The organism is Luteibacter sp. 621, assembly GCF_050435445.1.
Lineage (GTDB): Bacteria > Pseudomonadota > Gammaproteobacteria > Xanthomonadales > Rhodanobacteraceae > Luteibacter.
Genome location: NZ_JBNDKI010000001.1, coordinates 53,523 through 111,193, shown reverse-complemented (window position 1 = coordinate 111,193; position 57,671 = coordinate 53,523). Strand labels below are relative to the sequence as shown.

Sequence of the window (57,671 nt, the reverse complement as noted above, 5' to 3'; positions counted from 1 at the left end):
TTGCGTGGTCTCGCCATCAGCCTGCAGCGCGTGCGCATCCCCAAGGTAGAGCAGGGCACCGGGCTGTTGTACGGGAAGATAGACGGTGTTGCCGGCGATCACTTCGTTGAAATCCATGTTGCCGCCGTAGCGCCCCGTGTCGCCGGTCGATACCGGCGGCGTGCCAAAGCCGGGCGCCACCGCCATGCCGCCCAACATGGGTTTTAGCGGCACGCTGTAGTTCGCCAGCGCGCCCGATGCGTTTTCGGGATGAGCGCGGTTGGTCTTGTGATCGAGGAGCCAGCGCACCGGCTTGCCAAGGTCCGAGGCCTTGGCTACCAGCGGCGTGGCGAGTGCCCGCCCGACGATCGTATCGAGGCTGTCGGCGTAATCGCGGTTGAGAGACAGGCGGCGGATGTGCACCACGAGGGTATCCCCAGGCACCGCACCGGCGATGAAAAATGGTCCGGTCTGCGGATTGCCAAACAAGGCACGGGTTTTTCCGTGCTCATCCACGCCGCCTGAATCGAGCGTGGTGGTGTGGATGGTGTCGCCCGGCCACACGACCAGGACGGGAGGTCGGTCGGCATCCCACGTGTTGGAGTAATCGCTCGGGGTGTAGTCGAAGGTTCGGGCGCCGCCGGACCTGTCGGGAACACGCCAGGCTGTGGCCTTGTGGTGGGCGCGTGCACCAGGATCGTTGGTGTCAGGCAGGTCCGCATCGCCCGATAGCGTGTTTCCTTCCCGCCGAAGGGCGTAGTGGGACTGCCGCCCGGATGTTTCGGTGACGTTGATCTGCCAGGTGCCGCCATGGTCCGTGCCCTCGGCGCGGTCGCCGTCCAGGCCGCCGACCAGCCTGCTACCCCGGGCATCCAGGGTGAGCGTAGAAAAGGCGGGCGTGCCCCACAGATCGGTGCGCAGAATCCAGGTTTCCTGCGCGCAGGCGGGAAATGCCAGCACGAACGAGAGGGCGAGCAACGTTAGGCGGCGTGGCATGGAAACCCCGATAGCGTGACTACAAGTGTAGTCAAGCTATCGGGTGGTTGCAGCGGGTGTCAACGTGACCTATGGCTCAGAAGTCGTAACTCACCCCAAAGCGCACATAGCGTGGAAGCTGGCGCACCTGGGCCTGGCCGTACTGGGGATCGGCCACACCCGGGTCGGTCTGCGAATACGGGTAGATGTTCAGCGGGCGCTGCTCGTTCGCTACGTTGAACACGCTGGCGGTGAAGGCAAGCTTGCCGTCGGCGAAGGCTGGGCGGTAGGTCGTGCCGATATCCAGCTGGCGGATCCATGGCAGGCGGCCCTGCGACCCGGGCGGTGACGGCTTGCCGTCGCAATAGTGGTACGAGCCGCCGTACTTGCCCGGGTCGGTGAAGTCCGGTCCGTAGTAGCCAAGGCAAATCTTCGGGGCGCCCGAAACTAGGCTCAGGTTCGCGGATACGAGCCACTCCGGCGTGAGCTGGTAGTAGCCATAGAGCTTGAGCTGGTGGGTGTGGTCGTTATTGGTGACCCCGTTGGTGTTCTCCATGATGTAGCTGTTGTCCCAGTCCTCGCTGGTGGAGGCGGCGGTCTGCTGCAGGTCGGAGCGCAACTGCCCTTCGGTATTGCCATAGCTGCGGGAGAACACGTAGTCGAGCTTGGCGTACCAGGTGCCATCGAACGGGTGTTCGAGGAAGCCCTCCAGCGCGTAGTAGCGGCGCTTCAGGCCCTGGAATCCAAGTTCCTCGTTGCTGAGCGGCACGTTCACCACATTGCCGTTGGCATCGATCAGGTTGAACGTATTGGCGCGGCCCGGGTTGAACAGATAGCAGCTGTTGGTTGAGGTCACGTCGTAGCCGAGTGCCGCGGCTTTGGCCGTGATCCGGTCCACATCGCAGTAGTCATCAATGGCACTGCGCAGGATGCGCTGCGTCGCCTTGGCGCCGTACACCCAGTTGGCGCCCGCGCTCTTCTGGAAGCCAAGGATGAATTCATCCTGGTACTCCGATTTCAGGTTCTTCGCCGTGACAGTGCGTGGATCCGGGAGTACGCCGTAGTAGTTGTTTGACGATACCGGCGCCGAGAAGGCCGTGAGGTTGGTCGGCAAGCCCTGCGAATCGATGCCGCCATAGGTGAAATACTGCGACGTGCTGAGCGAGGCGCCCGCAGCGTTCAAGCCCGGGTTCAAGGGCAGGCCGAGGTAGTAACGGCCGGCGTTGCCGAACACCTTGAAGCTCGCATCGCCATTCACATCCCAGCTGAAGCCCAGGCGCGGCGCCCACTGCGGGCGGTGTTGCGATACGTACGATTCGCCATCGCGGTTGAAGTTCTCGAACTGGTCGTTGCGCAGGCCCAGCGACAGTAGCCAGCGGTCGCTGACCTGCCACTTGTCTTCCACATACTGGGCACGCTGTGTGGCGCGCACGCTGGCGAGCGAGCTGACGACGTGGCGCACCACATAATAACCTTCCTGGCCGTTCGGGAAGCCGCCGGTGGCAGGCACGCCCAGGCCCGTGGAGATGGGGGTGTTGGGATCGGCCTGTCCGTAGGTCCAGTAATAGCCATCGCCCGAGGCGGTGGAGCCCTGGTCAATGGCTTGCGTGACCTGGTTGTCGATACCGGCGCTAAGGGTGTGGTCACCGAGGGTGTAGGTAAGATCGATGCGCGTGTTGTTGCTACGCGTGCTGCGCCCCGGGTTGATCACGGTCTGCACGGTCTGGTTGTTACCGATCGGCGTGCCGCCATTGAGTGCGGGGTTCTGGTTGATCAGCCCGTCGGCATACGTCAGCGAGCTGTCGTAAGCGCCCGGCTGATCGTACTGGTCCAGCTTCATCTTGCCGTAGAGCGCGGAGATCGTGAGGTTATCGGTGATGTAGCCCGTGTATTTCGCGGTCCACAGGTCGCCGCCGGTCTTGATGTTGTCAGCGCTGCCGATGCGCTCGCCACGCTGCAGCGTGTTGTAGTCGTAGTCGTAGATGGTGCCCTGGGTCTCGCGCTTGCTGGAAGCGCCCGTGACTTCGAGGATGTTGTTGTCGGTGATATTCCAGTCGACCTTGCCGTACCAGCGGGGCGAATCGTAGCGGTAGTGGTTATCGGGACTGACGCTATCCACCGCGTTGTGCGTATCCGCTTGCTCGCGTTCGAATTCACCGGCCAGCAAGAAGAACAGCTTGTCCTTGATCAGCGGGCCGCCGACGTAGCTGCTGACCGTGGTGACCCAGTCGCGGTTCTGTCGGTTGGGTTTGTACAGCGAGCCGGCCACGGGCGAGGCGGGCAGGCCGTTGGTGTAGTAGGTGTTGACGCTATCGGCCCGCGCGAAGTCCGGTTCCCACAGGATCTGCGCGCCGTAATGCCAGTCATTGGTACCGCGCTTGCCGACCTGGTTGATCACGCCGCCGTCGGAACGGCCGTACTGGGCGCTGTAGCCGCCGGTGTAGACCTCCTGCTGGTCGATGGCGCCATAGGGCAGGGAGATGCCGCCCATGCCGCGCTGCGGGTCGGTTACGTTATACCCGTTGATGTAATAGGCGTTCTCGCTGGCCGCCGATCCGCCAAAGCTGTTCAAGCGGGCGCCGGTAGGGCCGGTGTAGCCGCCGCCGTTCGATACGACGCCCGGGGCGAGTCGCGCGATTTCATCCGCATTGCGTGCGAGGGGTAGCCTGGCGAGCTGGTCCGCGGTGATGACGCTGCGCGAATCCACGGCGGCCACATCGATCGATGGCAAGGCATTATCCGTTACTGTGACCGATTCGAGGTTTTGCGTGGGCTGCGGGGTAAACGAGACATCCACCGAGGCGCCCACCCGGAGCGTTACACCGCTGCGCTTTTGCAGTTCCGTGCCGGCCTTCTTCAGCGTGACCGTATACGTGCCAAGCGGAAGCTGGCCCGCGGCGTAGCGGCCTTTCTCGTCCACGGCCACCTCGCGGCTCAGGCCGGAATCACCCTGGATGAGCACGGATTCGCCCGTCTCGATCGGGGCCTGTCCGGTGATGGTGCCGGTGGTGGACTGGGCGTTTGCCTGGGCCGAACCGAGGATGGTAACCACCGCGATGAACAAGCGGCTACGGGCGGAAAGAACGACGTTCTGCTTCAAAAGAGCTTCCCCTTGGATATCCGGAGTGAGGCGCGTTGGCGGGCATCGCGGATGTTGCGATGCGGCAGCGCAGACAAGGAATATCGAATAGACGTCTATATGTCTAGACGTGCAAACGTGAAGTGTCCGTCACGATGGAAACATAGCGTTTCCCGTGACGAACACTGGGGAGGCGAAAGGGGTTCCCATAGGCCGGGAATCGGCCTATGGTTGGGGGTTGGCTGCGGTCGGCTTACAGGCCGCGGCGAGCATTGCGCTCGCGTACTTCGGATTCTTCGACGGTATAAATGGATTCCGGTACGGCTTCGAGGCGGGCGCGGGGGATGGGCTCGTCGCTCTCATCGGAGAGGCCATACGTGCCCTCGGCAATCTTCTCCAGGGCGCGGTCGATGATTTCCAGCCGGCCTTCACTGTGCGCGAGCACGGCCTCGTCGTTTTCCTGTTGGGCGAACCGGTTGCCGTCGTCACCTTCATCCTGGGGCTCGCCGCCGGCCGAGGCCTGCCAGGCCTGTTCGTCGGATCCTGCGGCGTTGCCTACGGAAACCAGCTGGCGGCGGAGCGCGACCAGGCGCTCCTTCTGGTGTGCGATGAAGGCGGCATCGAGATGGTGGCTGGACATGGTGGCTCTCCGTGGGTGGATCATGGTGAAACGCGTGGTTTAGCAGGGAATGGCGGAGTAGGCTTGTCAAATCGCATCCAGTCCCAGCCCTGGACCGTACGCCATGCAGCGTGAGCCCCACATCCATTGCCCGCTCTGTGGGTGGGAACCGAAAGCGGATTCCCGGTGGATCTGCGCGCCCGATGAGCCTGGTGCCGGGTGCATGACCCGGTGGAATGTGTTCTGGACTGGGGGGTGCTGCCCGGGCTGTGGGCACCTGTGGCGGATGACCGCTTGTTACGAATGCAACAAAGCGACGCCGCTGCGCGACTGGTATCACTACCCGAGCGACGCAGAGCGGGTGATGGCGCTTGCCCGTGAGGTGGAGGCGAGCCTGCCTTAACGAAGTCCCGTGGCGAAGGCGAGGTATCCGGCCAGGATGCCAAAGGCGACCACCGCGGCCGCGAGCGCCACGAGGACGCGCAACGGCAAGGAGCGCCCTAGCATGGCAAGCGATGGCAGGCTCACCGGCGGAAGCGTCAACAGCAACGCGGCTGCAGGGCCGGCACCCATGCCCAGTGCCAGCATGGCCTGCACGATCGGGACTTCGCCGGCGGTGGGGATAACGAAGAGCATGCCGGCCACGGCGAGGCCCGCGATCCAGTACCACTGGTTACCGACATCCGGCCCGATGTGCGGGAACAACCATGCGCGGGCGGCCCCCAGGGCGAGCACGATCACCACGTATTCCGGAATGAGCCGAACGGTCATCCTTACGAAGATCTCGAGCCAGCGGCGCGCGATACCAGCCGCCGTGCGTGTCCCGGTCTCGACAGGGATATCCACGGGCGCGGGCGCGACGGTATCCGTCATGCGATTCGCGAGCCAGCCCAGGCCGAACACCATGGGGATGGCAAGCGCGATACGCAGCCCCACCCAATGCCACCCGAGCACGACGCCGGTGAAGATCAACGTGGCCGGGTTGAGCAGGGTATTGCTGAGCCAGAACGCGACCGATGCGCCGGGTGCGGCCTGCTGCGTGCGCAGCCCCGCAACAACGGGTGCGGCGCAGCAGGTACACATCATCCCGGGAACGCCGAGGAGGCCGCCGGCCACGGTGCTGCCAAACCCCGTGCTGCCCAGCCACCGCCGGATCGCATTGGCGGGGAGGAGCGCCTGTACCGCCGAGCCGAGCAGAAGGCCAAGCAGCATGGCCTTCCAGATGGCCTTGCCGTACGCCAGCGCGTAATCGACGGCCGCTCCCCACGAAGGCGAGGGTGCGGTGGCGGCTTCGCCCATCAGGATGGAGTGGCCGATCGAATGGTTTGCGGCGGCATCGAAGGCGCGCCCGTAATACGGATACCACTTCACGTAGAAAAGCCCGGCCACGACCAGGAGAGCGAAAAGCGCCCAGCGAATGCCGTTGCCTTTGTGCGCTGCGACGTTCATGGCTTTCCCCGATGGACCGACCGTGGGCTATGCTGCACCACATCCGGTCGGCCGCGCTATCGCGCATTTGTATGGATTTGCCCATGAATTCCATTCGTTTGACGGAACTTGCCCATGGCGGCGGTTGCGGATGCAAGCTGGCCCCCGCCGTGCTGCAGGAACTGCTGGCGAACAAGGCGCCCGGCATGCCCTTCGCACAGTTGCTGGTCGGTAACGAATCCAGCGACGACGCGGCGGTGTGGCAGGTGGATGAGCGCACCTGCGTCATCGCCACGACAGACTTCTTTATGCCTGTCGTCGATGATCCGTACGACTTCGGCCGTATCGCGGCGGCGAATGCGCTATCCGATGTTTACGCGATGGGCGGCAAGCCGATCATGGCGCTGGCCATCCTGGGTATGCCGCTGGGCAAGCTCGATCCTGAATCCGTGCGGGCGATTCTCGCCGGCGGCGAATCGATCTGCGCCGAGGCCGGCATTCCCATCGCCGGCGGACATTCCATCGATTCGGCAGAGCCCATCTACGGCCTCGCCGCTATCGGCCTTTGCACGCCTGCAGAAGTTCGCCGCAATACCGGCGCCAGGGTGGGTGATGCTCTGATCCTTACCAAGGGCATCGGCGTGGGTATCTACTCGGCCGCCTTCAAGAAGCAGGCGCTGGCGAAGGATGCCTACGACGAGATGATCGCTTCCACGACGCTGCTGAACCGCATCGGCCACGAGCTCGCGCAGGATGCCGATGTGCATGCGATCACCGACGTGACCGGGTTCGGCTTGCTTGGCCATGGCATGGAAATGGCACGCGGGAGCAGCGTGCGGCTTCGTATCGTGGAAGCGGATGTTCCGTGCCTGTCACAGGCGAAGGCGCTGATCCAGGCGGGCTACGCGACTGGCGCATCGGCACGGAACTGGACCAGCTATGGGGATGGTGTGGCGTTGCCGGATGCCTTGCCACCGTGGCGTCGTGATCTGCTGACGGATCCGCAGACGTCTGGCGGCTTGCTGGTGGCGTGCGACGGAAGGCAAGCCGGGCGCATCCTGGCGACGATCAAGGCGGCGGGCTATCCGCTGGCCAGTATCATTGGCAGCGTGGTCGAAGGTGCACCAGGCATTCACGTCGCCTGACCTGTAGGAGCGCGCTTGCGCGCGATCCGGCCAGCGGAGGCACCTATCGCGCGCAAGCGCGCTCCTACAGTGTCAATGCGTGGTCGTGGTGGCAGCGATGGCGGAAGAGCATGGGAGTCGAACCCACCCGAAACAGTCTGGCTGCCTCACCCGGATTTGAAGTCCGGACGCCCCACCGGGGACGTTGCTCTTCCATGGATCGTGGTTAGCGCGCGGGTGGCGCGAACAGGTCCTTGTAGTCGGCACGGATGCTACGCACCGTGCCGCGATTCAGCATAACACCCTGCCTGTCGAAGAACTCCAGGATCTGGATGGCGACCTTCCTGCCATTGTCCAGGCGGTCGCGAAACTGCGCGGCGGTGAAGCGGCCATCGGGCACCTGGCGTGCGATATCCAGCGCGATCAGCACCATTTCGTGCACGACCTCGCGCAGGAAGAAATGATCGTGGGCGATCTCGTCGGCAAGGCCGCGCCGTGCCGCCGATTTCATTCGTTGCCGCACGTCGGCCTCGGGGCGGCCGATCAGGCCGGCGATATCGCGCACCCGTGGTGGGCGGAAGCGTGCTTCGCCACCAAGCAAGGGGGCGATACTACGCCACGCTGCCTCGTCCTCCGCGCTCGCCACGGGGACATGACTTGCCAGGCGCACGAAGGCACCATCGCGTGTGACCTGTCGGCGAACATCGGCATGCAACAGCGCCTGGGTAAAGGCGGGCGCGGAAAGTCGTGGCTCTGTCGCGCGACGCAAGGTTTCGCGCGCCATGCCTTGCAGGTCGGGATGCTCGGCATGGAACGCCGCCAGTCGCGCCGTCATCGTTTCGATCACCCCTTGCCACTGGGCGGCGTTTAGCGCGAGCCGCTCGTGGCCGGCATCAAGGATGACTGGCGACAGGGTTTGCGCGAGTGCGTCCAGTGCCTCGGCGGAAAGCACCCGGTCACGGGCGAAGGCACTGAGGTTGCGCGCGTGTGGGGCGGTATCCAGCAGCTTCGCGAGTGTCGCGCAGGCGTCGGGCTCGGCCCATGCCGCGCGCTCTGCGACCCGTGCGGCTGTGCGGCGTTGGCGGCCCGGTGCGCGCAAATCCATGAAGAACCCTCCGCCGATCGTGCGCTGGGCGGTGGTATCGCGCAGCACGAACCGGTCCAGGGACGCAGCTGCGATGGGGTGGTCGAGCACCAGTTGCACATCCGCGGTATCGCCAGGCCGTAACTGCTCGCCTTCGAGCAGCACAATTCGTACGCCTGTCTCCACGGCGGCGTGGTGCAACCGGGCAGGAAACCATGAGGTGATGGCGCGGGGTTCACCCGGTAGCAGCCGAAGCCGGGCATCGATCCGATCGGTCGGCGCATGCAGGAACGGATCAACCACCATGTCGCCACGGTGAATGGCATCTTTCGTGATGTCGGGACCCGCCAGGTTGAGCGCCACGCGGTCGCCGGCGCAGCCTTCCTCGGCTTCCTGGTTCTGGGCGTGTATCGAGCGGATACGTGCCGACAGCCCGGAAGGGCTGATGACAACGGGGTCCTTCAACTGCACGGCGCCGGAAAGCACCGTGCCGGTCACCACCACGCCCACGCCTGTGAGCGTGAACACGCGATCGATCGCCAAACGGAAGCGCGCGTCATCGCGATGGGTGTGGCGCGTCCACGCCTCCGCGGCCAGGCGCTCCCTCAGCGTGTCGATGCCGTCGCCGCTGATGATCGAGGCGGGAAGGATGTCCGCGCTGGCGAGGCACGTGTCCCTAAGTGCGGCGCGAATCTCGGTAGTCACCTCGGCGAGGCGCTCTGGCGTGACGAGGTCCATCTTGGTGAGGGCAACCACGCCGTGGCGTATGCCCAGCAGGTCGAGGATGGCCAGGTGTTCGACGGTCTGCGGCATCACGCCGTCATCGGCCGCCACCACGAGCAGGGCGACATCGATGCCGGTGGCGCCGGCAACCATGGTGCGCACAAATTTTTCGTGCCCCGGCACATCGATGAAACCGATAGTCGGGCCATCTGGCAGCGGAAGGTAGGCAAAGCCCAGGTCGATCGTGATGCCTCGCGCCTTTTCTTCCTTTAGCCGGTCGCCTTCCACGCCGGTAAGGGCCCGGACCAGCGATGTCTTCCCGTGATCGATATGCCCAGCGGTGCCGACGATCATGCGCGCCCAGTCAGGTTCGACAGGAAGATATGTTCGTCGGCCTCATCCAGGCAGCGCAGATCCAGTTGCAGCGCGCCGTCGGTAATGCGGCCAATCACTGGACGCGGCAGGCCGCGCCACGCAGCGGCAAGTTCATCCAGCGTGCGCTGGCTGCCATTCGGGTGGATCTGCAATGCGGCGCTGGGCAGCGTATCCAGCGGAAGCGCGCCGGAACCCACCTGGCTGTTGCACATACCCACCTCGACGCGAAACGTTTCGCCCAGGTGGGCGGCCACGCGGTCGCGCAGCCGGCCAGCTTGCGCCGCCACGTCATCGCGCGATCGGGCAAGGAAACGTAACGTCGGCAGCCGCTCAGCAAGCCGGTCCGGGTCGCGATACAGGCGGAGCGTGGCTTCGATGGCAGCCATGCGCATCTTGTCCACGCGAAGCGCACGCTTCAGCGGGTTACGGTTGATCGCTTCGATCGATGCGCGGCTGCCCACGATGAAACCGGCCTGCGGGCCACCCAGCAACTTGTCGCCCGAGAATGTCACCAGGTGCGCGCCCTCGGCCACGGCCTCGCGTACCGTGGCTTCGCGCGTTACGCCGTACGCCGAAAGATCCACCAGGCTGCCGGAGCCGAGGTCGTTCAGCAGCGGAATGCCGGCGGTGTTCGCCATGTGGGCAAGGTCGCGGGCACTCACTTCCGCCGTGAAACCCTCAATGCGGTAGTTCGAGGTGTGCACCTTGAGGATGAGCCCGGTGTTTGCATCGATCGCGTTGCGGTAATCCGCGGCGTGCGTGCGGTTGGTGGTGCCAACCTCCACCATGTTGGCCCCGGCACGCGCCATGATATCGGGCATGCGGAAGGCGCCGCCGATCTCAATGAGTTCGCCGCGCGAAACGATCGCGCCATGACCGAGCGCGAACGTATTGAGGCAGAGCAGCACGGCGGCCGCGTTGTTGTTGACCAGCGTGGCGTCTTCGGCGCCGGTGAGTTCGCGCAGTAGCTCGCGCACGTGATCGTCGCGCTCGCCGCGGGCACCTTCTTCCAGGTCGTACTCCAGCGCCACCGGGTGACGCATGGCCTCCGTGGCGGCCGCGATCGCCGCTTCGGCCAGCAGGGCGCGGCCAAGGTTCGTGTGCAGGACCGTGCCGGTCAGGTTGAATACGGGGCGCAGGCTGGCGGGGCGGCCTTCGAGTTGGCTGCGGGCACTGACAAGCAAGGCGTCGATATCCGGCACGGCCGCCGCGCCGCTCCGAAGGGCATGGCGGGCGCCTTCCAGTGCGGCACGGATCGCATCTGTGGTGGCGATGCGCCCATGGGCCTCGAGCAACGGGACCGCCTGCGGCGAAGCCAGCAGGGTGGCCACGGCCGGGAGCTGGCGCAAGGGGCTTGGTGCGGAATCGGCCATATCCATGCCCGCAGCGTAGCCCCATCGTGCGGAGGCTGGCTAGTCGATATCGGCGCTATCGCCCGCCAGCAGGAACGGATTCGGCGCATGCCGGGCAAAGCCGGCCTCGGCGATAAGCAGGTCCAGGCCCAGCGATGCCAGGTCGTCGGCCACCGGGTCGGCCTGCATGTCCTGCACCTGGTAGATCAGCTTGCTGTAGGTGTGGCACTCGCCGCAGGTCTCCGCTTTCACCAGGCCGTTGTCGCCCTCGATCGCCTGCACCTGCAACGTGCGGGTGCCTCCGCAGGTGATGCACGTAGCGCGCACGTGGTTCCACGCGGTGGCGCACAGCGAGCAGTGCAGGTAGCGCGTGCCGGGCGTGAGGCCGCTGGCGGTGACCACGCCGGCGACACTGGGCGAGCCGCAGCATGGGCACAGGCTGCGTTCTTCAAGAAGGCGCAGGTCGCTTGCGATCAGCCGCGCGGCGGAATCCACGAAGTACACCTGCAAGGCCCCGGCGATATAGACCGCGGCCGCCGTTTCGTCGGCGCTGACCCGGCCGCGGAGGAAGTGGTCCGCCAGCCGTTCCAGCTGGGTGTCATCCATGGCGCGTAGTTGTTCAATCGCCTCGACGGCCGGCGGCGGCAGTGGCGTGGCCTCGATCTCGGCGAGGAGCAGGCGCAGGCCTTCCCGCCAGGCGGGATCACGCGGGTGGCCATCGGCTGCCAGCGGCGGTAGGCGGGCCTCGACCAGGCGCGTTACTTCCTCAGGGCGCAGCGAACCCGCCGGGGCGAGCGTCGTGGCGACCGCGTGCTGGGCGCGTGCCACCGTGGCCATGAAGCGGAGCCACTCCTCAAGCGGATGCCCGCCGGCAAGCTTGTCCAGGCGCGCCGCGGAGGCCAGGAACCGCGTTGCCCGAAGCGGCAGTACGATCGGCTCGGGCGCCTTGACGCCGGCATGCGACGGGCCGCTCCATTTCGCATTGGGTGGTAACTCGGCTTGCTTCACGGATGCTTCCCGGGGGTGTCGTCACCGCGACGATAACCGATGACCTGGCGGAACCACTTGCGATGGTGGTGCCACGCCCAGCCAGGCGTGACCCAGCCCTGGGTCATGCTGCGCACGGAATGGCGGATCCAGATGCCGGCGTAGATATGGGTGACCAGCACCAGGATGGCGGCGAACGCGCACAGGCTGTGGATCAGGACGGCGACCCGCTGCGTCTCGATCGACGTGGCCTTGCCGAAGTAGACCTCCCAGATCAGCAGGCCGGTCACGAAGAGGATAGGGATCAGCAGCGCCATGGACCAGAACACCAGTTTCTGGCCGGCGTTATTACGGCCGATCGGCGGCACCTTCTCATCATCGTTGGCGACGACGTGCACGATGGCTTTGGACCACTCGACATCATCGCGGTTGGGCAGGTTGTGCCGCCAGAACTGGATGAACATGCCGATCCAGCTGACCACCATGCACACGCCGAACCAGGGGTGTGCCGCGCGCGTCCACTGGCCGCCGCCGAACAGTTCCGAGAACCAGAACAGGATGGGGTGGAACATGGAGAGCCCGGAGATCACCAACATCACGAACAGGATGGCGTTGATCCAGTGGTTGATGCGGTTCACCGTGGTGTACCGCGTAATGGCGTTGGCAGGACGGGTCATGGCACCTGTTCCTCCTCGGTCTCGCGGATCTCGTTGTTCGCCTCGGCCTCGTCTTCCTCCGTCGTGTCATTCGGCCCGATCGTGATCCAGTGGAAGAACCCGGCCAGCGCCGCCAGGGCAACCGCAGCCACGGCCAGCGGCTTATACAGGCCCTTCCACGCCTGGACGAGGTAACTGATATGTGGCTTATCGGGCAGGCCCGAATAAAGCGAGGGCTTGTCAGCGTGGTGAAGCACGTACATCACGTGCGTGCCTTGCACCTCGGGCGGATCGTAGAGGCCGGCCTTGGCGAAGCCGCGCTCCTTGAGATCGACGATGCGCTCGGCGGCCTGGTGCTGCATGTCGACCTTCGAGCCGAACATGATGGCGCCGGTCGGGCAGGCCTTCACGCACGCCGGCTCCAGGCCCACGGTAACGCGATCGGAGCAAAGCGTGCACTTGTACGATTTGTGGTCTGTCTTGCTGATTCGCGGGATGTTGAACGGACACCCCTTCACGCAATAGCCGCAACCGATGCACTTGTCGCTGATGAAATCGACGATGCCGTTGGCGTACTGAACGATGGCACCCGGTGCCGGGCAGGCCTTGAGGCAACCCGGGTCCTCGCAGTGCATGCAACCATCCTTGCGGATGAGCCACTCCAGGTTGCCCTGTTCGTTTTCGTACTCGGCGAACTTCATCAGGGTCCATACGCTCGGCCCCAGGTCGTTGGGGTTCTCGTACGAGCCTTCGAAGTGGCCGATCTCCGGGCGCAGGTTGTTCCACTCCATGCACGCCGATTGGCAGGCCTTGCAGCCGATGCAGCGGCTCACATCGATCAGCTTGGCCACCTGGTCTTCGTGGTTGCGTGTAGCCGGTGGCGTCATGGTGGACGCGGAGCGGCGGACGTAATCCTGGGATTGAAGGTCAGACATGGCGTACGCCTCAGGCCGCGGGAGCCGACGTCTTTTCGACGTTGACGAGGAACGCCTTGAACTCCGGCGTCTGTGTGTTGGCATCGCCCACGGAGGGGGTAAGTGTGTTGGCGCCGTAACCCTTCCTGGCCTGGCCGGTGAAACCCCAATGCAGCGGCACGCCGATCACATGCGTGGGCTTGCCATCGACGATGAGTGGCTTGATGCGTTTGGTGACGTAGGCCTTGCAGATCACTTCGCCGCGCTTGGACGACACCTTGACCCAACCACCCTGGGCGATGCCTTTTTCCTTCGCCAGCACCTCGCCGATCTCAACGAACTCCTCCGGCTGCAGGATCGCGTTGATCAGTGCATGTTTGGTCCAGAAATGGAAATGCTCGGTGAGGCGGTACGTGGTGGCCACGTATGGGAAGTCTTTCGCCTTGCCGAAGTTCTGCCGGTCGTGATCGAACACCCGGGCCACGGGGTTCGCGCGTACCTGCGGGTGCAGCACGTTCTCCACGGGCGATTCCATGGGCTCGTAGTGCTCGGGGAACGGGCCTTCGGCCATCAGGTTGCGCGCGAACAAACGGGCGACACCTTCAACGTTCATGATGAACGGGCCATCGTTCGCGGAAGGCTTTTGTGTCACGACATAGTCGGGCACATCAATGCCGACCCACTTCGTGCCGTTCCATTCGACGATGGGCCTCTTCGGGTTCCAGGCTTTGCCATCGGGATCGGCGCTGGCGCGGTTGTACAGGATGCGGCGGTTGGCCGGCCACGCCCACGCCCAGTTCGGTGCAATGCCTTGCTCGCGCGGATCGGTCGCATCCCGCCGGGCCATCTGGTTGCCCTTTTCAGTGAATGAGCCGGCGAAGATCCAGCAGCCCGACGCGGTACTGCCATCGTCACGCAGCTGGCCGAAACCATCCAGCAGCGTGCCGGCCTTGGAGGTGGCATTGGTGGCCGGATCGGTCACATCCGCGAGGAACCGGCCGTTCATTTCCTTGGCCAGTTCTTCCGGGTCGGGCTCCCACGGATCGGTGTACTTCCAGGTCATGCCCAGCAGCGCATCCGGGAAGGCACCGCCTTCCTTTTTGTAGAGCGCGCGCAGGCGCTGGAACAGGCCGGTCATGATCCAGATATCGGATTTGGCGATACCCGGCGGATCGGCCGCCTTCCAGTGCCATTGCAGCCAGCGGGCGGAATTCACCAGCGAGCCGTTTTCCTCGGCGAAACAGGTCACCGGGAGCTGGAAGACCTCAGTCTGGATATCGTGCGGTTTGGCAGGGTTCTGCGGGCCGAAATCCTGCCAGAAGCGCGAGGTCTCGGTATCGAGCGGGTCCATGGTGACCAGGAACTTGAGCTTGCTCAGGCCAGCGCGGATCTTGCCGCGATCGGGGAAAGCCTGCAGGGGATTGAAGCCCTGGCAGATATAGCCGGTGAGCTGGCCGTTGTTCATCATCTCGAAGGCCTTGATGATGTCGTACAGCGGCACGTCGAGCTTGGGCAGCAGGTCGTAGCCCCAGTTCGTTTCCGCCGTTGCGGCATCGCCGAACAAGGCCTTCTGCAGGCTGACCACGAACTTCTTCGTGTTCTGGTAATAGCTGGTCTGGCCCGGACGAAGCGGCTTGAACTGCTTCGTCTTCATGTACTCGTCGAAGCTGGTTTCCTTGTCGTTGGGGAGCGTCAGGTAGCCCGGCATCTGGTTCGATAGCAACCCGATATCGGTGAGGCCCTGGATGTTCGAGTGCCCACGCAGCGCGTTCATGCCGCCGCCCGCCACGCCGATATTGCCCAGTAACAACTGCACCATGGCCATGGAACGGATGTTCTGCGCGCCTACGGTGTGCTGGGTCCAGCCGAGTGCGAACAGGCTGGTCATGGCCCGGTCGGGTGCGGATGTGCTGGCGATGAGGTCGCAGATGTACAGGAATTTGTCCTGCGGGGTACCGCAGATGCGTGAGACCATCTCCGGCGTGTAACGGGAAACGTGCTGCTTCAGCAGGTTGATGACGCATCGTGGGTCTTGCCAGGTGTCATCGGCTTTCGCGAAGCCGTTTTCGTCCAGCTCATAATCCCAGGTGGTCTTGTCGTAACTGTGGGTCTGGTCGTTGTAGCCACTGAACAGGCCTTCCTGGAAGGTAAAGCCGTCCTGCACGATAAGGCTCGCGTTGGTGTAACTCTTGACGTACTGGTGCTGGATCTTGTCGTGGGTGAGCAGGTAGTTCATCAACCCGCTGAGGAACGCGATATCGGTACCCGGGCGGATGGGCGCGTAGTAGTCGGCCACCGAAGCGGTGCGCGTAAACCGCGGATCGACCACGATGAGCTTGGCACCGTTCTCGATCTTCGCTTCGATCACCCATTTGAACCCGCACGGATGCGCCTCGGCGGCGTTACCACCCATGACGATCACGACATTGGCGTTCTTGATGTCCTGCCAGGTGTTGGTCATCGCACCGCGACCGAATGATGGGGCCAGACTGGCCACCGTCGGTCCGTGTCAGACGCGCGCCTGGTTATCGAACACCACCATGCCGAGGGAGCGGGCTACCTTCCAGGTGAGGTAAGCGGTTTCACTGGAGGATGCGGAAGCGGCGAGCATGCCGACGCTGGTCCAGCGGTTCACCGTGGTGCCGGCCGCATTGGTCGTGATGAAGTGCTTGTCGCGGTCGTCCTTCATCAGCCGGGCGATGCGATCCAGGGCGAAATCCCAGGACACCTCCTCGAACTCGGTACCCCCGGGCCGGCGGTAGCGCGGCGCCTTGAGCCGGGTAGGGGCGTGGACGATATCGAGCAGGGCAGAGCCCTTCGGGCACAAGGTGCCGCGGTTCACCGGATGATCCGGATCGCCCTCGATATGGATGATGTTCGATTTGGCGTTCTTCGCCTTGTCGCCCATGCTGTAGATGAGGATGCCGCACGCCACCGAGCAATAGGTGCACGTGTTACGGGTCTCGGTCGCGTGGGTGAGCTTGAAGGGGCGGACGGCGGCGGCTTGCGCCACGCCCGATGCCCCGAACCCGATCATGCCGAGGCTCGATGCAGCGAGCCCCATGCCTGTCAGTTTTATGAACTCGCGGCGGGTGAGTGCCATCGCAAGAACTCCGTCGGAAACCTGGCTGGATCGCCACCCCAGGGGGCGGCCACTGGCTTACGTTCCTCAAGGAGGGGCCGGGAGGCCTGGCCCATCCATGGCTGAACTTACCACGATCCTACAAAGGCCGGGGGGCGGTTTCCTGCACAAAACGCGCCTGCTGGCTCGTTGTCCCGACCGGTCGTCGGTCGCGTGGCCCCGGGCTACTTTGGCCGAGCTTTCGAGACCGCGCGTTCTCACTATTTCGTCGCGTTCCCTCCCCCTACCCAAGCGCGCGTTACGCGCATACCATCGGTCCGTCCGGCAGCCGGCCAAGGGGGCCGCCACCCGGCAAGGGGAGCCAGCATGGAGTGTTGCCAGGGTGCCGGAAGGTGCCAGAGGGATATCGCGTGCGCCGGGTGCGCCGCATGAGCCGCTACGCGAAGCGCGTCAGCGAGCGATGGAATGACGCCCTCAGCCGGGTGGGCTGGGCCGACTTCGAGCGGCGCGTCGGTGACTACTACGCAAGCCAGGGCTACCGCGTCGAGCACAGCGGCACCGGTAGCGGATTCGGCAACACCGATGGCGGCGTCGACCTGAAACTCTTCAGGGACGGCACGTTCATCGTTGTGCAATGCAAACACTGGAATGCGCTGCAGGTACCGCATAACCCGGTGCATGAACTGATCGGCGTGATGCACACGGCCGGGGCCAATGGCGCCATCCTGGTGACATCCGGCGAATTCACCCGTGCCGCGATCGAATCGGCATCCCGGTTCCCTGGTATTACGTTGGTCGATGGCGCTGCCGTGCGCGCGATGATCGGGCCGATCGACGAAGCAGCCTTGCAGGCCACGGGCCTTGTCAGCGTTCCATCGTCCGCGGGCGGCCTGGCTCCTCGTGCCCGGCGTGCGCGTATTGCTCGCAGGAAGGATGCCGCGATGTTCGCAGTGGCCATCGCGGCGACCGTTGCCAGCCTTTTCATCTACGCCCACCTTGTGCGCAAGGCCGCGATCCCGCCAAAACATGCCGGGCCGGTGGCGAGCCTTTCACCTGAGCACGGCAACCTGTCAGATGCCGCGCAGGCGGCGACAAGGGTAAAACCACTGGCCCAGGTGGCCGTGCCCAGCGGGCAGGCACCCGCGAGGGACAGCACGCCGCGCACGCCCGAGGAACTCAAGGCATGGGAGCGTGCGAATGCCGAGTCGATGAAGATTCTTGAGAAGACGACGCCGGCGCTGCAATCGCCGTAGCGTGTGTCTTGCTCAACAACGTGGTGTGCAAAACGCTACCCCGCCGTACGGGCCGGCTGGGTAGGATCTGAACGTCATCAACGAGAGGGGGAGTTGCTAGTGAAAGTGCGTCTTATGTTCGTGGGGCTGCTGGCCGTTGCCGCATCCGTTGCCGGTGCCCAGGGCACGGCTGGAAGCATCTTTGGCCATGGGCCGGCCGGCGGCTCCGTTACCGCGACAAGCTCGACCGGCGCCCAGCGTCATGCGGTGATCAATGGGCGGGGCCGCTACAGCCTCACGCCGCTGCCCATGGGAAGCTACAGCGTTAGCCTCGAGAAAGATGGCAAGGCTGTCGACACCCGCAAAAACGTGAACGTGGTGGTCGGCCGTGGCCTGCAAGTCGATTTCGCCTGCGAAAACGATAAGTGCGAGGAAGGCGGCTGAATCGCCGAACTCCCGGATCGCGAGCAAGCTCGCTCCTACAACAGCGGATAACGCACTCGTGTAGGAGCGTGCTTGCACGCGATGCTTTTCCCTTTAGCGCATGCCACCGGTAGCGAGGATCTTCTCGCCCGTCACCCAGCCCGCTTCATCGGAAGCAAGGAAGCTCACGATCGGCGCAATATCGGTGACTTGGCCAATGCGGCCGAGCGGGGTCTGGCCTTCGGCCCACGCCTGGAAGTCCGAACCGACGAAACCCGCGGTGTGTGTGCCTTCGGTTTCGACCATACCCGGGTTCACCGAGTTCACGCGGATGCCGCGCGGGCCCAGTTCGCGCGAGAGCACGCCCGTGATCGCATCGAGCGCACCCTTGGTGCCGGTGTAGATGGCGGTTTCCGCCGGGACGATCGTGGTCACGCCCGAACCGATATTGATAACGCTGCCGCCCTTGCCCAGGTGCGGGGAGGCGGCCCGGGTGACTAGCAACGGGCCGAGGACGTTGATGTCGAACATGCGGCGGAACAGGGCTTCGGTGGTGTTCTCGACCGAGGCGAACTCGTAAACGCCCGAATTGTTCACGACGACGTCGAGGCGGCCGAACGCATCGATGGCGGCGGCAACCAGCTTAGCGGCGTCCGCTTCCTTCGAGACATCGGCACCCACGGCTACTGCTTTGCCGCCTGCGGCCTTGATCTCGGCCACGACCTTCTCGGCGCCTTCCTTGCTGGAGGCATAGTTGACGACGACGCTGGCGCCATCGGCAGCCAGCGCCTTCGCGATACCGGCACCAATCCCCTTCGATGCGCCCGTGACGATGGCGACTTTATCTTTCAGCTTGCTCATGGTGGTTTCCTGGATGGCATGGTCGGCTCGACGTGAGCCGCCTGCACCTATCTCTGGGGCCAGCCATCAGGCGCTGTGATACCTCGCGGGGAAAAGCACCTTTGCCTGCTCGTCACGGATGCATGGCTTTTAAATACGCATAGGTATCTGTCAGTTCAAAAATCCCGGACTCGGTGGCGTCCTTGCGCAGGTGGGGACCGTGGCCCGAGCCATAGATGACAAGAATGCGGTCACCCGGCTTCGTGGCCAGTTCGCGGATGTGCGTGAAAATACGCAGGTTGCGCGCGTACCACTGGCCCACCCAGGCCGCGCCCGGGTTGTTGGTGTCGGTGCCGAACAAGGCCATATCAAAGTAACCAGCTTCGTCTTTGTGCATCCGTTGCGGATCGTTCCAAAGCTGGTACCACTGCAGGATGGAATGATCCTTAAGGTACGCCGTGTCGCGCGCGGCACCGTCCTTCAGGTCCTTCACCAACTTGTCGAGCTGCGTGCCCTTGCCGTTCGCCTTTGCCCAAGCCATCCAGTCGTAGTCGGCATCCGTGCCGGGTGCCTCCTCGTTCCAATCCACGGCATCCACGCGTGGCAGGCCCAGCTTCTTCGCGAGGCGAAGGCCAATCTGGTCCGATTCCTCCGCCGTCAGCTTGTAGGTGCCCGCGCGATAAGCGGCGTAGCGTTCATCGAGCTGAGCCTGCTTTGCATGCGGGAACTCAATGGCTATGTGGGTCGGCTTCCATGTGGCGAGCTGGTCCACGAGGCTCTCGAGCTCCGCCTGGCGCTTCGGGGCCAACACGTCTTCGACGCGTTCGTTCGCGATATCGCGATTGTGGTTCGCGAGGTGAGCGGAACCGAGAAACATCATCGTGGGCTTTTCCTGCGCGGCGGCGATACCCAGCGGGGCGAGGGCGAGCAGTGAGACCAGTATCCAGCGGTGCGTCATCAGTGTGTCCTTCCTGTGGTGGCGTAAGCGAGTGGGATGCATGCGGCGGTGCAGGGGTTGCCGTGACTGATGGCACAACGGCGCTACCGATATGAATAAACGGTGGGGCCGGGAAAGCGAGACGTCCGTCACGCTTCGCGGCAGTGGGCACCGGGCAGGATGGGGTTGCCTGGCGTCCCCCCGGAATCCCCCATCGCCAGGTCCAGCGCCGTCCGGTCCATCAGCCGGGTCGGCGCTTTTTTTTGGCGGAAGCCCAATAAAACCCGGGGAAAAGTATTTTTCACCATGCCCCCTTGAATCAAGGTGACTCCGGTCATAGAAGTACGAGCATAATTCAACTGCTGAAGGGTACGCCCGTGTCCGCTGTCATCGATTCACCCGCCGCCCCGGTCCGGCGCACCAAGCCCCTCAAGCTCGCGGCAGGTGCCGTCGTGCTTGTCGGCGTCCTCGCCTACGGCGCCCACTGGTGGACCACCGGTCGCTTTATCCAGGACACCGATGACGCCTACGTCGGCGGCGACGTCACCGTCATCGGGTCCAAGGTCCCCGGCTATATCCAGACCGTCGCCGTCACCGATAACCAGGCTGTCCACAAGGGCGACCTGCTCATCCGCATAGACGACCGTGACTACCGCGCCGCCGTCGCCAAGGCCGATGCCGCCGTCGAAGCTCAGGAAGCCACGCTACGCAACCTGGATGCCGTCGCCGCCCTGCAGCAGAGCGTTATCCACCAGGCCGAAGCCGGCAAAGCCGGCGCTGATGCGGAAGCCAACCGCGCGCGCCTGGACGACACCCGTTACGGCGATCTCGTCAGCCGCTCAGCCGTCTCCGTGGAAGCCGCCCAGCGTGCCCGGGCCGCCGCGCAGACCGCTGATGCCGACCGGCAAAAGGCGAGTGCCGCTGTCGAGGCCGCGCGTCGCCAGCTCGATGTGATCGACACCCAGAAACACCAGGCCGAGGCGGCGCTCGCCCAGGCGAAGGCCCAGGCCGATAGCGCGCACCTCGATCTGTCCTACACCGAAGTACGCGCACCCGTGGACGGTACGATCGGCAACCGCCGCGCACGCGTGGGTGCGTTCGTTTCGGCCGGTAGCCCGATGCTCGCCGTCGTACCCGCACACGGCCTTTGGGTGGACGCGAACTTCAAGGAAGACCAGCTCGCGCGCATGAAGGTGGGGCAGGGCGTGGAAGTACGCGCCGACGTCATGCCAGACCATCCGTTCCGCGGCCACATCGCATCGTTGGCGCCGGCCACGGGTGCGCAGTTCAGCGTGCTGCCGCCGGAAAACGCCACCGGCAACTTCACCAAGATCGTGCAGCGTGTTCCCGTGCGCGTGGCGCTGGATGGCAAGGATGGTGACCTGGGCCTGCTGCGCCCCGGCCTTTCGGTCACGGCTACCGTTGATACCAACGCGCCATGAGCCCCGTTGCGCACCTCTCTCCCGGCCAGAAGATCTTTGCCTTCGCCAGCATGTGCGTGGGCATGTTCATCGCACTGCTGGATATCCAGATCGTCTCGGCCTCGCTGCGCGATATCGGCGGTGGTTTGTCGGCGGGCGCGGATGATACCGCCTGGGTGCAGACCAGCTACCTGATCGCCGAGATCGTGGTTATCCCGCTTTCCGGATGGCTCTCGCGTGTGTTCTCGACCCGTTGGCTGTTCGCGGTCTCAGCGGCCGGCTTCACCCTGACCAGCCTGCTGTGCGGCATCGCCTGGGATATCCAGAGCATGATCGTGTTCCGTGCCGCCCAGGGCTTCATCGGCGGTTCGATGATCCCGATGGTGTTCACCACGGCATTCGTCTTCTTCGAAGGTAAGCAGCGTGTCATCGCCGCGGCGACGATCGGTGCACTGGCCTCGCTCGCGCCGACCATGGGCCCCACGCTGGGTGGCTGGATTACCGATAACTATTCGTGGCACTGGCTGTTCTTCATCAACCTGGTCCCGGGCATCTTCGTGACGGTGGCGGTGCCTGCGCTGGTCAAGATCGATGAGCCCGACCTCGGTCTGCTGAAGCTCGGCGACTGGGCTGGCATCGTCCTGATCGCTCTGTTCCTGGGCTGCCTTGAGTACACGCTTGAAGAGGGCCCGCGCTGGAACTGGATGGAAGACAGCGTGATTCGCACGACCGCGTGGACCGCGGCGATCGCGGGCGTCCTGTTCGTCTGGCGCGAGCTCACCGCGGAGCACCCGGTAGTCGACCTGCGTGCCTTGAAGGACCGCAACTTCGCGCTGGGTTCGTTCTTCTCATTCGTCACAGGCATTGGCTTGTTCGCCACCATTTACCTCACGCCGTTGTTCCTCGGCCGCGTGGAGGGCTACAGCGCGTTCCAGATCGGCAAGGCCGTGTTCTCCACGGGCGTGTTCCAGATCCTGACCATTCCCGTCTACACGTTCCTGGCGAACCGGGTGGACCTGCGCTGGCTGATGATGGTGGGCATGGCGCTGTTTGCCATCTCGATGTTCGAGTTCACGCCTATCACTCACGACTGGAGCGGCACCGAACTGTTGCTTCCGCAGGCCCTGCGTGGCGCCGCACAACAGCTGGCCGTGCCACCGGTAGTCACGCTTACCCTGGGTGGCCTGGCGCCGGCACGGCTCCGCCATGCCTCGGGCTTGTTCAACACCATGCGTAACCTGGGTGGCGCCATTGGCATTGCCGCATGCGCAACGATCCTCAACGACCGCACCAACCTGCATTTCCAGCGCCTGGCCGAACACCTGACGCCGGCCAACGAAGCGATGAACAGCCTGCTCACCGGCCTGGATGGCGCGGCACAGAACTCCCAGGCAGCCCTTCGTGAGCTATGGCAGCTCGCCTACCGCGAAGCGCAGACCATGACTTACAGCGATGCCTTCTTCTCCATCATGTTGTGCTTCGTGCTTGCGACGGCCATGGTGCCGCTCATGCGCAAGGTACAGCCCCCGAAAGGTCCTTCCGCCGATGCGCACTAAACTGCTCCCCCTGATCCTTCCCCTGGTGCTGGCCGGATGCACGGTTGGCCCCGATTATGTGAAGCCGAGCCTGCCGGTGGCGCCGATATGGCACCAGCAAGCCGCCCTCGACCAACGCGTGGCTGAGGCCCCTGCACCTGCGCTGGAGGCGTGGTGGAATGGCTTTGATGATCCTGAACTGAGCGCCATCATCGGCCGCGTGATTGACCAGAACCTGGACCTGGCGGCATCCGCCGCACGCGTAAAGCAGGCCAGCGCCGCGGCGCAGTATGCGCACGCCGACCGGATGCCACAGGGCAGCCTGGATGCGAACGCCGCACGCCTGCGCCAGTCCGAGCGTAGCCCGCTAGGTAAGTTGGCCAGCCCGCAGCCCGGTTATGAGCGCAACCAGACGTATGAAGACCTGGGTGTGGGCGCCAGCTGGGAGCTGGACCTGGCCGGCGGCCTGCGCCGTGGCGACGAAGCCGCAAGCGCCGCATGGCAGGCTGCGGAGGCCACGCACGCCGGCGTGCGGATCACGCTGGTGGCCGAAGCCGCGGATGCCTACTTCCGCGTTCGCGGCGCGCAGGCACGGATCGCCATTGCCAACGAACAGATAAACAACGAACAGGGCCTGGTCGATCTGGTGCACTTGCGCCAGCAGAACGGCCTGGGCACCGAGCGTGAATCGGCGCAGGCCGAGGCGCTGTTGCTCCAGGCGCAAGGTACGGTGCCTCCGCTGCAGGCGGAGCTTGATACCCAGCTCAATCGCCTGGATGTCCTGATGGGTGCCGCCCCCGGCACGTACGCGAAGGAGATTGCGTCCGCCGAAAAACCATTCCACATCCCCACGGTGGATGGGGCAGGTGGCCCGGCATCCCTGCTGCGCCGCCGTCCGGACGTGATCGCCGCCGAGCGGGAACTCGCGGCAAGCAACGCCCGGATCGGTGTGGCCCTGTCGCAGTACTATCCGCAGGTATCGTTGTCGGGTCTGCTTGGCTTCGCCACACTGGATAGCGGGAAACTGCTGACCGGCTCGGCCTTCCAGTCGCAAGGCGCGTTGGGTTTGCACTGGCGCCTGTTTGATTTTGGCCGGGTGGATGCCGATGTAAAGGAGGCCCGTGGCGCCAACGCCGAGGCCCTGGCGAAGTACCGTGGATCCATGCTCAAGGCGACCGAGGATGTGGAGAACGCCATCGTGGCGTTGACCCAGCTTGAAGCGCAGCATGGCATGCTGGAAAACGAAGTGGCGGCGCACGTGCGGGCGCGCGATGCGGCGCAGGATGCTTACAAGGGCGGGGCGGTGAGCTTGCTGGAGGTGCTGGATGAAGACCGCCAGCTGCTGGCCTCGCGCGATTTGCTGGCCCGTGTGCGGACGGACGATGCCCGCGCCGCGGTGGGCGCGTTCCGCGCCCTGGGCGGTGGTTGGGACGTACCTGCCGACAAGGTGGCCGATGTTTCGAGGTGAACCATGCGATATGCGAAAGACCACAAGGAAAAGACTCGCCAGCGCATCATCGAAGTCGCTGCGCAGAATTTTCGCGAACGCGGCTTTGAAGGCGAGGGCATTGCCTCGGTGATGCAGAGCGCCGGCCTGACCAACGGCGCGTTCTTCAATCATTTCACATCGAAGGAAGACCTGGCCCGTGAGGTCGTGGCTTATGCCATGGCCGAGCGCCTGGACTTCCTCAATGAGCGTATCGAGAAGGGTGGAAACACGGCCGCCTACATCGAGTCGTACCTGTCGACGCGGCATCGGGATAACCCCCAGCAGGGCTGCCCGATCGCTACGCTGGTGGCGGATGTCTCCCGGCGCTCCGAGCCGGTGCGCGAGGCCTTTGCCGAGGGCATGGATGCCCTGGTCAGCCGCCTGGCCGAGCAGTGGCCTGCGCTTCCGAAAGACGAGTCGCGTGCAAAGGCGATTGCGTTGTACGCCTTGATCAACGGGGCGCTACAGATGGCTCGTGCCACGAAAGATGGCGCGCTATCGGATGAAATCCTCGAGGCCGGCAAGCGTTCCGCGCTTGCGCTGTTGTAGGAGCGCGCTTGCGCTCGATAAGCGCTCGCGACAACGCCGAATCGCGCGCAAGCGCGCTCCTACAGGACGGCGATTTTGTTCTTGCCGGTGGCTTTGGCTTCGTACAGGGCATCATCGGCGCGGCGGACGAGCGCGAGGGCGTCGACGCCATGCTGGGGTGCCGTCGCAGTGCCCACGCTGAGCGTGACATGCAGTGGCAAACCGTTCCAGAAAAACGGCTGGCTGGCGGCGTCCACGAAATCCTCAGCGCGCACCATGGCCTCGCGCAGTGAAATCGGCGGCGCCAGGAGTGCGACGAATTCATCGCCTCCCAGCCGACACACGGTATCGGCCTTGCGCGTGCGGCGGAGCAGGCGTTCGGCGAACTGGCGCAGCAACTCATCGCCGGCGGCATGACCGTGCACGTCATTGACCGCCTTGAACCCATCCAGGTCCATGTACAGCACGGCGAGGCTATCGGTCGCCCTGAGGTGGGCGAGTGCAGCCTTCAGGCGCTCTTCAAAGACCAGGCGATTAGGCAGGCCCGTCAGCGTGTCCGATTCGGCGAGCTGGCGCATGCGGTCGGCGACCGCCCGTGCCACGGAGACATCGCGTAGCACCAGTACCCCGCCGACGACGTGGCCGTCGCGGTCGCGAATGGGGGCGGCGACATCCTCGATATCCAGTCGCGTGCCATCGGCCAGAAGCAACTGACGTGGCTGGAGCATGTCGACCGTACGCTCCTCCGCGATCGCCCTGAGCAGGGAACTGTCGCTGGGCTGGTCGTGCATGTCGCGAAGATGGACGACCGATTCGATGGGCATGCCACGGGCGCGCATGGTCGGGCGCAGCAGCAACGACTCCGCACGCTGGTTGAGGAACGTGATGGTGCCGGTGGTATCGGTGGTGAGGACGGCGTCGCCGATCGAGTCCAGCGTGACTTGCGCCAGTTCCTTCGCCGCGAACAGGCTTTCTTCCAGCTTCTTGCGCTCGCTCACGTCGGTGACCATGACATAGAAGCCATGGAAGGCGCCGGCATCGTCAAACTCGGGTGTGTAGGTCACGTCCCCGGTGAAGTACTTGCCGTGCAGCTTCATCTGGTTCATCTCGAAGCGCACCGCTTGCCCGTGGTGTACGCGTGCGAGCATGGGCACCAGTCGCTGGTAGTTCGCATCGCCGACGAACTCACGCAAGGTCTGGCCGATACGCGGCGCGGCATCGCCGAACCACTGCCGGTACGTCGCGTTGACGAAACGGTATGTTTCATCCTGGTCCAGGCGGCCGATCAGGGCGGGAATCGCATCGGTCATGCGGCGCAGGCGCTTGCGCGAGTGGTCGAGCTCTTCCTGCAGCATCCTGGCCCCGGTGATGTCCTGCAGCACCGCGACAAAACCGCTGGTTGCGCCGTCATCCACGACCGGGGTCGCATGGGCATGGGCCCAGACCGTCAGCCGGTCTGTGCCGTGGAAGCGAAATACCTGTTCGAAGCGTTTACCCTCGGTGACGAGCAGGCGCCAGGCTTCGAGCACGCGCTCGCGGTCGGCTTCCTCGATGTTCTCGCGCATGAAGGCCGCTACATCCCGGCCGGTCCGCGCTCCCACCCAGGCGTTGGCCTGTGCGTTCTGCCACTGGGGCACCCCGTAGGCATTCACATGGAACACGGCAAGAGGCGCGGCGTCGGTGAAGGCGTGGAGCTCGGCGCGCCCGCGCTGGGTGGCATCGAGCGCATCACGCCAGCCGTCCACGAGGCTGCGGGCCGTGTAGCGGGCGCGCCGCAGCGTGATCACCGACCACAGAACCAGGGCTACCAGCGCCACGCCGGCTACCGAGAGCACCAGGTCCTGGCGGAACTGGCCGCGCTGGAGCCGCATCCGCTCATACGCCGCCAGGGCAGTCACATCGCGGGCGACGGCGTCGTTACGCGACTGGTAGTCGGCACCCATGAGTTCTTCGATATGGCGCTGCCGCTCGGCGGCGGCCGAACGGGCGAGGAAGGGCGCCGCCGTATCAACCCGTTGCTGAAGGCTGGCGGCCAGCGCGGCGACCAGCGCCTTTTCGCGTGTATCACCACCGAGGCTTGCCTGCAGCGTGGCGACATGGCCTTCGCCCGAGGCTACCGCCTGGTGCCAGTTCATCGAGGCATTGGGATCGTCGCGCAGTACCCAGGCGCCGATCGCCGCCCGCATGTCATGGACATCCTGGCCGATGGCCTGGGTGGCGATCAGTACTTCATAGCGCTTGCTGACGATGCGCTGGGTGGCCAGAAGGCCCATGGCTGTCGCCACGCCAGCAAGGGTCAGGAGCACCACCAGGGCCACACTGGCTTTGCTGCTGCGATCGACTAGACGGGTGAGCCGTGCGTGACGCTCTTGGGGCATGGACGTGCTGGCGGGGGTGTTGCCGCGAATCTAGCAAACCCGCCGTGTCCTTGCTTCGCTTTTTTGGCCGTTCTGTGACGGTTCCCATGGCGGCCTTCACGTCCGGGGTGCCCTAGCGCCGCGGCTTAGCCGTGGCGGGGTCGCGAAGCTCCACCCAGGTGGGTGCGTGGTCGCTGGCTTTGGGCAGGTCGCGGACCCAGCGATCCACCCCGGCGTTCTTCAGGCGCTTTGCCAGGTCGGCGGAGAGGAGCAGGTGATCGATCCTCAGACCCCGGTCGCGCGGCCAGTGCTGGCGAAAATAGTCCCAGAACGTATAGATATGGGCATCCGGGTGCATCGCCCGCAGCGCGTCCGTCCAGCCCTGGGCGAGCAGGCGCGCATAGGCGTCGCGAGATTCGGGCTGCAGCAGGGCATCGCGCCGCCAGTTTTTCGGGTCGTAGATGTCGCCATCCGTAGGCACCACGTTGTAGTCGCCCGCCAGGACGACGGGGTATCCCGTATCGAAAAGCGGTTTCGCATAAGCGAGCAGGCGTTCAAACCATGCCAGCTTGTAATCGAACTTCGGCCCGGGGCGCGGGTTGCCGTTCGGCAGGTAGATAGAGCCGACCAGGACGCCGTGGGCGAGCGCCTCGATATAGCGGCTATGCACATCCTTCTCGTCGCCCGGGAGGCTGCGCCGGCTTTCGATCGGGTCCTCGCTGCGGGAGAGGATGGCCACCCCGTTCCACGACGCCTGTCCCGACCAGACCGCACCGTAGCCGGCGTTATGGATGGCCTGCAGTGGGAAGCCCTTGTCGGGCGACTTCAGTTCCTGCAGGCAGGCGACATCGGGTTGTTCTCGTTTGAGCCACTCCAGCAAATGCGGCAAGCGGGCGGTGATCCCGTTGACGTTGAAGGTCGCGATCTTCATGGCCGTACTCTCCGTTCGCAGGCGTGGATGGCGAGTGATGGCACACCGCGTATCAACGTGGCCGTCACGGCGACAGCACCCGGCCTTCAACCTGTCACGTAGACGCTGCTGGTACGTACGAGGAGCACGTCATGGCAAATGAGAAGAATGCACCCCCAAAACATCCCGGGCAGAACGATCCGCCGGAGCGCCCGCGCGACCCAACCCGGCCTCGCGAAACGGATGCATCGGGCGACCCGAAGGACGGTACAGGCGAAGACAACCACACGCAGAAGGGCGGCTAGGACATCATGCTGCAGCTCAATCCCCCGCTTCCGCTGAATACACCCAAGGGCGAAGGCTTCGCTCATTTCCTCATCGATTACGGCCCCGAGTCCGACCTTTACTGGACGGTGTTCATCACCGAAACGGGTGAGATCTGGACCTTTTCGAACAGGGATGTGCGGGCATCGAAGAACATCACCCTCGGCCGGACATCACCATCGATCCCCCGGGCGGCCGCCCGGCGTGGCGACGCAGGGGAAGGGCGCGAACGTGCGGTCGTCCCGCTGAGCGCCAAGGAAAGTGTGAAGTGACCGGTCCCGCGCCATGAATGCCTGCCGAACGCCGGGGCCGTAGCCGCCAACGAAATGGCCAGGAAAGCGTTGGGTCGTTTTACTCTCGCCCTTTGCTACCTGAGGATTCCCATGCGCCCAGCGATCGCCACGCCCCTCCTGGCCCTCGCCGTCACCCTCTCACTGGCTGCCTGTGCCCCCGCGCCGCGCCTGGCGCGCAATGAGACACTTGTGGTCGTGACCCACGAGCCCCCCGGGGAATACGCCGAGGATGCCCCGGCCGATCGCCCCGGCTGGGTGTGGGCGCACGGATACTGGGGTTGGAACGGTCATGACTATGAGGCGGTGCGTGGCCACTGGGAGCGCGACCGCCCCGGCTACCACTACGTCCATCCCTATTGGGAAAACCGCAAGGGCAAATGGGTATTGCATGCCGGCATCTGGGCCAAGGACTGACAACGGCATTTGCCAATACGCCCTGGGGTGAGGCCAAGATAGTGGGCGCGTTCGCGACCCCCGAGGCCTCCCATGGTATTGCGCCGTTCCATACCCGCTTCCTTCTTCGGCATGGTCCTGGGCCTGGTGGGCCTGGGCGGCAACTGGCGTAACGCGAGCCATCTGTGGGGCGTGCCGCCGGTGATCGGCGAAGCCATCATGACGGTGGCCTTCGTGGTGTGGGCCGTGCTGATCACGTGCTACGCGATGAAATGGCTCGGCCACAGGGAAGCCGCGCTCGAAGAGGTAAGGCACCCGGTGCAGTGCTGCTTCATTGGGTTGGTGCCGGCAACCACCGCATTGATGGGTGTGGTGCTGGCGCCGCATGCCCATGCGCTCGCGGTGGTTGCCCTTGTGGTCGGCGGCGTTGGCCATGTCCTCTTCAGCGTGTGGCGCGTTGGCGACATGCTGCAAGGCGGCCGCGAAATCACCACGGTGACGCCGGTCATCTACCTGCCATCGGTGGCCGGTAATTTCATCACCGCGATTACCGCGGGTACCCTGGGCTACGCGTCCTGGGGCATCCTGTTCCTCGGGGCAGGGGTGTTCATGTGGCTGGCGCTGGAGTCGGTCATTGTCAACCGGCTGTTCCACGCGCAGGCGTTGCCCGTCGCACTGCGCCCCACGCTTGGCATCCAGCTGGCGCCTCCTGTCGTTGCCGTGGCTGCCTGGCTGGCGAACACTCAGGGCACACCGGAGCTGCTCGTGCAAGCGGCGTGGGGATACGGCCTGTTGCAGTTCTTCATGCTGATCCGGTTGTTGCCATGGATTTCGAAGCAACCGTTTGCACCGAGCTACTGGGCCTTCACCTTCGGCCTCACCGCGCTTTCGGGTACGGCGATCACGATGGTGAGTCGCGGAGTGACGGGTGCGATCGCAGACGCTGCACCGGTGTTATTCGTTATCACTAACGTGGTGCTGGCGATCATCATATTCGGCACCATCGTGCGCGCGGCACAGGATAAACTGCTGCCCCCAGCCGCGGTCGCACAGGCAACGAGCGTACCGGCTACCAAATGATGAAACTGCGCATATCGCGAATATGCCGAACGGATTAAAGCCATGTTCCGATGTGCCGTTACGCTAGATCCGGCATCGCCCATTTCCCCCAGATGCCGGCTTTATGCGCCGTTGCGAATGCGAGTTCGCTACGGCGTTTTTTTGTTGCGCATGCTTGCATTCGCCGCAGTGCTTGGTAGCCCCATGCATGCGCATGCCGAAGGCGGCAGCTATAACGTCGACGATGCCTCGGTCGTGGGTGCCGGGAAATGCCAGCTGGAGTCGTGGTTGCGCGAGTGGTCGCACGGCAGCAACGGCTTGTATGCCGTACCCGCGTGCGGTGCGGGTCCGGTCGAATTCGGTGTGACGCTCAACACGGGGCACGGGATAGCAGGGCCTGGTATCAATCCCTCCATCAAGTGGCAGTTGCGCAATGGCGATGACAAGGGTGTTGGCGTCGCCGTGGCGACGGCGGCGACCTGGTTGCACGGGCGCAGGGACGATGCGCAAGCCTATGTCGCCACGACGTTCGGCATCGATGATGCACGGCGCTGGATGGTCGCGATTAATGCGGGTGCAGACCGCGTGCGTGGTGAATCGGCTTACGCGCTCTACGGCGTTGGCCTGGACTTCTCGCTGACCACGCGCTGGACGTTGCTGGTCGAGCGCATGTGGACCCACCGCACGATCACCGACCAGGGCGGCGTGCGCCTGAACTTCGGCGACTCCAGCCTGGATCTGGTCGTGGGTAGCGAGCGGAGCCCGCATGCGGAGCACTGGATCAACATCGGTTGGAATGCTGCCTTCTAATCGCTGGCCATTGCTGCTGCGCAACAGAAAAAACCGATCTAAAACCGCTTGTTGACGCGGATTTTATGGTGCGCTATATCTTGTCGAAGCGCCGCATTGCCATTGCGTACGGCGTCTTCCGCGAGGGGTCACCATGCGACACCGCAGTCACAATCCAGCACATCCGGGTTGCGCCATGGCGGAGCCGTCGTTCCCGTTCGTGCAGGCCGACGGCCAGCCGATCCTTTCCCGCGCCAAGCTCAGCGCCCTGCGTTCGCGGGGCAAATCCCTTGCCGGTTATTCCCCGCCGCGCCACGCCTGCTGATCCGTTTTCCTGATCGGCCTCCCTTCCTGATGGGTTCGCGCCTGCGCGCGGACATGTCGTGATGCACGCCTGATGGCGGCCCCTGGCCGCGTGCAGGGCGTACGCGCACGTCGAAGGTCGCTGGTCAGCTCAATCCGCAACACAGGCGGAGGGCCTTGTGTTGTCTTCAGCGACACTTTCCGGGGTGGGGTGCATTGTGCGTAACAATCAAGTTCTGACGAAAAAGGCGCTTGTCCTGGCCGTCTGTACGGCCTTTGGTTTTCTTGCGGCGCCGGCCATGGCGCAGCAGGCACCGCCGACGACCGATCCGCCGGCCACTACCGGCGCAAGCAAGACAGACAAGGAAAAAGCCGAGAAAGAGAAGGCCGTGCAGATGAAGGCGCTGAGCGTCGTCGCGAACCGCTACGAAGCCACCAGCATTCGCATGGACTCAGTGAATACGGTGGACGTGCTGTCGGCCAAGGACCTGCAGAATACGGCCGTGCACAACGTGGCCGAGGCACTGGGCCTGATGTCGGGCGTGAATGTCACCACGACCGGTACGGGCTACTTCGGCGGTATTGATGGCGCGGCACGCGGTGAAGGCATGTTCGCTTCCGTGCGCGGCCTTCCTTCCGAATACAACGTGAACCTGGTGAATGGCAGCAACGTCGCCCAGGGCATGCCGTACAGCCGTAGCGTGCAGCTCAGCCTGCTGCCGCCGTCCGGCTTGCAGACGATCGTGCTCAACAAGACCTCGACAGCCGATATGGATGGCGACGCCATCGGCGGCACCATCGATTTCCGCACGCCCAGCGCATTCGACTTCAAGAAGGATTTCAGCGGCAGCGTGACCGCCAGTGGCCGCGTGGAAAGCCGCGCGCGGGATTACGGCGGCAGCGGCCTCGGCAGCGGCCTGGCTGGCGAACTGCAGAAAAAGTTCGGTGAGGAAAAGCAGTTCGGCTTCTATATCAGCGGGTATTACGATTACCGCAACATCGCTAATAGCGAGATTGGCGCCGCAGAAAGCGCATCGAATGATGGTTCCTGGGCGTTCCTGCATGCGACCGCCGAAGGTGAGAATGCGCCGGGCTACGATCCGCAGCACAACCTGACCAGCATCGGCACGAACGTTGGAATCGCCTCCGGTTTCGAGCGCCGGTATGGCGGCAACATGTCGTTCGACTGGAACGTGGATCCGACCCTGCACGCTTATGCCAAGGCCTCGTATGCTTACGCGCTGACCGAACAGAACACCACGTATAACCAGTTGCTGCCGCAGGATGTGACCTATGTCCCGACGGCCACGCCCGGTGTGTATACGCCCAATATCGGGCGGATTGCCAACCGCTTCTGGTTCGAAACCAACCCCGAGCGCGCGGACCTGGCCACGATCCAGCTGGGTGCGGACAAGACCGCCGGTGGCTGGACCATTTCGCCCAACGTGTTCTGGAGCATTGGCCGCAACGATCGCCCCGAGCACGTGGAGATCGACGGGCGCGAGGACAAGTACTTGCAGGATAACTTCGCCTATAACCAGAGTTCGCTGCTCAGCTACGGCGGCAACCACTTCCCGTACCCGGTGCTCACCCCGGCGTTGCTGAACTCGGTGAACAACATCCAGAACATGTACGCCAACGACTATGGCGAGGTCACCAAGATCCGCTCGGGCCAGAAGCGTGGTGGCGCCAAGCTGGACCTGCGTTATGACTTTGAAGATGGCCCGGTGCAGAACGTGAAGTTCGGCGTGAAGTACAGCGACAGCTCGCGCGAGTTCACCAACCGCGACTGGTCGACCGGCGGCATCAATGATGGCACCACGACCCTGGGTGACCTGGGCATCTTCAAGGGAGATTACAGCCAGATCTTCCCGGGCAAGTACCCATGGGTCACCCCGGACGTAAGCCGTGCGGCCGTGGCCGCCCTGATCGCGGCGCATGTGCAGCCATCGGATCTGGATACCTGTAGCCAGCTCGACTACAACAACTTCAATTGCGACACCATGCGTGGCACCGAGGCGGTGTCCGCGGCGTACGCCATGGCGACTATCCAGGATGGCCCGCTGGAGATCATCCCGGGCGTGCGCTTCGAGCATACGTCGATCCACAACACGTTCTGGACGACGCCCCAGGATGCCGACGGCAACGAACTGCCGGGATACTTCTCGAACAACCGCACCATTTACAACGAGCCGCTGGGTAGCCTGTTCGTCAATTACCGCCCGGGCGGTAACGTGGTATTCCGCGGTTCTATCTGGCAGAGCTATACCCGCCCGGCCTTCGTGCAGTTGGGTGGCGGCGAGCAGATCAGTGTTTCCAACGGTGTGACGACGATCACCCGTGGCAACCCGGACCTGGATCCGATCAAGGCGACCAACGTAGACCTGGGCGCGGAATGGACCACCGACCACGGCGGGTTCTTCTCGCTTACCAGCTACTACAAGAAGTTGAAGGATTACATCTACGACAGTGGTGGTGGCCAGGCCAACCCGAATACATCGGGCGTGGGCACCGTGCTGACCAAGACACCGATGAACGGTGGCGATGGCCGGGTTTATGGCATCGAAGCGACTGTACGCCAGAAGTTCGAGGACTTGCCGGGTGCCTGGAACGGGCTTGGCTTCAGCGTCAACGCCACCAAGCAGAACTCGCGCGTGGACCTTGGCCGCGACGGCTTCGAGAACGAGCGCCTGCAGCAGGCCCCGCGCACCATGGCCAATGCGGAGCTGTTCTACGAGAAGTACGGTTTCTCGGTGAACCTCAGCTACCACTACACCGGCTCGTACATCTCCACGTACGATTTCCTCAACCAGGGTGCGCCGTGGGATGACCTGTGGTTGCGGCCGATCCGCCGCGTTGACCTGCATGCCGGTTACCAGATGGATAACGGGCTGCAGTTCGATCTGCAGATCAGCAACCTCACCAAGCAGTACCAGTACTGGTCGCACATTGGCCAGTACAGCCTGGTGAACTCGGATATCGTCGATGCAGGCCGCACCGCGCTGGTCACCGTGAAGTACTCGTTCTGAGCATGCGCCGCCGGGAGTTCATCGCCATTTCGCTGCTCGCGCCCCTGGCTATGTCCGGGGGCGCGTGGGCGGGTCCGGCTATCGATACGGCGCCGGACGGGCGTCCACACCGGTTCGGTTTCGGCGAGCGGCGGTTCGAGCTCGATGGGCGTCCGTTCCGGATCCGCAGTGGGGAGATGCACCCGGCCCGCATCCCCCGTGAGTACTGGCAGCACCGCATCCGCATGGCGAAGGCGATGGGCCTGAATACCATCGCCATCTATGTCATGTGGAACCACCATGAGCGGCGGCCCGGGGTGTTTGACTGGCAGAGTGAGAACCGCGATGTGGCGGCATTCATCCGGCTCTGCCAGGCCGAAGGCATGTGGGTATACCTGCGGCCGGGCCCTTACGTCTGCGGTGAGTGGACCAACGGCGGGCTTCCGGCGTACCTGTTGCGGGACCCCGATATCAAGCTGCGCACGAAGGATGATCCCGCGTTCATGGCGGCGACCCTTCGCTATATCGGCCAGCTTGCTGCCTTCGTGAAGCCACTGATGGCGGCCAACGGCGGCCCGGTGCTCATGATCCAGGTGGAAAATGAGTATTCGATGTTCGCGGATGACGTGGATTACCTGCACGCACTGGCCGATATGTGGCGGGTGCATGGGATTGACGGACCGTTTTCGGTTTCCGATGGGTGGAAAGACCTTGAGCGGCGCAAGGCGTACTTGCCGGGTGCCGCGCTCGGCCTCGATGGTGCGGATGTCGACACGCTCGGGAAGGGACCGACCTACGCGGGCGACGCGCCGGTGTGGGTCGGCGAGGGTTACCCCGGCTGGCTGACGCACTGGGGCGAGAGTGCATTCGCTGGCAAGGATTACGTCGACACGCTGCGTTCGATCATCCGGGCGGGATACTCGTTCAACCTTTACGTGGCGCACGGCGGCACGAACTTCGGCCTTACCGCAGGCAGCAATGCCGAGGACGACGGGTCGCAATTCCAGCCGGTGATTACCAGCTACGACTACGCGGCGCCGATCGATGAGCGTGGCCGCGCTTCGCCTGCCTATGCCACACTTCGTGATGTGATTACCCGCGAGGCGGGTGTCAAGGCACCCAGGCCTCCCGCGGATATACCGGCTGGCCGCTTCGCCCCCTTTACGCCGGCGGCGAAGGCATCGCTGTGGGACGCGCTGGGGCAGGCGGTAGAGCTGCCGCAGCCGGGCCCGAACGAAGTGCTGTTCGGCCAGGACCAGGGCCTGGTCGTGTATCGCAAACGCGTGGGCCACGGCGGCACACTGCGCCTTGAAGGCGTGCGCGACTATGCCGTCGTGTATGCCGACGGTCGCGAGGTAGGGCATGTGTCGCGCGTGACGCACCCGGCCGTCTCCTCGTCGCCCGACGTCACCATCGCGGGGGAAGCCGTCATCGACGTGCTCGTAGACACGTTCGGCCACATCAACTTCGGCCCGCGCCTGGGTGATCACAAGGGCCTGGTGGGTCCGGTTACGTTCGAAGGCGCACCGGCACGTGATGTGCAAGCGTGGCCCTTGCCGCTGGATGGCGCGTGGCTGGACGAGATGCCCGCGCTGCGTGGCGCACCCACCCGCGGCGGCGTACTGTTTGAAGGGGCGCTATCGCTGGATAAGGCGGGCGATGTGTACCTGGATATGTCGGCCTGGAACAAAGGCTATCTCTGGGTCAATGGCCGCCTGCTTGGGCGCTACTGGCACATCGGCCCGCAGCAGCGGCTGTATTGCCCGGGTGCCTGGCTGAAGCACGGTGCGAACACCGTGCGCGTACTCGATCTGCACCGCACCGAAGGTGCGCCTATTAGCTGCGCGGAGCGGATGCATGACGGGTTGGCGTGAAGGCGATACCAAAGTGATCACGAACGTGGCCCCGCCGCGTGCGATCGGCTTCTGGGGCGGGCTATCGGCGAACGTGCTGAACATGATCGGCATCGGCCCGTTCGTGACCATACCGCTGGCGCTCACCGCGCTCGCGGGGCCGGCGGTGTTGCTCGGCTGGATCGCGGGCGCGCTGCTCTGCCTGTGCGATGGCCTAGTGTGGGCGGAACTTGGCTCAACCATTCCCGAATCCGGGGGGCCTTACCATTACCTGCGCGAGGCCTACGGTCGCGAGCGGGCAGGGCGACTGTTCGGATTCCTGTACCTGTGGCAGACCCTGTTAACCGCGCCGCTCTCCATAGGCTCCGCGGCAGTGGGTTTCGCACAATACGCGGGCTACCTCATGCCCTCGCTGGGCGATGGCGGCCGTGTGCTGGTGGCCGCCACGCTGTGCCTGCTGAATACCGCCATCCTCTACCGCAAGGTGGGTGACATCCAGAAGCTTTCGCTGGTGGTCACCACGGCCGTCGTCGCCGCTGCCGTGTGGATCGTCTTCACCGGCATCACCCATTTCGACATGGCCACCGCGAAGCACTTCATGGAGGCGCCGGTGCCGTCTGGCAAGGGTTTCTGGCTGGGCCTCGGCGCCGTATCCCTCATCGCGGTGTATGACTACGGCGGCTACAACAACGTATGCATGCTGGGTGGTGAAGTGAAGCAGCCGCGGCGCACCATTCCCATGGCCGTGCTGATCTCGATCCCGGTAGTGGCCGTGCTTTACCTCGGCCTGAACGTCAGCATCCTCGGCGTGCTGCCCTGGGAGCAGGCGGCGCATTCCACGGCGGTCGTGGCCGACATGATGCAGGCCGTGCACGGCGCGTGGGGTGGCACGGTCGCGGTCGTGCTCATCCTGGTCGCCAGCTGGGGTTCCGCGCTGGTCGTGTTGCTCGGCTACTCACGCGTTCCCTATGCGGCGGCCTCGGAAGGCCAGTTTTTCAAACCATTCGCCCGGCTGCATCCACGCGATGGCTTTCCTACCGTATCGTTGCTGTTCGTCGGCACCACCTCCGCGCTGGCCTGTTTCCTTTCGCTGGAAAAGCTGATCAGCATGCTCATGGTGGTGCAGATCCTGTTCCAGTACATCGCACAGTGCTTTGCCGTGGTGGCGCTGCGCCGACGCGATCGCAACGCGGATGTGTTCCGAATGCCGCTTTACCCCCTGCCGATTGCCATCAGCGTGGCCGGCTGGCTCTACCTCGTCGCGACCAGCGGCGTACCTACCATGCTCACCGCCGTCGTCGCCATCGCGGTGGGTAGTGTCCTTTTCCTATGGCAAGCACGGAGGACACGCACGTGGCCATTCCCCACGTAAAGCCCTGGGATGTTGCCGTGGTGGGCGAAATATTCGCCGACCACGTTTTCACCGGGTTCCCCCACTGGCCCCGACCTGGCGAGGAAGTGATCGCCCAGGGCTACGTACGCGAGCTTGGTGGCGGTAGCGTCAACACCGCCTGTGGGCTGTCGCGGCTGGGCCGGCGCGTTCGCCTGGTCGGCCTGATCGGCGATGCGGATTTTGATTGGTTCGAGCACCGGCTCAGCGAGTTTGGGGTCGGCATCGGCGGCATCCGCCTTGAGCACGATGGCACCGGGATTACCGTCAGCGTATCGATGCGCGACGACCGCACGTTCTTTACCTACCCCGGCGCGAACCGTGGGCTGGCGGAGTTGCTGACGGTGCCCGCCGTGATCTCGGACCTCGCGGCGGCCCGCCACGTGCATTTCGCCATGCCGCTTTCCAGGGAGCTCGCCACGGGCATCCTGCCGGTGCTTCGCGCCGCCGGCTGCAGCACATCCATTGATGTGGGCCACAGCCCGGAGTGGTTGCGCGACACCGCGAATATCGCCACCTGCCGTGAGGTGGACCTGTTCCTGCCCAACGCCGCCGAGGCGGCACTTGCCTGCGGTGAAACCTCGGTGGAGGCCTATGTTGCCTGGGTGCTCGATAACGGCCTGGCCCGCGCGGTCCTGAAACGAGGCGCGGAGGGTGCACTTGCCATCGCCGGTGGCGTACTCAGTAGCGTGGCTCCGCCCATGGTGGATGCCGTGGATACCACGGGTGCTGGCGATGCGTTCAACGCCGGCCTCATCGATGGCTGGCTCGACGACGAACCCCTTGGCCGTGCGCTCGAGCGCGCCTGTATCTGCGGCGCGCTGTGCAGCACGGCCCCTGGCGCCCTTGAGGCGCTACCCCATCCCCCCCAATTGAGGACCCTTCGTGAACAGACGTACCGATCGTAAGATCGCACTGGTTGGTGGTGGCGGCGTACGCTCGCCCCTCGTGGTTTTCGGTGTGAACGAGGCGGCGCAGGCGCTTGGTGCCGCGGAGATGGTGCTTTACGATCCGGATCCTGCGCGCCTGCGCATCATGGTGGACCTGGGCAATGCGATCGTGCGCCGCTTCGGCGGCGACCTGCGCCTGCGTGGCGCCAGTTCGATCGAAGATACGATCGAAGGTGCCGACTTCGTTCTCAACAGCATCCGTATCGGCGGCATCACCGGCCGTGCGGCCGATGAGCGTGTGGCGATCGAGCATGGCTACCCGGGCCAGGAGACCACGGGCCCGGCGGGCGTGGCGATGGGTTTGCGGACCATCCCCATTGCCATCGAGCAGGCACGCCTGGTCGAACGCCTTGCGCCCGAGGCATGGCTGGTGAATTTCACCAACCCGGCCGGGCTGATCACCCAGGCCGTGAACGACCACAGCAAGGCCCGGATCGTCGGCATTTGTGACACGCCAACGGAGCTGTTCCACAACATTGCCCGCGCGCTGGGCGAGCCGTATGCGGATGTGGAATGCGATTACGTTGGCCTGAACCACCTGGGCTGGGTGCGCAGCGTACGCGTACGCGGCGAAGAGAAGATCGACACGCTGCTGGATAGTGACGAACTGCTGCGCAGCCTCTATTTGGCGCCGCTGTTCGATACGGACATGATCCGCACGTTGCGGCTCATTCCCACCGAATACCTGTTCTTCTATTACGAGCGGCAGCGTGCGCTGGGCAACCAGCGCCGCCAGGGCGGCAGCCGCGGCGCGGAAATCTCGAAACTCAATGACGAGTTGTTCGCTACCCTGAGCGCGCGGCTTGCCGCGGGGCAGGGCGACGAAGCCGTGGATATTTACGCGGCCTACCTCAACCAGCGCTCGGGCTCGTACATGAAGCTGGAGGCCGAGGGAGGCTCGGCGTTTGATGCGGATGTCAGCCTGGATGTTGATCCGTTCCGTGTGGCGACGGGCTACCACCGCATCGCGATCGATGTGATGAGTGCGTTGACCGGGGCGAAACCTGCACCGATCGTGGTCAACACGCGTAACCGGGGTGCGGTGCCGGACCTGCCGGATGCCGATGTGGTGGAAACCCTGTGCGATATCTCGCTCGATCGGATCGAACCGCGCAAACTCGCACCGTTGCCGGATGCCGTGGCGGGTCTCGTCCGCTCGGTGAAGGCCTATGAGCGCGCCGCCATCACCTCCGTGCTGGAAGGCACGCCACTGGGGGCACGCAAGGCCATGCTGATCCACCCGGCGATCGGTGAGTGGACGCCCACGGCCAGCCTGCTCGATGCGCTGCTAGGCCATGCCAACGAGGATGGCGAGTGCTTGTGTCAGGGGCCGGTGCACCGGTAACGCGCGAAGATATCGACATCACCGCCCAGCCGTGGCCCAAAGCCGCGGCTGAGTTCGGTGACCGGGCCGCCACAGGCCTGCCTGGCCTTGGTCTCGCAGTCACCCAGCGTAATGATGCTGGGCGATGAGGAGCAGCGCACGCTGACCTCGCCGCTGGCATCGGGTTTGGGTGGGGTGGTGGGCGCCGAGCTGCAGCCGGCAAGCGCCACGAATAAGGCAAGGACGGCAAAGCGTTTCATGACTCCAGCATACCCCTGTAGGAGCGGGGGGGGGGGGGGGGGGGGGGGGGGGGGGGGCCCGCCGCCCCCCGCGCCCCCCCCGCCCCCCGCCCCGCACGGACGCCGCCCGGTCGCCAGGCGGCGCCGCCCCGCATCACGCTTTAAATCGCTCCGTTCGTGATCTGTTTAACCCCACCCATCCACCTGGTGGGCGGGGGGGGGGGGGGGGGGCCGCTGGGGGCCCGGGGGCCCCCCCCCCCCCCCCCCCCCCCCGCTCCTACCGTTACATCGAGCCGGCGACGAGTTTGCCGATCTCGGCGAACCACTTCGTGGCCTGGTCAGGCGTGGCGCGCGCTTCGGCGAGGAGGATCACCACGATGCGTTTCTCTCCGTCCGGGGCCGTGATGATGCCGATATCGTTGAACGCGGCCATGCGCCCATTCCGCGTGCCGCTGGTGCCGGTCTTGTCCGCCAGCGCATAGCCGGCCGGCAGGCCGGCCCGGATGCGGGTGGGGATCACCTGGGCGGTCATCAGGCCGAGCAACTTCTGCGTCGAACCTGAGGAGAGCAGTTCGCCGGCCTGGAGTTTGCGCAGGAATGCCGCGGCAGCCTCGGGGGTGGTGCTATCGACGTGGCTGGCCAGCACGGCATCCACGCCCTTCTTCTCGAAGAGGCGGCTGAGCTCACCTTCGCCCATGTCGATGCGCATGCCATGCACCCCCTTGCCTTCAAGAAAGCGCGTAGCGACCGAGCCGCCACCCAGTAGGCGTAGGAGCGCATCGACGGCCGTGTTGTCGCTTTGGGTGACCGCTGCGTGCAGCAGTTCGCCTACCGTGAAATCCCGGGGGCCGGCTTTCAGCGTGGCGCCCACGGAAGGCACGGCGGACCCATCCACGATATCCGCGGGGGCCAGGTGTATCTTGCGGTCAAGGGTGAGCTTGCCGGCGTCGACCTGGCTCAGCACGGCCGCGGCGATGGGCGCTTTGAACGTGCTCATCATCAGATACGGCCTGCCCGCATTGATGCTCACGGACTGACCGGTTGCCGGATCCATCACGAGCACCCCCATGGTGCCTGGCCGGGCCAGGTCAGCCACCTTCTGCAGCGATGCCTGTAATGCGGCATCGGGTGCCGCGGCCATTGCCGCGGTGGTCACCAGGGAAAGCGCGGCGCCGCGCAGTAGCTGCCTGAGCATGGGGATTCCTTTTCGTCGGGGTGCGGGCACCTTAGCGCCGGGCGTGGCCATGTCGCTGTCGCAATCCGGGCAATTTGCTGACGGCCGCCATCACATCGGTTTTACGGGCAGGTGGGCACCTTTCGAAGGTTGTGCCCGGGCCAGCACGCGGGCGCGCACCAGTTCTACAGGGGTATCCGCTTGAGCCAGAAGCAGTTAGCACGCGACCGCGCCATCTGGGCCGTGATTTTCGTCATCCTTGCCGTCACGCTGGGCATCGATGCGGCCACGCCGCTCGGGTATTCCGTGTGGTGCTTCTACTTTTTCGCGGTGGGCCTGACGGTGTTTCAGTCGCGCCGGGATATGCCTCTGGTCGTGGCCTTTCTTGCCACCGTATTGATTGCCATTGGCTACAAGCTGTCCCCGCCGTCGATGGCGTCGAGCTTTTCCGAAGTCAACCGTACCATCGGTGCGATCGCCTTCTGGGGTATCGCTGCCCTGGTGACCCAGGCGCTGCGCGCGCGCATGGCTGCCGAGCGAATGCTCTGGCTGAACGAAGGGCAGAACGCGGTGGCGCATGCCCTGCGTGGTGAGCAGACGCCCGAAGAGATTGGTAGCCATGCGCTGCGCGCCTTGTGCCGCCGTCTGGATGCCCAGGTGGGCGCCCTGTACCGGGTGGAGCGCGGTCAACTGGTGCTGAGCGGTGGCGCCGCGCTACCGGCGGACCACCCGGTGTCGCTGCCGCGCGAGGGTGGCCTGCTTGGGGATGTGCTCGCCGATGGCCAGCCCCGCAGGATTGGTGCTCTGGCGGATACCCACCTCTCGGTTGCGTCCACCTTGGGCCGCACGGCGCCGGGCGAACTCTTCCTCATGCCGGTCACGGCCGATGGCCGGGCGGTAGGGGTGATCGAGATCGGCCGGATCGGCGGCAACGATCTTTACGGGGCCGACCTGGAGCTACTGGAGCGAACCGGCGAAACCATCGGCGTGGCGCTGCGTACCTCGGCCTTCCGCCAGCGCCAGAACGAGCTGCTGGAGGAAACCCAGCGGCAGAGCGAGGAGTTGCAGACCCAGCAGGAAGAGCTGCGCGTCGCGAACGAAGAGCTTGAGGAACAGAGCCGCAGCCTGCAGCAGTCGCATGCCTCGCTCGAGGCACAGCAGGCCGAGCTGGAGCAGACCAACGTCCAGTTGGAAGAGCGCACGCACGACCTTGAGCGCCAGCGCCAGACCCTGGTGATGGCACAGGCCGACCTGGCCCGTAATGCACGCAAGCTGGAGGCGACCAGCCGCTATAAGTCCGAGTTTCTGGCGAATATGTCGCACGAGCTGCGCACGCCCCTGAACAGCTCGCTGATCCTCGCGAAGCTGCTGGTCGATAACAAGGACGGCACGCTCACCGGTGAGCAGGTGCGCTATGCCAGTGCGATTCACGCGTCCAACAACGATTTGCTGACGCTCATCAACGACATCCTTGACCTGTCGCGGATCGAGGCAGGGCACGTGGAGATCGCTGCCGAGCCGCTCTCGGTGGATGCGGTGCTGGAGCGGGTACGGGAAACGTTCACGCCCCTGACCACCGAGAAGGGCCTGGCCTTGCGCATCGAGCTCGCGCCCGGCGCGCCCACGCGCCTTGTCGGCGATGAGCAGCGCTTGCGCCAGGTGGTGAAGAACCTGGTGGCCAACGCGGTGAAGTTCACCGAGTCCGGAGAGGTGGCGCTTCGGGTGGATGCCGCACCCGGTGAACGCGTGCGCTTTACGGTGTCCGATACCGGTATCGGCATCGACCCTGCCCAACTGGATGTGATCTTCGAGGCGTTCCGCCAGGCGGATGGGAGCACGAGCCGCAAGTTCGGCGGCTCGGGCCTGGGCCTGTCGATCTCGCGCGACCTTGCCCAACGCATGGGGGGCGACATTTCCGTGGCGAGTGAGCCGGGCCGTGGCAGCACCTTCACCCTGGAATTGCCGGTGGATGGCAGCGGCTACGCGAGCGAGGCGCCTGCCGCTGGCGCACCCGCGCAGGCCGCCGTGGTTCGCTCCGTGCCACCGCCGGTGGCCGCCGCGTCACCGAAGGCACCCGCGGCGACCACGCCGGCCGTGCCCGACGACCGCGCCATGCGACAGCGGCCCGGCCGCCTGATCCTCGTGGTTGAAGATGACACTGTATTTGCCCGCTCCCTCGTGGACCTGGCGCACGAGCTGGATTTCGACTGTATCGTGGCCGGCACGGCGGACGAGGCCCTTGTCCTGGCGGCGGCGCATTCGCCCAGTGGCGTGCTGCTGGATATTGGTTTGCCCGATGTTTCGGGCCTGAGCGTGCTGGAGCGGTTAAAGCGTGATCCGGCCACCCGGCATATTCCCGTGCACGTGGTGTCCGCCACGGAGCAGGGGCACATGGCGCTCGAGCTGGGCGCGGTAGGTCATCTGCTCAAGCCGGCATCGCGCGAACGACTGACCGATGCCATTGCCCGGCTGGAGGAGCGCCACCAGCGGTCCATGCGTCGGCTGCTCATCGTCGAAGACGATGCCGACCTGCGTAACAACCTCACGCTACTGCTTGCTCGTGACCAGCTCGAGATCGTGGCGGTCGGCAGCATCCGGGAGGCGCTGGAAAACCTGTCGTCGGCGACCTTCGATTGCCTGGTGATGGACCTGGTGTTGCCCGATGGCACCGGTTACGACCTTCTCGAGCACATGGCCGCCAGCGAGGCGTTCGCGTTTCCGCCGGTCATTGTTTACACGGGCCGCTCGCTCACCCGTGAGGAAGAACAGCGGCTGCGCCGGTATTCCAAGAGCATCATCATCAAGGGCGCGCGCTCGCCCGAGCGCCTGCTGGATGAGGTGACGCTGTTCCTGCACAGCGTGGAGGCGTCGCTGCCCACGGACCAGCAGCGCCTGCTGAAGGAGGCGCGCAAGCGCGATGCCATGTTAGACGGGCGCACGGTGTTGCTGGCCGAGGATGATGTGCGCAACATCTTCGCGCTGACCAGTGTGCTCGAGCCACTGGGTGTTCACCTGGAGATCGCGCGTAACGGTCGCGAGGCCGTGGAGCGCCTTGGCCGCACGGAGGTCGACCTGGTTCTCATGGATATCATGATGCCGGAGATGGACGGCCTGGAAGCCATGCGCCACATCCGCGCGGATGCGCGCTTCGCCGACCTGCCGATCATCGCGCTCACGGCCAAGGCCATGTCGGATGACCGCGAACGCTGCATTGCCGCGGGCGCCAACGATTACATTGCCAAGCCCATCGATGTCGACAAGCTCGTATCGCTGTGCCGCGTCTGGTGCTCGAGGCGCTGATGTCCGAAGAAACCGAATTGTTCGACCTGGAGCTCAAGGTACTGCTTGAGGCCGTGTACCTGCGCTATCACTACGACTTCCGCCATTACGCGGTGAGCTCGCTGCGCCGGCGCATGCGCCATGCGATGGGCCGCTACGGGCTGGAGCGCTTGAGCGACCTGCAGCACCGGGTGGTGCACGATCCGGCATTCTTCGCCGAGGCCATGCAGTACTTCACGGTGCAGGTTTCGGAGATGTTCCGCGACCCGGCGTACTTCGCCGCCTTGCGCGAGCACGCCGTGCCTGTATTGAAGACCTACCCGAGCATCAAGGTGTGGATCGCCGGGTGCAGCACGGGCGAGGAGGTGTGGTCCATGGCCATCCTGCTCGAAGAGGAAGGCCTGCTGGATAGAGCGGTGATTTACGCCACCGATATCAACCCGGCGGCGCTCGAGGCGGCCGAGAGCGGGGTGTTCGCGCTGGACCGCATGGCGCTGTTCAGCCGCAACTACCAGGCGGCCGGCGGGCGGCGCTCGCTATCGGATTACTTCACTACGGGCTACGGCGGTGCGGTGTTCGACCGGCGGCTGAAAAAGCAGGTGGTGTTCGCCGACCATAGCCTGGCCACCGATGCGGTGTTCTCCGAGGTCCACCTGGTCTCGTGCCGCAATGTGCTGATCTATTTCAACCGTGAGCTGCAGGACCGTGCGGTGGGCCTGTTCCACGATTCGCTGGTGCGCCGCGGCTTTCTCGGGTTGGGCGCGAAGGAATCGTTGCAGTTCGGCGCCCACGCGACCGCGTTCGAAGCGTGCGCGCCCCAGCAGCGCCTTTATCGGAGGGCCGCCGCATGAGCATGCCGTTTCCCCATGCCGTCGTCATCGGCGCGTCCGCTGGTGGCGTGCAGGCGCTACGCGATGTGCTGGGCTGCTTTCCGGCGCGGTTCCCTGCGCCCGTGCTCGTGGTCCAGCACATTCCCCGTGACCGCCCCAGTGGTCTGCCGGCCTTGTTTGATGGCTCGTGCGCACTGCCCGTGGCCGAGGCCGAGGACAAGGAGCCGTTGTGTCCCGGGGTCGTGCTGTTTGCGCCACCGGACTATCACCTGCTGGTCGAGGATCGCGCCACCTTGTCGCTCTCGCGCGATGAGCCGGTGCTGTACTCACGCCCCGCGATCGACCCGTTGTTCGAATCCGCCGCCGAAGTATTTGGCGAAGGGCTGCTTGCAATCCTGCTGACCGGCGCGAGCAGCGACGGTAGCGCAGGCGTTGCCGCCGTGCGCCGCGAAGGCGGCACCGTATGGATCCAGGATCCTGCGGAAGCTGTTGCCCCTGTCATGCCCGCATCGGCCATTGCCCACGCGGGCGCCGATGCCATCGTCACCTTGCGTGACCTCTGCCGCCGCCTTGGAAGCTTCACCCCATGAACCTGTCGATGACCCTGCCAGACGATCCGGTCGCGTCCCGCGAGCTGGCGAACATCCTGATCGTCGACGATGTGCCACAGAACCTGGTGGCCATGGAAGCGCTGCTCGCGCGCGACGACATCCGTATCCTGAAGGCGGCCTCGGGCCCGGAGGCGCTGGAGCTGCTGCTGGTGCACGACGTGGCGCTGGCCCTGCTGGACGTGCAGATGCCCGACATGGATGGGTTCGTGCTGGCCGAGCTCATGCGCGGTTCACAGCGCACGCGCGACGTGCCGATCATCTTCCTCACCGCATCACCCAACGATCCGGCACGCTCGTTCAAGGGTTACGAAACCGGTGCGGTGGATTTCCTGCACAAGCCGATCGATCCGCGGATCATCCTTGGCAAGGTGGATGTGTTCGTGCAGCTCTACCAGCAACGCCAGCAGCTGAAGGCGCAGAATGCGCGGCTTGAGCGGGCGTTGCAGCTCAACGAAGCGATGATCGCGGTGCTTACGCACGACCTGCGCACGCCACTCTCGGCGATCAGCCTGTGCGCTGACCGGATCAAGATCGAGGTGGGCGACGGCCCGCTGGCCCGCACCGCCCACCACGTGGAAACCAGCGCGCGGCGCATGGCCCGCATGATCGATCAGCTGCTGGACTTCTCACGAATCCGCTCGGGGGTCATCCGCCTGGACCTCGCCAACCACGATGTGGGGACGCTCGCGCACGCCGTGGCGGAAGAGACGCGGCAAGCCAACCCGACCCGGGCTATCGAGGTCTCGATTTCCGGCGAAACCCTGGGATACTTCGATTCCACGCGCATCTCGCAGGTGCTGTCAAACCTGCTCGGTAATGCCGTGCAATATGCGCTGGGGAGTACGCCCATCGTGCTCGAGGTGAATGGCGAGGACACCGCGGCGCTGCATATCAGCGTGCGCAACGCAGGTGTCCTGCCGGCGAACCTTGTCCAGCGGATCTTCGAACCCTTCAAGGGCAGCTTCCACCAGAGCCGCGGCCTGGGCCTGGGCCTGTATATTGTGGACCAGTTCGTGCGCGCGCACGGCGGCAACGTCGTGGCGCAGAACGTGGAAGACGGCGTAGAGTTCCGGGTAAGCGTGCCACGGCACGCGGTGCGCTAACGGGCGTAGAAATAGCCTAGACCGGGGAGTGGGGTGGCCGCGAAGATCATGGCCTCCCCATCGATGGATCGCCCATGCGCACTCTCCCACTTTTTGCCGCTGTTGCCCTTGTGTTTGCGCCAGCCGCCTTCGCGCGAACGCAGGATTTTGCGGTCGGCCCGCAGTACGACAGCACGCATGTCTACGTGGCCCCGCAGGATGTCGAAGCCTTTGTGACCAGCTTCGTCGCCACGTTCGGCGGCCAGTCCACGAAGCAGGTGGTGGCGACCGTGACGCCTACGCCATCGAGCACCACCTCGCAGCTGGTGCAGACGCCGGTGGGCATCGTCTCGGTGTTCGGGTTCCGCACCCCGGTGCCGTATCCCTTTGGCCAGGAGCGTACCGGCTACCTCGTCTCCCATGTCGATGATGCGGTGAGGGCGGCGAACGCTTCCGGCGCCGCCACGCTGGTGGCACCTTTCGATGATCCGATCGGGCGTGATGCCGTGGTCGCGTGGCCGGGCGGGGTGAACATGCAGTTGTACTGGCATACCAAAACGCCGGATTACAAGCCGCTTGAGCACGTGCCCGATAACCGCATCTACCTGCCGGCGCAGAGCGCGGATGCGTTCGTCAAAGCCTGGGTAACGTTCGCGCATGGCAAGGTCGAGTCGGACGAGCGCGCCGCACCGGCTAGCGAGATCGGCGGTACGGGCGTATATCGGCGCATCCGCATCGCATCGGGGTACGGCAAAGCCACCCTGTTCGTCACCGATGGCCACGTGAACTGGCCCTACGGCACCGAACTCACGGGTTACGAAGTGGGCGACCTGGACGCGACCCTGGGCCGGGCCCGCCAGGCCGGCGCGAAGGTGGTGGTCGATGCACACGACGAGGGCGGCCGCCGTTCGGCCATGGTGCAGTTCCCGGGCGGTTACGTGGCGGAAATCCACGCGGCTGCGAAGTAACGCATTGGCCTGACCCGGTTACGGAACGACCGGGATGCCCTGGATAAGGCGTTTCGCCAGGCGTGGCTGGCGAAATTGCTCGATCCACCAGGTGAGCGCGCGGCCTTCGCTATCGCCGCGCCATGCCACATAGAGCGTATTTGGCTCGCGTGGGTCCGCCATGCGCTTTTCGACCAGTTCGCCCGCGTCCAGCAAGGCTTTCGCCCGCGGCTTGGGCACCCAGCCCACGCCCAAGCCCTCGCGCTGGGCGAGGATCTTCGCGCGCATGGTGGGAACGGCGAGGGTTGGCTGGCCACCCATTGTGCCGTAGCCGCGCGAGGCACCACGGGACGAATCCGCGACCACGATCGCCCGGTGCTTCGTCACCGTGTCGGTATCCAGTGGCTCCTTCGCCTTGGCCAGGGGGTGGCGCGGCGATACCGCGAACACCCACTCCATGACCCCCAGCTCATGCCAGCGCAACTTGGGAATGGCAGGGGGCTCATTGGTGGCGCCGACCACCATATCGGCACGGCCATCGCGCAGCGCTTCCCACGTACCGCCGAGGACTTCATGGGTGAGGCGCAGGCTCACCCCCGAGTTGAGTGCGTCGAACGATTTGATCGACGGGAACAGCAGTTCGAATTCGAGCAGCTCGTCGGTCACGATCCACAGGCGATCCTCCCAGCCCCCCGCCACCTGCTTTACCCGTTGGGTCAGCCGGGACACGTCCTGCATGAGCCGGGCGGCTTCGTTGGCCAGCAGCTGGCCCGCGGGGGTGAGCTGCAGCCGGTAACGGCGGCGGTCGAAGAGCAGGGCATCGAAACGGTCTTCAAGTTGCCGCGCCGCATGCGATAACGTCGACGGCGCCTTTCCCAGCCTGGCGGCGGCCCGCGACAGGCTGCCGGTCTCGCGGATGGCTTCCAGTAACGCCAGTTCGTCTTCCGACAACATGTTCGACCCCATCGAACGTTTGCGACGGGGAGATGGTACGCCAATCGACAGCAAGCGGAGCAACCTATGCTCCATTCCATACCAACCGGAGCAGCACCATGAACCGCTTCAATGGCAAGAACGTCCTCGTTACCGGCGGCACCAGCGGCATTGGCCTGGCAGTGGCCCAGGCCTACGCAGCGGAAGGCGCGCGGGTCATCGTGACCGGCCGCGACGAAAAGGCCCTCGAACAAGCGGTACCGAATATTGGTGCCGGCACTATCGCCCTGAAGAACGATGCATCGAATATGGCCGATGCGAAAGCGCTGGCATCCGCGATTGGCGCACAAGGTATCAAGCTCGATGCCATCTTCATCAACGCGGGCGTGGCGAAATTCGCCCCGTTCGACCAGGTGGACGAGAGCCTGTGGGACCTGACCTTCGATACGAACGTCAAGGGTGCCTATTTCCAGCTCCAGGCCCTGCTACCGCAGCTCAACCAGGGCGCTTCGATCGTCCTTAACGGCTCCATCAATGCGCATATCGGCATGCCGAACTCTTCGGTGTATGCCGCCAGCAAGGCCGCCCTTATCACCCTGGCCCGCACGTTGTCGGCCGAATTGCTCCCGCACGGTGTGCGAGTGAACGTGGTGAGCCCGGGTCCCGTGCAGACACCGCTCTACGGCAAGCTGGGCATGGATGCAGCGCAGCTTGAAGCCACGGCGGCGCAGATCCAGGCGCAGGTGCCGCTGGGCCGGTTTGGCCGCCCGGAAGAGGTCGCGGCGACGGTCCTGCACCTTTCCTCGCCGGAATCGGGCTTTATCGTGGGTACCGAGATCGTCATCGACGGCGGCATGAGCCAGCTGTAAGGCGAAAGTAACCGCCAGCTAAGCGTGGTGAGCCCGGGCTACCCGGGCTTCACCTCGTGGCGACGCTACCAGCCCCCAGGATCGGTACGTCACCCCTCCAGGCCATGCCGATGCCCGATCGTCCCTGTCGAAGTTGCGCGCTCGCACCGGGCTTCACTGTGTGCCGGCATTGCCTCGTCGCCGTGTTGAAGGGTGATACGTCGCCGGCATCCCGATGGATAGCATTCGGTTGGGCCGTGGCGATGGCCTTCGCTGCCGCCGGCTTGATGGTGTTGCTCAATGCGCACGGCATGCTTGCCTGGACCCTGGCGATCGCGGCGATAGGCGGCGGTGCGCTGCTTGGCGCGGTGCTCACCGAGCAGCGTGGCATCCACCCGCTCGTGCCTGACGAGGTCATCGTGGTGGACGAGGAACGCGATGCTACGTAGTTATACGTAAGACAGTAACGCACGCGTTCCTTAACCTCGGCGCCGCACCCCGAGCCAGCACCCTGGCTTTATCTCGCCAGCGGTACCGCGCCATGGATACGATTCAATTGAACCGACGAGCGAACCTTCGCACGGTGCTCGACGAGCTCGCGACCGAGGGCATTACCGGCGCTGTCACCCGCTCTTCCATCCTTGGCATCGACGATCGCGAACTTCTTGCGATGTTGCGCGGCAAGTACATCAGCAACGAAGCCGCGCGCGAGATCGAATGGTCCATGCAGCGCCGCGAGGGCTGGATGGATGAAGACCACCGCCGCGAATCCCTGGATATGTGAGGGATGCCGGCAGCGCCGGCATCCCTCCGGCAGCCTCAGCGCCCCAGGTTTGAAAGGAAGCGCTTGGTGTACTGCAGCACGGTCGTCGACGGCAGTGAATTGCACGTGGGCGATGCGGTGCTCTGCGAGCAGGGCGTATCGCGGTCAAGCGACCAGAAGTGCACGCCGGCCAGTTTGTTGGTGGCGGCGTAGTTCGTCACCGTATCGATATCGGCGGTGGTGAACACTTCGCTGGAGACATCGTTCACACCGATCATGGGCGTGATCTCGATCTTGCTGGCGGCGATGCCATAGGTGTGCTGCAAGTTGATCACGGCCTGCACGGCCGACTGGCCCATGTCGCATGCGCCGTTCTTCACGACGCAGACACCGGCACCCGCGGCACCGTAGTCCATGGTCATCAGGTTGATCGTGTAATTCTTCAGGCCCGATGCCTTGACGGCTTTCACCACCGCATCGCCTGTGCTGTTGAGCCCGCCGAAGCTGCCATCGGAGGCGGCGAGCGTGGCCAGCGTGAACGAGAAGCGCAGGTTCGGGTAGATGCTCTCGGCGTACACCGCCTGGCTGACGAGCGAGTTGAGCTGCTGCGGGCTCTGGCCCCCTTCGATGTCGAAATCGATGCCCACCAGGTGCGAGCTGTTATAGCGGCTGATGAACTGGGCCATGCCGGTGGCGCTGCCGCAGGTGAATACACCGGCCTGGCCGCCGGTGGAAACCACGTAATTCACGCCAGCCGAATTCAGGCGGGCAATGTTGGCGTCGGCAAACGCCTGGCCGGGCACGCCACCCCAATTTTCTGTACCGCACTCACCGCTGGCGAATGCGAGGGTGATGGCGCCCAGGTTGGGTACCTGCGTGGACACCAGGCTACCGGAGCCGACCACGGGCAGGCGGGTTCCTGTCACCGACGACGACATGATGTTGGTGTTCCAGTCGAGGTTGATGGTGATGTCCTTATAGGGGCTGAAGAACAGGGCACCCGCGCCCGGGGGCGGATTGGTCGGCGGGGGATCGGTCGGGGGCGGGTCCGTGGGCGGGGTGCTGCCGCCATCGCAGGCGCCTTGCGAGGTCCACGGTTGCCCCGAGCCCGCGCCGCCACTGCTGGTTGCGGGGTCGTTGCCCTGGGTCCACCAGTTGGCCTTGTAGTTCACGCCATTCTCGCTGGCGATATTGCCGGCCGTATAGACCGTGCCTGCACTCCAGGCGGCGGCGCATGCGGTGGCCGCGTGGGCCGCGCGCATGGGTACCACGGCCGAAAGGGCCAGGGCGATGGCAACGCCGAGCGTGCCAGTACAGCTTCCGAAGACAAGACGGGACCGAACACCTGCATTCACGTGCATGACGACTCTCCGTTCGAAGGGTGTTACCGGATGGTTGGTTTGTTCCCCCTGGCGCCGGCGCCTGCCTTTGTCTGCCCCCGTGGCGTTGGCGCACGGTGTTTCGCGGACGGCCCGACGTGTCCGGTTTAGTCCTGCATGACAACGTTGTCTATTCGCAATGACGCGAAATGTGACGGGGTGCGCGGCACGTATTCGGCCGGGATTTGCCGCGTTGCGGTAGCGCTAGCGGGGTGAAATCGATTACCTGCCTTGGCAGCAGGTGCGGCGGCGCGTGGTGCGCCGCGATAGGGGCGGACGGCCGGTTTTCAAGCGGACGTGTCTTGAAATGACAACGTGGTCACCCGCATGCACGGTAGGAGCGCGCTCGCGCGCGATGGGTGCTTGCCGCCATCCCGATCGCGCGCAAGCGCGCTCCATCCAATGAGAGGGGTTATCAGCCCAGGTCCTTGATCCGGATGCTGCGGAACCAGATCTGGATGGGCGGCTTGCCCTTGTCTTCGCCACCCTGCAGCGAGATGTGACCACGCGTGAACTTCGCGAAATCGGGCATCTTCGCGAACTTGGTCTTTGCGACCAGCGCCTTCCATTCGGGCGTCCACAGCTGTGTATCGACCGTCTTGTGCCCATTCTGGAAGAACTGCATGTGGCCGTGGTCGACGATGATCTCGATCTGGTTCCAGTTGCCGTTCTCGTGGACGTTTTCGATATCGGAAGAGATCAGGTCGAACAGGTCGCCGGATCGCTCATACAACGTGTAGCTATCCGGCTTGGTGCAGACCAGGTCGGCGATCTGCATCTCTGGGCCAGTCTGCCAGGTGTATTTGTACTTCGGCGCTTCGCTCACGTTGAACATGATGCCAGCATCGGCGCAGGCGGTCATTTTCCACTCGAGCTTCAGGTCGAAGTTCTCGTACTCGGCGTTGCTGACCAGGTCGGCGAAGTCGGCATCCGGCGCCTTCAGGTCGCGATCCAGGCGGATGGCGCCATCGGCCACGCTCCAGTCCTTGCCGGTGCCTTTCTGCTGGAACGAGTGCCAGCCGTCGAGCGTCTTGCCATCAAACAGCAGTTTGAAGCCCTGGCCGCGTTCGGTGTCGGTCAGTGTGTTGGGCGTATCGGCGGCATGCACGGGCAGGGCGATAAGGCAGGCGAGGGCGAGGGCCTTCAAGGTCACTCGAAGCATGGGGGCAACTCCGGCGGGGGAAACATCGGAGCATACAGACGTCCAGCCGTCCGTTGTAGGAGCGCGCAAACGCAGTTCTAGAGTTTCCGGTGCTTTTTTAGCTCTTCCGCGATCTGGTCGGTGAGCGGGGCAACCAAGGCGGGCTTCTTCAACGCACGCAGGTGTACGCGCAATGCCCGCAGGTCCTGCTTCGCGCCCAGCGCATCGGAGAGCTTCGCCATCGCGTGCGTCGAGGCCTTGTCGTGCTTCGCCCGGTGGTGCGCGGTCTTGTTCGCAGCGCGCAGCACGCGGCGCCAGTACTGTAGTTGCATGCGTAACCGTCGGGCACGGCGGCGCCAGCGGTGCAGGTTGGCGGGCGTGGCTTCCTTGCGCACGCGCTTGCCCGCGCTCACCACGCGTTGTTGCTGGTCATCGAGTGTGGCTTCCACCACGCCGCGTTTCACCAGGCGCCACGGCAGCCGTTCCACCAGGTCGCCTATGTCGCGTACGGCGTGCCGGCGCTTCAGGAAGCGCGGATCCTTGTGCAGGGCTTCGACCAGCCGGCCATCGCGGCGGTGCTCCAGGATGGTGATCGCTTCGGCCCACGCGGGTGACGGCCGCGGCCCGGCGAGCTTTTGGGCGAGGGTCACCGCGACATGGGCGTCGCGCAGCGGCGACAGCCCCGTGGCCAGCTTGCCAATCCGGGCCTCGATATCGGCCAGGCTGCCGCCGAAGACGTCGGCACCCAGGCGCAGCAGGCTTTTGAGCCGGCGCAGGCCCTTACGGGCGGCATGGATGCCGCCGTGCCGGTCCTTCGTATTGGCCAGCGAGCGCGCGATGCTGCGGCATTCGCGGGAGGCGAACAGGGCCAGGGCCGTGGGAATGCTTGGCGCGCTCTTGGGTGGCATCGACCTGTGTATACCACGTGACGGGCCGGATGGCCGTATTCGGCCATCCTGACACCAGACCGTCATGGAGGCTTGCTAGTTGTGGGCGGGTCATGACCGGAGGCACGCGATGAACAGCACCGTCCTGAGCTCCCAGCCCGTCGGCTCCCCGCAAACCCGCATGATCAGTTTCCTGGTGGGTGCCGGCGTCCTCCTGGCTGCGGCGATTTACGTGGGCTCGCAATTGGGTCACGACCTGACCGTCGCGCCGGCCAGCCCTACCTTCGAATACGTGCTTTTGGGGATCGCGTTGCTGATCGCCCTCGGCTTCGAGTTCGTTAACGGATTCCACGATACGGCCAACGCCGTGGCCACCGTCATCTACACGCGCTCGCTGCCGGCGACATTTGCCGTCGTATGGTCGGGTAGCTGGAACTTCCTTGGCGTGCTCATCTCCAGCGGTGCCGTGGCCTATGCGGTGCTCCAGTTGCTTCCCATCGGGCTGGTACTCAACGTCGGCACCGGGGTGGGCTTCGCCATGGTGTTCTCGCTGCTGATCGCGGCCATTATCTGGAACCTTGGCACCTGGTGGCTCGGCTTGCCGTCATCCAGCTCACACACCCTGATCGGCTCGATCATCGGTGTCGGCGTCATGAACCAGATGATGAACCCGGGAGACGCCAACGCATCGGTGGACTGGAGCCAGGCACTGAGCGTGGGCAAGTCGCTGCTGTTCTCGCCCTTGATCGGCTTTGCGCTGGCATATCTCCTGCTGCTTGCGCTGAAGACCTTCGTGAAGGTGCCCGAGCTGTACCAGGAGCCCCATGGCGACAAGCCGCCGCCGTTCTGGGTGCGCTCCCTGCTGATCCTTACCTGCACGGGTGTGTCGTTCGCGCACGGCTCGAACGATGGCCAGAAGGGCATGGGCCTCATCATGCTGATCCTGATCGGCACCGTGCCTAGCGCCTATGCGCTCAATAAAGCGGTGACCAGCGGCGAGACTCAGACCTTCGTATCGGTGGCGCACCACGCAAGCGAAACCCTGTCGAAGTACGCCAGCGGTGCGGAGCCGGTCGCGAACCCGCGTGCCGAGATCGAGCATTACATCCAGTCGCACGAGGCGACGCCGCAGGCCCTGCAGGCACTGACCCAACTCACCGCCACGATCGCGGGCCAGGTGGCGCAGCGCCCGTCGCTCGCCGACGTGCCGCAACACGAGGTCAACAACGTCCGCAACAACATGTACCTGAGTTCGGAGGCACTGCGCCTCATGGCCAAGGACAAGAAGCCTGCATTCTCGCCCGAGGACCAGGGTGTGCTCGACAACTACCATGGCCTGCTCGACAAGGCGACCAAGTTCATCCCGACCTGGGTGAAGGTGGCGGTCGCGATTGCCCTGGGCCTCGGCACGATGGTGGGCTGGCGGCGCATCGTGCGCACCGTCGGCGAGCGTATCGGTAAGCAGCACCTCACCTATGCGCAGGGTGCGTCCGCGGAAGTGGTGGCGATGCTGACGATCGGCGCGGCAGATCGCTTCGGCCTGCCGGTGAGCACCACCCACGTGCTCTCATCCGGCGTGGCGGGCACCATGACGGCCAATGGCTCCGGCCTGCAATGGCCCACCGTACGCAACATGCTGCTCGCGTGGGTGCTCACCTTGCCGGTATCGATCGCCCTGGCGGCTGGCTTGTTCTGGCTGTTGCGGCACGTGTTCTAGCGCGGCCGAAACGGGCGCGGACGCCAGAAGCGCTCGCGCCGGTGCTCCTCATGGAAATGGGCATCCAGCGGCCGGACCAGGTCGCTGCGCGAAACAATACCGACCAGGCGGCGCGAGCCGGGGCTATCGACGACGGGCATCCGTTCGATCTGGTGTACGGCCATGCGCGCGGCCACTTGCTGGCAGGTCTCGCTGGGGACGGCGGTTTCGACGGGTTCGCTGGCTGCCGCCGCCCCGATGTTGCCAGTGCTCCCGGCATCGATCCAGCGCTGTAACGCGCCGCGATCGACCATGCCCACAAGCAGCCCATCAGCGGCAACGGGGAATGCGCGATGCGTTTGCCCGGGACCGAAGCAGGTGGTCATGACGACATCGAGTGGCGTGGCCGCATCGATCACCTGCACGCCAGCCGTCATGACCTCACGTACATCGTGTCGCTGCAGCGGATCGACGCCATACTCCCGGAAGATGTGATAACCGCGGCGCGCGATCTTCTCGGTCATGATCGAGCGGCGCATGGTCACGGTCACGAATGCATGCGCTGTGAGCGTAGCGGCGAGCAGGGGCAGCATGGCATTGCCATCGTGCGTGAGCTCGAAACCGAACACGATCGCCGTGAGCGGTGCGCCCAACGTGCCGCCTAGTGTCGCGGTCATGCATACCAGTGGCCACAACGTCGGCTCGGCGCCAGGCAGGACGTGGCTGAGCACGACGCCAAGGCCGGCGCCGAGCATGAGCAGGGGTGCGAGCACGCCGCCCGAGGTGCCCGAGCCCAGGGCCACGACCCACATGATGGCCTTGACGATAAGCAGGGCGATGGCAACGCCAAGGACGACATGCTGATGCAGCAGGTCATCGATGACGTCGTAGCCGACACCCAGCGCACGCGGCTCGATCAGCCCGCCCACGCCGATGACAATGCCTGCCAGCGCCGGCCACCACATCCAGTGCAATGGCAGGCGAGCGAACATGTCCTCGACCTTGTACAGCGCAGCGGACAGGCCTGCGGCGAGCATGCCCGATAGCAGCCCGGCGACAAGGCAGGAGAATAGCGCCACCATGTGCGGCGGCGTGGTTTGCAGAGGAAAGATGGCACCCGAGCCGAACCATAACGCACGGGCGAAGCCTGCCACGGCACATGCCACGGCCACGGGGATGAAGCTGCGCGGGCGCCATTCGAACAGGAGGAGCTCTACCGCGAGCAGCACGGCCGCGAGTGGGGTGCCGAACACCGCGGTCATGCCGGCGGTCGCGCCGGCGACCAGTAGCGTCTTGCGCTCCGCCGCGGTAAGGCTGAGCGTCTGCGCGAGCAGCGATCCCAGCGCGCCCCCGGTCATGATGATCGGGCCTTCGGCGCCGAAGGGGCCGCCGCTGCCGATCGCAATGCCGGATGCCAGCGGCTTCAGGAGTGCCACCTTCGCCGACATGCGGCTTTTGCCGAACAGGATGGCTTCGATCGCTTCGGGAATGCCATGGCCGCGGATTTTCTCCGAGCCAAAGCGCGCGATCAGGCCAATGAGCACGCCGCCGGCGATGGGGATGGCCACGACCCAGGCACCCAGCGTATGGCCGGCCGGTGAGCGATCAGCAAAGGAGAACGCGCCAAAGAAGAACATGTTCGTGAACAGGTGGATCAGGCTGAGCAGCACGAAGGCCGCCAGCGTGGAAAGCACGCCCACCGGCACGGCCAGGCCAGCCATGAGCGGCAGGCGTGGATTGGCGAAGAAATCCCGTCGGGTGCTGTCGTGGCTCATGCGTCGCCGTCCGGCAGGTTGGGGATAAAGAACGTGCCTTGCAGCGAACGCAACTCCGCGCGGTGCATGGCGGCAAGCTTTACCAGCATCGCCTCACCGTCGGCAGTCAGGCGTACTTCGACAACGCGCCGGTCCTCGCTGGATGGTGTGCGCATGACAAGGCCGAGTTCTTCGCAACGGCCGACCAGGGCTACAACGCCGTGGTGTTGCGCCTGTAAACGTTCGGCCAGTTCCCCGACAGAAACCCAGTCGCGCCCTGGGTAGCCTTTGATGTGCAGCAGGGCCAGGTACTGCAGGGGCGTGAGTCCCGCTTCACGGGCAGCGTTCTCCGAGAACCGCTCGAAACGGCGGA

General features: G+C 64.8%; 50 protein-coding genes and 1 tRNA gene (2 of these 51 cut by a window edge). 27 read left to right on the top strand and 24 right to left on the bottom strand.

What is annotated here, in order from left to right:
• The 4 genes from ABIE56_RS00550 to ABIE56_RS00535 all read right to left on the bottom strand — a co-directional run.
• Positions 1–975, bottom strand: the 5' portion of a protein-coding gene (locus ABIE56_RS00550; protein ID WP_429241877.1) for an acetamidase/formamidase family protein. It extends 324 nt beyond the left edge of the window; 975 of the gene's 1,299 nt are visible here — the first part of the coding sequence; the start codon lies at positions 973–975; the stop codon falls past the left edge of the window.
• Between the two features lie 76 nt (positions 976–1,051).
• A complete protein-coding gene (locus ABIE56_RS00545) occupies positions 1,052–4,054 on the bottom strand; it encodes a TonB-dependent receptor (RefSeq protein WP_429241876.1) in 3,003 nt (1,000 codons plus the stop codon).
• A 232-nt stretch (positions 4,055–4,286) separates the two neighbouring features.
• The gene (locus ABIE56_RS00540; RefSeq protein WP_429241875.1) at positions 4,287–4,673 is read right to left on the bottom strand and encodes a TraR/DksA family transcriptional regulator; all 387 of its coding nucleotides are present in this window, start codon (positions 4,671–4,673) and stop codon (positions 4,287–4,289) included.
• A 378-nt stretch (positions 4,674–5,051) separates the two neighbouring features.
• On the bottom strand, positions 5,052–6,101 hold the full coding sequence (locus ABIE56_RS00535) for a permease (RefSeq protein WP_429241874.1): 1,050 nt from the start codon (positions 6,099–6,101) through the stop codon (positions 5,052–5,054).
• A gap of 83 nt (positions 6,102–6,184) precedes the next feature.
• Here ABIE56_RS00535 and selD point away from each other — a divergent pair, with 83 nt between their 5' ends.
• Positions 6,185–7,225: a selenide, water dikinase SelD gene (gene selD, locus ABIE56_RS00530; protein ID WP_429241873.1), complete on the top strand. Its 1,041-nt coding sequence runs from the start codon at positions 6,185–6,187 to the stop codon at positions 7,223–7,225.
• 98 nt (positions 7,226–7,323) lie between these two features.
• Here selD and ABIE56_RS00525 read toward each other — a convergent pair.
• The 7 genes from ABIE56_RS00525 to fdnG all read right to left on the bottom strand — a co-directional run bounded on the left by ABIE56_RS00525 (position 7,324) and on the right by fdnG (position 16,398).
• A tRNA-Sec gene (locus tag ABIE56_RS00525) sits at positions 7,324–7,419 on the bottom strand.
• Between the two features lie 11 nt (positions 7,420–7,430).
• Positions 7,431–9,365 carry a selenocysteine-specific translation elongation factor gene (selB, locus tag ABIE56_RS00520; RefSeq protein WP_429241872.1) on the bottom strand — a complete coding sequence of 645 codons (1,935 nt, stop codon included), beginning with the start codon at positions 9,363–9,365 and terminating at the stop codon, positions 7,431–7,433.
• Entirely contained in the window at positions 9,362–10,765 is a 1,404-nt protein-coding gene (gene selA / locus ABIE56_RS00515) for an L-seryl-tRNA(Sec) selenium transferase (RefSeq protein ID WP_429241871.1), read from the bottom strand. Before selA ends, selB begins: the two co-directional genes overlap by 4 nt.
• 33 nt (positions 10,766–10,798) lie before the next feature.
• Positions 10,799–11,746, bottom strand: coding sequence for a formate dehydrogenase accessory protein FdhE (gene fdhE / locus ABIE56_RS00510; protein WP_429241870.1), 948 nt, complete (start codon positions 11,744–11,746; stop codon positions 10,799–10,801).
• Positions 11,743–12,402, bottom strand: a complete 660-nt coding sequence (locus ABIE56_RS00505; RefSeq protein WP_429241869.1) for a formate dehydrogenase subunit gamma — start codon at positions 12,400–12,402, stop codon at positions 11,743–11,745. Before ABIE56_RS00505 ends, fdhE begins: the two co-directional genes overlap by 4 nt.
• Entirely contained in the window at positions 12,399–13,316 is a 918-nt protein-coding gene (gene fdxH, locus ABIE56_RS00500; RefSeq protein ID WP_429241868.1) for a formate dehydrogenase subunit beta, read from the bottom strand. Before fdxH ends, ABIE56_RS00505 begins: the two co-directional genes overlap by 4 nt.
• A 10-nt stretch (positions 13,317–13,326) precedes the next feature.
• Positions 13,327–16,398 (bottom strand): formate dehydrogenase-N subunit alpha, encoded by a 3,072-nt coding sequence (gene fdnG / locus ABIE56_RS00495; protein WP_429241867.1) that lies wholly within the window; start codon positions 16,396–16,398, stop codon positions 13,327–13,329.
• 407 nt (positions 16,399–16,805) lie between these two features.
• On the opposite strand from fdnG, the gene ABIE56_RS00490 reads away from it, so the two are divergent.
• A complete protein-coding gene (locus ABIE56_RS00490; RefSeq protein ID WP_429241866.1) occupies positions 16,806–17,630 on the top strand; it encodes a restriction endonuclease in 825 nt (274 codons plus the stop codon).
• Between the two features lie 99 nt (positions 17,631–17,729).
• Complete coding sequence (locus ABIE56_RS00485; RefSeq protein WP_429241865.1) at positions 17,730–18,053, top strand: carboxypeptidase-like regulatory domain-containing protein; 324 nt, start codon at positions 17,730–17,732, stop codon at positions 18,051–18,053.
• Positions 18,054–18,146: 93 nt separating this feature from the next.
• Here the strand turns inward: ABIE56_RS00485 and ABIE56_RS00480 are convergent, their stop codons facing one another.
• From ABIE56_RS00480 to ABIE56_RS00470, 3 genes are all read right to left on the bottom strand, one after another.
• Positions 18,147–18,893, bottom strand: coding sequence for a glucose 1-dehydrogenase (locus ABIE56_RS00480; protein WP_429241864.1), 747 nt, complete (start codon positions 18,891–18,893; stop codon positions 18,147–18,149).
• A gap of 112 nt (positions 18,894–19,005) precedes the next feature.
• On the bottom strand, positions 19,006–19,830 hold the full coding sequence (locus ABIE56_RS00475) for a DUF5694 domain-containing protein (protein WP_429241863.1): 825 nt from the start codon (positions 19,828–19,830) through the stop codon (positions 19,006–19,008).
• A 128-nt stretch (positions 19,831–19,958) separates the two neighbouring features.
• Complete coding sequence (locus tag ABIE56_RS00470) at positions 19,959–20,147, bottom strand: hypothetical protein (RefSeq protein WP_429241862.1); 189 nt, start codon at positions 20,145–20,147, stop codon at positions 19,959–19,961.
• Positions 20,148–20,186: 39 nt separating this feature from the next.
• On the opposite strand from ABIE56_RS00470, the gene ABIE56_RS00465 reads away from it, so the two are divergent.
• From ABIE56_RS00465 to ABIE56_RS00450, 4 genes are read left to right on the top strand one after another with little or no spacing between them, the layout of a single operon-like run.
• Positions 20,187–21,251, top strand: coding sequence for an HlyD family secretion protein (locus ABIE56_RS00465; RefSeq protein ID WP_429241861.1), 1,065 nt, complete (start codon positions 20,187–20,189; stop codon positions 21,249–21,251).
• Positions 21,248–22,786: a DHA2 family efflux MFS transporter permease subunit gene (locus tag ABIE56_RS00460; protein WP_429241860.1), complete on the top strand. Its 1,539-nt coding sequence runs from the start codon at positions 21,248–21,250 to the stop codon at positions 22,784–22,786. Before ABIE56_RS00465 ends, ABIE56_RS00460 begins: the two co-directional genes overlap by 4 nt.
• Positions 22,776–24,233, top strand: coding sequence for an efflux transporter outer membrane subunit (locus tag ABIE56_RS00455; RefSeq protein WP_429241859.1), 1,458 nt, complete (start codon positions 22,776–22,778; stop codon positions 24,231–24,233). The genes ABIE56_RS00460 and ABIE56_RS00455 overlap by 11 nt, the downstream gene beginning before the upstream one ends.
• Positions 24,234–24,236: 3 nt before the next feature.
• The gene (locus tag ABIE56_RS00450; protein ID WP_429241858.1) at positions 24,237–24,803 is read left to right on the top strand and encodes a TetR/AcrR family transcriptional regulator; all 567 of its coding nucleotides are present in this window, start codon (positions 24,237–24,239) and stop codon (positions 24,801–24,803) included.
• A gap of 59 nt (positions 24,804–24,862) precedes the next feature.
• Here ABIE56_RS00450 and ABIE56_RS00445 read toward each other — a convergent pair whose 3' ends face one another.
• Both ABIE56_RS00445 and ABIE56_RS00440 read right to left on the bottom strand, forming a co-directional pair.
• A complete protein-coding gene (locus ABIE56_RS00445) occupies positions 24,863–27,160 on the bottom strand; it encodes a diguanylate cyclase domain-containing protein (RefSeq protein WP_429241857.1) in 2,298 nt (765 codons plus the stop codon).
• A gap of 112 nt (positions 27,161–27,272) precedes the next feature.
• On the bottom strand, positions 27,273–28,070 hold the full coding sequence (locus ABIE56_RS00440; RefSeq protein ID WP_429241856.1) for an exodeoxyribonuclease III: 798 nt from the start codon (positions 28,068–28,070) through the stop codon (positions 27,273–27,275).
• A gap of 131 nt (positions 28,071–28,201) precedes the next feature.
• Between ABIE56_RS00440 and ABIE56_RS00435 the strand changes: the two genes are divergently transcribed.
• The 11 genes from ABIE56_RS00435 to ABIE56_RS00385 all read left to right on the top strand — a co-directional run bounded on the left by ABIE56_RS00435 (position 28,202) and on the right by ABIE56_RS00385 (position 39,756).
• Complete coding sequence (locus tag ABIE56_RS00435; protein WP_429241855.1) at positions 28,202–28,354, top strand: hypothetical protein; 153 nt, start codon at positions 28,202–28,204, stop codon at positions 28,352–28,354.
• 6 nt (positions 28,355–28,360) lie between these two features.
• Entirely contained in the window at positions 28,361–28,645 is a 285-nt protein-coding gene (locus ABIE56_RS00430) for a hypothetical protein (protein WP_429241854.1), read from the top strand.
• Positions 28,646–28,756: 111 nt separating this feature from the next.
• Positions 28,757–29,080: a YXWGXW repeat-containing protein gene (locus ABIE56_RS00425; protein WP_429241853.1), complete on the top strand. Its 324-nt coding sequence runs from the start codon at positions 28,757–28,759 to the stop codon at positions 29,078–29,080.
• A 72-nt stretch (positions 29,081–29,152) separates the two neighbouring features.
• Entirely contained in the window at positions 29,153–30,139 is a 987-nt protein-coding gene (gene tehA / locus ABIE56_RS00420) for a dicarboxylate transporter/tellurite-resistance protein TehA (RefSeq protein WP_429241852.1), read from the top strand.
• Positions 30,140–30,322: 183 nt separating this feature from the next.
• Positions 30,323–30,928, top strand: coding sequence for a hypothetical protein (locus ABIE56_RS00415; protein ID WP_429241851.1), 606 nt, complete (start codon positions 30,323–30,325; stop codon positions 30,926–30,928).
• 175 nt (positions 30,929–31,103) lie between these two features.
• Positions 31,104–31,232, top strand: a complete 129-nt coding sequence (locus tag ABIE56_RS00410; RefSeq protein WP_429241850.1) for a hypothetical protein — start codon at positions 31,104–31,106, stop codon at positions 31,230–31,232.
• Between the two features lie 277 nt (positions 31,233–31,509).
• Entirely contained in the window at positions 31,510–34,239 is a 2,730-nt protein-coding gene (locus ABIE56_RS00405) for a TonB-dependent receptor (RefSeq protein ID WP_429241849.1), read from the top strand.
• A 2-nt stretch (positions 34,240–34,241) separates the two neighbouring features.
• Positions 34,242–36,092, top strand: a complete 1,851-nt coding sequence (locus tag ABIE56_RS00400) for a beta-galactosidase (protein WP_429241848.1) — start codon at positions 34,242–34,244, stop codon at positions 36,090–36,092.
• The gene (locus ABIE56_RS00395) at positions 36,076–37,443 is read left to right on the top strand and encodes an APC family permease (protein ID WP_429241847.1); all 1,368 of its coding nucleotides are present in this window, start codon (positions 36,076–36,078) and stop codon (positions 37,441–37,443) included. Before ABIE56_RS00400 ends, ABIE56_RS00395 begins: the two co-directional genes overlap by 17 nt.
• Positions 37,425–38,369: a carbohydrate kinase family protein gene (locus ABIE56_RS00390; protein ID WP_429241846.1), complete on the top strand. Its 945-nt coding sequence runs from the start codon at positions 37,425–37,427 to the stop codon at positions 38,367–38,369. Before ABIE56_RS00395 ends, ABIE56_RS00390 begins: the two co-directional genes overlap by 19 nt.
• Positions 38,347–39,756 (top strand): 6-phospho-beta-glucosidase, encoded by a 1,410-nt coding sequence (locus ABIE56_RS00385; RefSeq protein WP_429241845.1) that lies wholly within the window; start codon positions 38,347–38,349, stop codon positions 39,754–39,756. Before ABIE56_RS00390 ends, ABIE56_RS00385 begins: the two co-directional genes overlap by 23 nt.
• Here the strand turns inward: ABIE56_RS00385 and ABIE56_RS00380 are convergent.
• Together ABIE56_RS00380 and bla are read right to left on the bottom strand one after the other, a co-directional pair.
• Complete coding sequence (locus tag ABIE56_RS00380; RefSeq protein ID WP_429241844.1) at positions 39,735–39,995, bottom strand: hypothetical protein; 261 nt, start codon at positions 39,993–39,995, stop codon at positions 39,735–39,737. The genes ABIE56_RS00385 and ABIE56_RS00380 overlap by 22 nt on opposite strands.
• A gap of 262 nt (positions 39,996–40,257) precedes the next feature.
• Entirely contained in the window at positions 40,258–41,169 is a 912-nt protein-coding gene (gene bla, locus ABIE56_RS00375) for a class A beta-lactamase (RefSeq protein ID WP_429241843.1), read from the bottom strand.
• Between the two features lie 180 nt (positions 41,170–41,349).
• On the opposite strand from bla, the gene ABIE56_RS00370 reads away from it, so the two are divergent.
• From ABIE56_RS00370 to ABIE56_RS00350, 5 genes are all read left to right on the top strand, one after another.
• The gene (locus ABIE56_RS00370) at positions 41,350–44,448 is read left to right on the top strand and encodes a response regulator (RefSeq protein WP_429241842.1); all 3,099 of its coding nucleotides are present in this window, start codon (positions 41,350–41,352) and stop codon (positions 44,446–44,448) included.
• A complete protein-coding gene (locus ABIE56_RS00365) occupies positions 44,421–45,278 on the top strand; it encodes a CheR family methyltransferase (protein ID WP_429241841.1) in 858 nt (285 codons plus the stop codon). The genes ABIE56_RS00370 and ABIE56_RS00365 overlap by 28 nt, the downstream gene beginning before the upstream one ends.
• Positions 45,275–45,847, top strand: a complete 573-nt coding sequence (locus ABIE56_RS00360; protein ID WP_429241840.1) for a chemotaxis protein CheB — start codon at positions 45,275–45,277, stop codon at positions 45,845–45,847. The genes ABIE56_RS00365 and ABIE56_RS00360 overlap by 4 nt, the downstream gene beginning before the upstream one ends.
• Positions 45,844–46,971, top strand: coding sequence for a hybrid sensor histidine kinase/response regulator (locus ABIE56_RS00355; protein ID WP_429241839.1), 1,128 nt, complete (start codon positions 45,844–45,846; stop codon positions 46,969–46,971). The genes ABIE56_RS00360 and ABIE56_RS00355 overlap by 4 nt, the downstream gene beginning before the upstream one ends.
• Before the next feature lie 74 nt (positions 46,972–47,045).
• Positions 47,046–47,918, top strand: a complete 873-nt coding sequence (locus tag ABIE56_RS00350; RefSeq protein WP_429241838.1) for a glyoxalase — start codon at positions 47,046–47,048, stop codon at positions 47,916–47,918.
• 18 nt (positions 47,919–47,936) lie between these two features.
• Here ABIE56_RS00350 and ABIE56_RS00345 read toward each other — a convergent pair whose 3' ends face one another.
• Entirely contained in the window at positions 47,937–48,851 is a 915-nt protein-coding gene (locus ABIE56_RS00345) for a LysR family transcriptional regulator (protein WP_429241837.1), read from the bottom strand.
• A 98-nt stretch (positions 48,852–48,949) separates the two neighbouring features.
• On the opposite strand from ABIE56_RS00345, the gene ABIE56_RS00340 reads away from it, so the two are divergent.
• The 3 genes from ABIE56_RS00340 (at position 48,950) to ABIE56_RS00330 (ending at position 50,462) form a co-directional block, all read left to right on the top strand.
• Positions 48,950–49,699, top strand: coding sequence for an SDR family oxidoreductase (locus tag ABIE56_RS00340; RefSeq protein ID WP_429241836.1), 750 nt, complete (start codon positions 48,950–48,952; stop codon positions 49,697–49,699).
• Positions 49,700–49,935: 236 nt separating this feature from the next.
• The gene (locus ABIE56_RS00335; protein ID WP_429241835.1) at positions 49,936–50,127 is read left to right on the top strand and encodes a hypothetical protein; all 192 of its coding nucleotides are present in this window, start codon (positions 49,936–49,938) and stop codon (positions 50,125–50,127) included.
• Positions 50,128–50,219: 92 nt separating this feature from the next.
• Positions 50,220–50,462 carry a hypothetical protein gene (locus tag ABIE56_RS00330; protein ID WP_429241834.1) on the top strand — a complete coding sequence of 81 codons (243 nt, stop codon included), beginning with the start codon at positions 50,220–50,222 and terminating at the stop codon, positions 50,460–50,462.
• 35 nt (positions 50,463–50,497) lie between these two features.
• Here ABIE56_RS00330 and ABIE56_RS00325 read toward each other — a convergent pair whose 3' ends face one another.
• From ABIE56_RS00325 to ABIE56_RS00315, 3 genes are all read right to left on the bottom strand, one after another.
• On the bottom strand, positions 50,498–51,802 hold the full coding sequence (locus ABIE56_RS00325) for a carbohydrate-binding protein (RefSeq protein WP_429241833.1): 1,305 nt from the start codon (positions 51,800–51,802) through the stop codon (positions 50,498–50,500).
• A gap of 433 nt (positions 51,803–52,235) precedes the next feature.
• Positions 52,236–52,982, bottom strand: coding sequence for a 3-keto-disaccharide hydrolase (locus ABIE56_RS00320; protein WP_429241832.1), 747 nt, complete (start codon positions 52,980–52,982; stop codon positions 52,236–52,238).
• A gap of 77 nt (positions 52,983–53,059) precedes the next feature.
• Positions 53,060–53,869 carry a CHAD domain-containing protein gene (locus tag ABIE56_RS00315; RefSeq protein WP_429241831.1) on the bottom strand — a complete coding sequence of 270 codons (810 nt, stop codon included), beginning with the start codon at positions 53,867–53,869 and terminating at the stop codon, positions 53,060–53,062.
• 109 nt (positions 53,870–53,978) lie between these two features.
• Between ABIE56_RS00315 and ABIE56_RS00310 the strand changes: the two genes are divergently transcribed.
• Positions 53,979–55,565, top strand: a complete 1,587-nt coding sequence (locus ABIE56_RS00310; RefSeq protein WP_429241830.1) for an inorganic phosphate transporter — start codon at positions 53,979–53,981, stop codon at positions 55,563–55,565.
• Here the strand turns inward: ABIE56_RS00310 and ABIE56_RS00305 are convergent.
• Both ABIE56_RS00305 and ABIE56_RS00300 read right to left on the bottom strand, forming a co-directional pair.
• Positions 55,562–57,319, bottom strand: a complete 1,758-nt coding sequence (locus ABIE56_RS00305; protein WP_429241829.1) for a chloride channel protein — start codon at positions 57,317–57,319, stop codon at positions 55,562–55,564. The two genes, ABIE56_RS00310 and ABIE56_RS00305, sit on opposite strands and share 4 nt — an antisense overlap.
• Positions 57,316–57,671, bottom strand: partial view of a MarR family winged helix-turn-helix transcriptional regulator gene (locus ABIE56_RS00300; RefSeq protein WP_429241828.1) — the 3' portion only. It continues 73 nt past the right edge of the window; the window shows 356 of its 429 coding nt (coding positions 74–429); its start codon lies beyond the right edge, outside the window — the gene reads right to left on this strand; its stop codon occupies positions 57,316–57,318. The genes ABIE56_RS00305 and ABIE56_RS00300 overlap by 4 nt, the downstream gene beginning before the upstream one ends.

Coding starts and splice junctions, on each gene's coding strand:
- ABIE56_RS00325 (WP_429241833.1), bottom strand. CDS start 51,802: ATGCACGTGAATGCAGGTGTTCGGTCCCGTCTTGTCTTCGGAAGCTGT.
- ABIE56_RS00505 (WP_429241869.1), bottom strand. CDS start 12,402: ATGACCCGTCCTGCCAACGCCATTACGCGGTACACCACGGTGAACCGC.
- ABIE56_RS00535 (WP_429241874.1), bottom strand. CDS start 6,101: ATGAACGTCGCAGCGCACAAAGGCAACGGCATTCGCTGGGCGCTTTTC.
- ABIE56_RS00320 (WP_429241832.1), bottom strand. CDS start 52,982: ATGCTTCGAGTGACCTTGAAGGCCCTCGCCCTCGCCTGCCTTATCGCC.
- ABIE56_RS00470 (WP_429241862.1), bottom strand. CDS start 20,147: ATGACCGGAGTCACCTTGATTCAAGGGGGCATGGTGAAAAATACTTTT.
- selD (WP_429241873.1), top strand. CDS start 6,185: ATGAATTCCATTCGTTTGACGGAACTTGCCCATGGCGGCGGTTGCGGA.
- selB (WP_429241872.1), bottom strand. CDS start 9,365: ATGATCGTCGGCACCGCTGGGCATATCGATCACGGGAAGACATCGCTG.
- ABIE56_RS00410 (WP_429241850.1), top strand. CDS start 31,104: ATGGCGGAGCCGTCGTTCCCGTTCGTGCAGGCCGACGGCCAGCCGATC.
- ABIE56_RS00430 (WP_429241854.1), top strand. CDS start 28,361: ATGCTGCAGCTCAATCCCCCGCTTCCGCTGAATACACCCAAGGGCGAA.
- ABIE56_RS00380 (WP_429241844.1), bottom strand. CDS start 39,995: ATGAAACGCTTTGCCGTCCTTGCCTTATTCGTGGCGCTTGCCGGCTGC.
- ABIE56_RS00475 (WP_429241863.1), bottom strand. CDS start 19,830: ATGACGCACCGCTGGATACTGGTCTCACTGCTCGCCCTCGCCCCGCTG.
- ABIE56_RS00435 (WP_429241855.1), top strand. CDS start 28,202: ATGGCAAATGAGAAGAATGCACCCCCAAAACATCCCGGGCAGAACGAT.
- ABIE56_RS00340 (WP_429241836.1), top strand. CDS start 48,950: ATGAACCGCTTCAATGGCAAGAACGTCCTCGTTACCGGCGGCACCAGC.
- ABIE56_RS00305 (WP_429241829.1), bottom strand. CDS start 57,319: ATGAGCCACGACAGCACCCGACGGGATTTCTTCGCCAATCCACGCCTG.
- ABIE56_RS00450 (WP_429241858.1), top strand. CDS start 24,237: ATGCGATATGCGAAAGACCACAAGGAAAAGACTCGCCAGCGCATCATC.
- ABIE56_RS00350 (WP_429241838.1), top strand. CDS start 47,046: ATGCGCACTCTCCCACTTTTTGCCGCTGTTGCCCTTGTGTTTGCGCCA.
- selA (WP_429241871.1), bottom strand. CDS start 10,765: ATGGATATGGCCGATTCCGCACCAAGCCCCTTGCGCCAGCTCCCGGCC.
- fdxH (WP_429241868.1), bottom strand. CDS start 13,316: ATGTCTGACCTTCAATCCCAGGATTACGTCCGCCGCTCCGCGTCCACC.
- ABIE56_RS00315 (WP_429241831.1), bottom strand. CDS start 53,869: ATGCCACCCAAGAGCGCGCCAAGCATTCCCACGGCCCTGGCCCTGTTC.
- ABIE56_RS00405 (WP_429241849.1), top strand. CDS start 31,510: ATGGCGCAGCAGGCACCGCCGACGACCGATCCGCCGGCCACTACCGGC.
- ABIE56_RS00455 (WP_429241859.1), top strand. CDS start 22,776: ATGCGCACTAAACTGCTCCCCCTGATCCTTCCCCTGGTGCTGGCCGGA.
- ABIE56_RS00330 (WP_429241834.1), top strand. CDS start 50,220: ATGGATACGATTCAATTGAACCGACGAGCGAACCTTCGCACGGTGCTC.
- ABIE56_RS00355 (WP_429241839.1), top strand. CDS start 45,844: ATGAACCTGTCGATGACCCTGCCAGACGATCCGGTCGCGTCCCGCGAG.
- ABIE56_RS00415 (WP_429241851.1), top strand. CDS start 30,323: ATGCATGCGCATGCCGAAGGCGGCAGCTATAACGTCGACGATGCCTCG.
- ABIE56_RS00460 (WP_429241860.1), top strand. CDS start 21,248: ATGAGCCCCGTTGCGCACCTCTCTCCCGGCCAGAAGATCTTTGCCTTC.
- ABIE56_RS00425 (WP_429241853.1), top strand. CDS start 28,757: ATGCGCCCAGCGATCGCCACGCCCCTCCTGGCCCTCGCCGTCACCCTC.
- ABIE56_RS00395 (WP_429241847.1), top strand. CDS start 36,076: ATGACGGGTTGGCGTGAAGGCGATACCAAAGTGATCACGAACGTGGCC.
- ABIE56_RS00360 (WP_429241840.1), top strand. CDS start 45,275: ATGAGCATGCCGTTTCCCCATGCCGTCGTCATCGGCGCGTCCGCTGGT.
- tehA (WP_429241852.1), top strand. CDS start 29,153: ATGGTATTGCGCCGTTCCATACCCGCTTCCTTCTTCGGCATGGTCCTG.
- ABIE56_RS00540 (WP_429241875.1), bottom strand. CDS start 4,673: ATGTCCAGCCACCATCTCGATGCCGCCTTCATCGCACACCAGAAGGAG.
- ABIE56_RS00480 (WP_429241864.1), bottom strand. CDS start 18,893: ATGAGCAAGCTGAAAGATAAAGTCGCCATCGTCACGGGCGCATCGAAG.
- ABIE56_RS00440 (WP_429241856.1), bottom strand. CDS start 28,070: ATGAAGATCGCGACCTTCAACGTCAACGGGATCACCGCCCGCTTGCCG.
- ABIE56_RS00490 (WP_429241866.1), top strand. CDS start 16,806: ATGAGCCGCTACGCGAAGCGCGTCAGCGAGCGATGGAATGACGCCCTC.
- ABIE56_RS00310 (WP_429241830.1), top strand. CDS start 53,979: ATGAACAGCACCGTCCTGAGCTCCCAGCCCGTCGGCTCCCCGCAAACC.
- bla (WP_429241843.1), bottom strand. CDS start 41,169: ATGCTCAGGCAGCTACTGCGCGGCGCCGCGCTTTCCCTGGTGACCACC.
- ABIE56_RS00345 (WP_429241837.1), bottom strand. CDS start 48,851: ATGTTGTCGGAAGACGAACTGGCGTTACTGGAAGCCATCCGCGAGACC.
- ABIE56_RS00445 (WP_429241857.1), bottom strand. CDS start 27,160: ATGCCCCAAGAGCGTCACGCACGGCTCACCCGTCTAGTCGATCGCAGC.
- ABIE56_RS00400 (WP_429241848.1), top strand. CDS start 34,242: ATGCGCCGCCGGGAGTTCATCGCCATTTCGCTGCTCGCGCCCCTGGCT.